The sequence below is a fragment of the Bifidobacterium choerinum genome (assembly GCF_002761235.1).
GTDB classification, from domain to species: domain Bacteria; phylum Actinomycetota; class Actinomycetes; order Actinomycetales; family Bifidobacteriaceae; genus Bifidobacterium; species Bifidobacterium choerinum.
Genome location: NZ_CP018044.1, coordinates 1,324,260 through 1,381,468, shown reverse-complemented (window position 1 = coordinate 1,381,468; position 57,209 = coordinate 1,324,260). Strand labels below are relative to the sequence as shown.

The following is a 57,209-nucleotide window of genomic DNA, read 5'->3' as shown; positions in this document are numbered from 1 at the left end:
GCCAGCTTCGAGAGGTCCGCATGCGAAGCCATGCGCAGCTCGATCTTCCCCTTGCGCAGCAGGATGTCGCATTGGTGGCTGTCGCCTTTGTCGATGATGAGCTGCGGCTTGCCGTTCACCACCTTGATGTCGCGCAACGACCACGAGAACGTATGGTCGATGTCCTTGCCGAACATCTTGATCTGCGTGTAGGTGAACACGAGACTCATATTGGTCAGCGTCAGTTCACCACGTTCGAAGCCCTTGAAATCGGGGCTCTCGCAGCCGACGCCGTCAAACTGCGCGATGATGCCCTCATTGGGCAGCAGATCGATGCTGTGCATCCTGTTCCTCCTCACTTCCCTGTGGAACGTGCTCTCTTCATTAGGGCCGCCGTACCAGGACGACCTCGCCCGTCACGCGTTGGCGGCCGTGTTCTTGTTGCCGTGCTTGACGACGATCATCCAGATCGATCCGGCGATGGCGGCGACGGCGGCGATGTAGAACAGATAGACGCCGAAGCCGAGGCTGTACTGACCATATGGCGTGAAACTCAGATTGAAATAGACGTAGGCGAGCGTCGCGATGATGGCGAAGACGAGCGTCGGGACGCCTTTCGCGGCGATGGCGAAGATGAGCGCGAGCACTGAGAAGACCGCGATGATGATGATCATGGCGAGGATGATCTCCGAGACGCCGATGCTCATACTCGTGAGTCGCTGCAGTTCCTTCCACCGTTCGGCGATCGTGAACGCGGTCATCGTGTCGTCGCTCGACGTGGCGTATGGAAGCGCCAGCGAGACGAGCATGACGATTGCTCCGATGATCGTGAGCGCGCGGGGACCTGCCAGTGATTTCTTGTTCATGATTGTTCCTTTGCCGGTGATCGGTGGCTGATTATTGGAGAAAGATGCCGCCGACCATGAACCGCAGCCGCATATCGTGCGACGTGACCATGGGCGACAGCGCCGGGTTGATTAATACGAATAGTTGATCTGGACGATCGTGCATGCGCATAGCAGCAGCACGGTGGCGGCGCAGGCGATTGCAATCGCGATGAGCACCAGGTTCCGTCCCGATACCTTGCCGCCGCGTCCGGTGACCGCGAAGCCCACGCCGCACACGACGAACATGAGGATGATGAGCATGAAGGTGCCGCTCCAGTTCGGACGCCATGCGTCGAAACTGGATATGGCGTCGATCAGTCCGATGCAGGCGACGACGACGGAGGCGATCGCCCATTTGGACCGCGGCCCTTGGTTGTCGGCCGTCACGAACTTCCAGAAACGGCGCTTCGCGATGACGTCGGCGGGAATGGCGGTGCTCTGCGCTGCCAGCTGTTCCGAGAGTTCCCGATACAGACGGCTATAGGCGGCGCCTTTGTCGTTCACGCCGATGGGCGCGTCGATGACGACCGCGCTGTGATCGCCGTCGGCGATCACATGCGCTTCGAATTCGTCATCGCCGTCGGGCAGGCGGAACCGCACGGCGTGCGCCGCATCATCGTTGCCGGCCACATCGAATCCCGCACTGTACTGCAACGTCTGCAGCAACGCGGCATAGGTCTGCGCCACCGATGATTGATAGCTCTGCCGCGCCAGGGACACGCGGGAGATCGCGGGATTCGACGTAGTCATGATGCATCCTTCAGATATCGGAACGTGGAGAAGAGGATCAGCTGACCGAGGCGAGGCGCTGGTTGACGCGGTTCATGACCTCGAGATAGTACTGCAGGTCGGCATCAGTCCACGACGACTGATCCATGTCATCGATTTTCTGCGTCATCTCCGAATACTCCTGCATCATCTTGAGGTAGTCGTTCATCATGCCGGCCTGGTTCGAGGACGAGTTGTACTTCTTCATGAAGTCGCAGTACTTGTTCATGTAGGACTCGTAGGAATCCATCGCCTCCTTGACGGACGGAGTCACGCCGCCGGCGTTCTGGTTCTGCGACTCCTGCTGCTTCTTCGTCTCTTCCTCCTGAGCCTTCTTTTCCTGCTCTGCGAGGCGCTTCTGCTCCTCTTCGGCCTTCTTGCGTTCCTCTTCAGCCTTCTTCTCTTCCTCAGCCTTCTTGACGGCTTCCTCTTCGACCTTCTTGGCAGCTTCTTCGTCGGCCTTCCGCTGCTTTTCCTTATCCGCATCCTCCTTGGAATCGATGGAGATGCTCATCGTGTCTTCGTTGGGATTATGCATCACGATGACACTGTCGCCTGCGGTATTCTTCGCACTGAACGTATCATCCGACTTGGCGAGGTCCACAGTGAAGCCCTTGGCACGTAGATCATTGGCATAGGATTCGAAATCGCTGGCCGTGACATCGCATACCGTGACGCTGTAGGACGCCGTAAATTCATAGACATCCATACCCCTGGTGGATTTCGGTGCGGGAATCTTGGTGGCGGCACCTGTCGTCGGCCAAGCGAAAGTCTTGCATCGGTCCTCGTCCTCCGCAGAAGACGACGAAGCATTTGACGGTGTAGTACTCGTCGTATGCGATTCATGCTTGCTGCCTCCGACGGCGCCGATCAGAGACAGCACCAGCGCAATGACAGCGATAGCAGCCGCAATGACCGTGATCATACGACCATGTTTCCTCCCCGGCTGTGTTTGCGAGAACGCCAACACACACAGCACAATAGGAACAATCGCGAAAACTACACATAGCCCAATTGGCGGATTTGTTGCCATAGCAAATAGACCGATAAGGAAATATACGGCGCTAACAATGAGTGCCGCGACCGCGACCGCGGACGTCTTTCCAGTATTCTTGTCAGTCAGCATCGCCGTGAACTTGTTCTTCGGCGCACGATGCGTCGTCGATGCCGTCTGGCCTTCGTCGGCAGCCGCATTCGCAGCGGGCGTCGTCGGGACAGTCGGCATTGCCTGCGTCGGCTGTTCCTGCGCGTTGAGCATGGTCGTCGTCGCAACCGGCATCGTCTGCGTCGTACCCTGCACCATCAGCTGGTCGCCGAGATCCTTGTAGAATTTCGCGATCTCCTGCTGTGCGGCATCCCCTGCTTCGACTGGTACCGTCACCTGCACGACGCCGGAGGAGGGATCGGTGCCCTCCGTCACCTTCGCGATAAACAGCCCATTGATGTTCGGAGTGCTGAATGTGACGGTCTTCGTCTGGTCATCCTTATGAATCAGATCAAAGACGGCGCTGAACTGCAGCATCTGCTCCAACGCGCCGTATACGTCCTGTGCCGAGGCCATATAGCTTTGCTGGTTTGACCGCGGATTTGCCCCCGGATTCGCTTCTGGCGTGGTCATGGTCAGCCTTCCCTTCATTTCCTCATCATGAATAAAAGTGTTTTGATTCTACTCCACTACTGCAAGCGAAATGCAGAAAACACATGTTTTTGTAGAGAAACCATGTAATTGTGATTCATGACATACATCGCACAAACAATGTGCAGATTTGATAATATATCACAAACATGTCACGACTGTCTACTTCCATAAGCATCTTCGCTTAATTAAACATGTCACTTCATCATGTATAGCATTCAGCCCTCCACATCGCAAGAACTTCACAATCAGTAAAATTTAGCATCATATGGCAGCAGAGAAAATATAGACTACAATCATACTATCTTCATTCTCTTAATTGCCAAATATTCTCACCCCTATCGCCTTCTTACCGAAAGTTGAAATTCAGCTTCCCCCTCAGATTGATGTCACCAGCAATAGGGATGTCGATCCGATCATCTCCACATCGTTTCATCCAACGACCATCCGGCACTTCGGATGATCGCATCCGACAAAATTGGACTCCGTAATCACGACGTTGAACATACTACCTCCGTCAAGTTCGACGACGACGCCATCGCGACCGCAAACCGAGCCTCACCTCGAAGGATCACCGGACGAGCCGTGTACACTCAGCTCCCCAGAACGGAGACAGGCAACCGATTCGAGCAGACCTGAAATCCGACCTGACCAACTCAGTCCACAGTAGCCAACGATCGTTGCGCCGCACTCGAGCTCGAACACCTGCATCCCCACCTCAAACCGACGGATACGGAGGGAATGGACGGGATCGACCTTCTGCGGCGAGCCCCGCCCATCGCCTCGTTCATCCGGCCAATGGCCGCATGTCACTGCGCCTTGAACTGGGTTGTCTTCTTCTGGAAGCGCTCAATCGCCTTCGTGAAGTCGAACTCATCATCCCAGATTTCCGAGTTCACGTCCGAATACAGCGTATAGACAGCCGATTTCATATCCGACCATGTGGAATAGAAATCAGACTTGGAATCAGACCAAGCCTTGTACGCCTCGCTACGGAGATCCGACCATTCCGAATACTCCATATTCTCCGGTTTGTCATCAAGAAGACCGTCATAATATTTATCATACACATCTTCATAAGCAGTATCATAAATATCATCATAATAATCTTCAAACGCGTCCTCGTACACGGCCTTATAGAAATCATCAAGCAGAGCATCCGCATCAAGATATTTATCCGACGTGGCTTTCTGTGACAATGTCTGCATATACTTCACGGCACCATCGCTTACCTTGTTATACAACGCATCCGTCTCGCTAGACACAAAAGCATACCAATCCGTCAGCGCCGACTTATTTGTCTTATACGAATCGATGGTGTCGCCAATCTTCGCCTCGGTTTCCGTCATCTTGGCAGTAATGGCCGCTGAACTCGACTGGAAGTCCTTTTCAATTTCCGCCGTGATTTCTTCAAGGCCGCTGGCCGTACCAGCCTGATTTTGAGTTTCATCATTGGCAGGCGTCTGCGTCTCTGACGGCTTATTCTCCGACTTGGTATCCACCTTGTTATCCGAGGAATCCGATGTCGCCCCACCGCTGCTCATTGACGATGATGCCTTAGACGGTTGACTGGTTCCAGCTTTCGGAACATTGACAAAGCCCAAAACAAGCGCCAATACGGACACCACCGCGGCAACTGCCGCAAGGATCCTAGACACCGTGTTTTTGTTGAGCGCAAACGCTGCATAGAGAGCGAATCCAGAGAGCGCCAACGACACCAGACCAAGCACCCACACGAGCCAGGCACCGGTCTTCGGAGTGAGCACGATAAGCAGGATGAGCGCCACAACCGCCAACGCAAGTGCGCCGATAGCAGTGTACATCACCCAGCCCGCAGGCTTCTTCGGAGCATGCGCCCCGCCGCCGGTCCCCGCGCTCTGGGGGGCCCACGTCTGCTGACCGTCTGCGTTCTGCAGCGCCGCAGGATTCTGCTGTGCTGCGGCAGTCATCTGCTGCATCATCAGTTCGCGGTTCAGCTCCCCGAAGAAGACCATGGATTCCATCTGCATATTGGCGCCTGTCTGGCCCTGTGGCACAATCTGGACCACGGATCCACCCAATGGGTTTTCCATGACCTGCACCATATAGGTAGAGCCATCGCTACGCGAAGTGATATTCGCCGTCTTGATGACGTCATCGGCCATGTCGAGCGTAAAGCCCTGACTCTTCAGCAGCGCGTCCTTCATCGCTTGATAGACGACATCGGCGGACTGCGGGAACTGCTGTGACGGAATCTGCGGCATGGTCTGAGTCGGCATCGCCCGCGTCGGATCCACCCCCGACGTTGCCGCCATCGGCGCCGTCGGTTCCGTCATTTGCACAGGCTGCGTCGCATCTGTCTGCATGGAATCTACCGGAGTGTAATCGTTCTGCGGATCCGCTCCTGGGTTCACTTCTGGCGAGGTCATGGCTGACCTTCCCTTCTCTCGGAGACAGGGTGTGCGGATGCGTCGCCGCATCCGCACACCCGCTCATCTATCGGTCGTTCTGTTCTGGCGCGGAACTCCCCATAGAGACCGGCGCCGAGCTCCCGTCATCCGCCGTACGCGGACGACCCTCACCCGACGACGCCTCGCGTGCCGCCTCATCCAACTCTCGAACGCCGCGCAGAATCATGCTTGCCAACTGTGCGAACATATCTGCACTCCTTTCTGACGAGAGATGGTTCGCGACCGGCCTTCGGTCGCGTTGGGCTTGCGCCCTGTCATGCTTCTCGTCATCAAGGGGCATGTTTTATTCGCGAATCGCACTCCTTGCCTATCGCGACAATCGGCGGTTTTCCGGGGATATGACGAGTCCTCTGCCCTGTTGTTCCATTCTCGAAGCTTCGTCATATAGTGTCAATGACATAACATGTTATAAATAAGCGAATTAAGAGAAGGGAATTATGGTATGGATGATATAAACCAGACGAGGGCTGCCTGCTGGAGGCGCAGATTGCGCGAATGCCTGAACGAACGGGGTCTGACGCAGGTGGAGTTCGTCAGCGCACTCAACCGCACCTATCTGACAAGGTTCCATCAGAAGGACGTCAGTCGGTGGCTCAACACCGGCAACCAGACGGCCAACGGCGTCATCGGTTTTCCCAAATACGAAACGATGATGCTCATCGCCGATTTCTTCGGAGTCGACGTCGGCTACCTGACCGGCGAGACCAACGAGACGTCCTTCGATCTGGAGAAAGCCAGTTCCTATACCGGACTGAGCAGTGATTCCATACTCGCCATCCGGCGATGGATCGATGCACCCGACGGCGCTCCCGACGACGAACTGCGCAGCTGGCGCGCCGACACGATCGACCGCATGCTCTCCTCCAGCGACTTCGGCGAACTGGCGGCCAAAATGCTTACGTTGTACGAGATGTCCACAATCTGTTATTCCAGCCCCGAGCGATTCCAAAGCCTGATGCAATCGCTCGCCGCAAGCAGCGACCTGCCGGACAACCGGACCTTCCAATTGATCACCGGAGCATTCTACGGCATGGCGAACGAATCGTTCTCGTCATTGCTGAAGGACGCCTATCCGACCCCGACCGAGCAGCAATTCGAGTATTCCCTGAATACCGATTCCGCGGATGCATCGGATACGCAGGACGTTTCCGACAACGACGATCTCTGGTACGGCGCACTCTGAGATCCACCGGACAACACGCCACTCACCTATTCTCTGCATGATGCAGCCGCTGTAACGATGAGGCTCCGCGCCACGCCCACCGTCTCTCCCTTCTTCGAAACAGTATTATGAGGATAATTGAATTCGCAAAAGGTTCATAGCGGCAATGCAGCCGGCTCGACCTGCACGACATGGAAAGGGATGCCATGACCAACGAAATCGAAGTGTACGGCGACGACGACGGAATCATGCTGTTGGGCGATTCCGACGATATCCGGCAGGCCCTCGCCGAGCTCCAGATCGCAGAGGAGCAGACCGTGGACATCAATAATGCCGCAATATTGAAAAACGCGCAACGCGCCGCGAAGATGCTCCGGAAGATGCAGGAGCGCTCAGGGCGATGGGTGAAGCTCACCAAGGAATCCGCCGAAAAAGCACGCAAGCACGGTCTGCTGCGCAACAACGACACCGGCAATTTCATGGGAGTGATCGGCAAGGGCGGCAAAGGCGGCATCAAGGGCAACGTGCAGTTCGAGAAGATAGCCGGCGGCATTTCGCCGGAGAAACTGGCGAATGTCGAAATGCTGATGCTGACGATGGCGCTCGAGCAGACGATGAAGGAAATGACCGACTATCTCAAGCAGATCTACGCCAAGGTCGATCAGGTGCTGCGTCAGCAGAAGAACGCCGAACTGGCGAAATTCCTCAGCGTCGCCGGACTGGTGTCGGAGGCCGAAAACGAACTGCGGCATATCGGCGCCCTCTCCGACGCGACATGGGACCAACTGGGCAGCAGCGCCCAGACCGTGAACGAAGTACAGCAATATGCGCTGCTGCAACTCAAGGCCATCGCCGACAAGATCGTCGCGTCCACCAACGATACCCGATCCACGAAAGACGCCTTGACCAAGGCACGCCCCAGCATCGGAGAATGGTTGGCAGTCGCCGCGGATTGCCTGCGCCTGCGCGACCGCATCGACATGCTCAAGGTACAGCGGTTCATCGACGCCGACCTCGATCCGGAACTGCTCAGCAAGCATCGCTTCGTCATCGTGGACAATCGGCGCGCACGCTACCACTCGCTCACCGATGCGACCGCCAGACTGCAGCAGGCCATCAAGCAGGCGGTGCAGGGCAAGGACGACACGATGCGCGTCATCCTGCTGCCGATGGATGCGCCAGTCGTCATACGGGAAGGCAATGAGATCGCGGCCGCCCTCGCACGCTTCGACAAAGCGCTGGGCATGGAATACAAGACGCCGCATTATTCGGAGAAACAGTGGGATCAGGCGATGGGCGAAGTCGGGCAGAACATCGCGAACGGCACCGGGCAGCTGCTGTAGCAGACCGGCAACGCATTGGACGAAGGCGCCAAGCAGATCGGCAATGCCGCCAACGAGGCAGGCAACCAGATCAAGAAGGCGTTCAGCAACTTCCCGAAGCTGTGGTGAGGCTGCGCCTCGTCAACGTTTGCCGCATCGGCATCGGCATGTTATAAAGAAGCCCGCCTCGCGGACGATATGATTCATGGCATATCGTCCGCGAGGCGGGCTTCTTCAGATTCGCATATCACTGCAGCAAGCGATGTTTGCACTATCCCGTCGGCTTCTCCGCGAAGCCTCAGTTCAGGCTTCCTTGTCCTTGTCTTTATCGCCGCCCTGCTGGAACGTAAAATTCAACTTCGTCTCCGGACTGACGCTACTGACAATGGATGCATAGAACGACTTCGCCTGATCCTCGAGAATATCACGGTTCTTTTCGACGTACTCGTTCTTCGCCTTATCGGACAGAATCTCGTTGATCATATTGGCGGTATCGATCTGTTCGGTGCCGAAACTCAGCGCTCCGTTCTGCTCGACGATCGTCCGGTATTCCGGATGATCGTATCCGATGAATTTGAACTCGGGAATCGTGACATCGAACGTGTTATCACCGGCGGGTTTGATAACGACGTCTTTGCCGTCGAAGCCGAGCTTCGCGTCAAAGGAGTATTGAATGAACTGCGCACGCTCGGTGCCCGGAATCTCCATGTTGAAGAAATGGCTCTTATTCTCCCTCGACTTGACGCCGGTGATGCCCAGCCGAAGCAGCGACACTTCTTTGGTCTGCTCCATCGCACGAATCACCTGCGTATCCGTGGATTTAGAACTGGTCGAGAAGGGCGCCGGCACGCCGGGAATCGCTCCGCAGAACAGCGCAACGACCAACGCTCCCACCACAAGTCCGACAATGGCACCAATCCAAGCCTTTATCGACTTCATCGCGCTCACAACCTTTCATCATCACGTCATCATGTCGAGCTGCCACGATTGGTCGGGACCTTCATTGCAGGTGCCGCCATGGACGACGATTCACCTATCGGCGGCCATGCCGACAATCGCATCGAATGTTTCCTCTCAGCATAGTCACTGATTCCCAATCGACATCTCATTGTCTTCGTTTCCCGATGGTAACAGACCACTGGCGTCGGCGACGCGACGATATCATAAAACTCGTATCTTCCAGAATATACAACGGTTGAATACGCACATCATCCTGGCCCGATCCGCATATGTGCCCCCCCGAAGACGAGCGATGTCATCAATGATCATCACACCAGAAAAATCGGAATCCACTCATATAAAACGTACGAAAATGACATTATTGCCTATCCGTCATTCGCAGATTACAATCTATTAAGATTCCGCGACCACCCAGTACCATCTACTTCCCGCGCTGCAGGAACGCCGCCTTGACCAGGTCGACGATCATCTGACGCATGTCCTTGCCGCCGGCCTGCGCGGCCACGGTGATGCCGTTGACCTTGCCGATGAATCCTTCGCCGAACTGTTCCTCCATCAGATGGCGTGCCCATCCGAGGTCGTGCACGCTGCGTTTGCCGGAGTAGATCTCCTCGAACATGGCGACGGCGCCCTCGCCGAGCGCGGCGATGATGCTCGCGGCGACGATCGCGTTGATGACGCTCGCCGCGAGATCGATGCCCGGGATCGCCTTGATCGCGCTGATCGCCGAATGCGCGACGACGCCCGCCGTGCCCACCTGCACGACCTCATCGAAGAGCCGTTTGGCGTCCTCGTCCTTGTCGATCCCGTACAGTCTTGCCAATCCGTTCAGCTCGGCGAGTTCCAGCGGGGACAGGATCAGCGAGTCGGCGATCGGGATCGGCACGGCGCCCACGGTGGCGCCGGCCGCGACGCATGCGCCGATCAGTCCCTGCGCGAGCACGCGTTTGCGTGTCAGTTTGAAGTGCTGCAGGTCATGTGCGCCTCCGCGCAAGCCCTCGGGCATCGCCTGCATCGTCGCGTCGATGAGGTCGGCGATGCCTTCGGGCGCCGCGAAGGCCGTGTCGTTGATGACATAGGTCTGCGCGACGACCGGCACGATCGCGCGCAGGTTGCGCTCGATATGCGTCCCGTGGAACGCCTCCCGCACCATCGCGATGTTGCGTTCGCGATCCGGCTGCGAATACGATTTCGTGACGACGGCGATGATCGGCACCGATTTCCACATCCGCACGGCGTTCGCCAGGTTGCGGATCGTGTCAGGGAACAGCTTCGCCGCCGTGCCATCCACGCAGAACCAGATCACGTTGATGCGCGTGTTCTCGTTGCCTTCCTTCGCGCTCATCCGCGACCATTTGCGCACCGCATGCACGGCGCGCAGGCTCGCGATCGGCGACGGTTCAAAACCGATCGAATCGATGACGCGGAACGGCACCGACGGACTTGCGTAGATCGCGAGTTCCCCGGTCGTGCCGCGCGTGCCGAAGCTCGTCTTCGCGACGTCCTCGCCGATGACGGCGTTGATGAGCGTCGATTTGCCGACGCCCGAATTGCCCAGCACGAGCACGTTGCCTTTGGGTTCCAGCTGCCGTGACGGCGCGATGGGCCGCCCGTCGTTCACACCGCCGTTGTCGTATGCCATGCCGCCATCCTAACCGCGTCTGCCGCTTGCATGCCTATCATGTCCCACCGGCGGACGTCCGATCGGCTGATGCCGTCACTTCGTCTGCGTCGACGAGTCCTTCTGGTCATCCGTGCTCGAACCGGCGCCTCCGGTCAGCACCTTGCGCGACTCCTCGGCGGCCTTCTTGCGTTCCTCGGCCTGCTTCTTCGCCTCCTCCGCCGAGCGTGGCGTACGGACGAGCTCCGAGCCGGTGGCCTTCACCATCATGTCGTCGACGCGGTCGAGCATCGCGTCGAATTCCTTCTGCTGTTCGGGCGTGAGCTTCGTGTTCTCGACCGCCTCGATCTGTGCGAGGATGTCCTCCATCTGGCTGTTCCACTCGATGTATCCTTCGACCTCATCGGCGGGAATGCCCTCCTGGCTGTTGAGCAGCGTCGCGTAGTGCGCGTATTTCGTCATGAACTCCTCGTAGTTCTTCATGACCTGCTCGGGATCGGTCGTGGACGGCGCGACCTTCTCCTCCTTGCCGTCGGCGTCCTTGCCGTCGGATTCCTTGCTCTTGTCGTCCTTGTCCTCCGATGCCGCGCTCTGCGACGTGGAGGCGGCCGGCTTGGCTTCGGCCTCCGCATCGTCCTTCGCGTTGAGACGTAGCGCAACGATGACGCCGACGGCGATGAGCGCGGCGACGACGACGCCGACGATGGCGATGATCCAGATCTTCTTCGACTTCGACTGCTTCGGTTCTGTGGTTTCCATCCGGGCTCCTTGACCTCATCGACGACGGATGGCACCGTCGTCATCCATGCGCGCGGCCGACGCGCGGCACATCCATCGTTTGCATCACGATGGCTTTAATCCGTATTCCATCCTAACAAATCAGACGATGACAACGTCGGCCGACACCGCCGTTTCTTCGTGTTTTTCGACACAATCTTCACGCCCGCCGCGCTGCGTGCCTCCATCTCGCATTCGTCGACGACCGCTCATGCGTCGACGACGATCCGCACGATGTCCGCGCAGGATACTTCGCAGCGTCCATCGCCGCGCGCATCGATCGACGCATCCTGACTTCCGTCGATCGACAGCCGCCGCGCGGCGCCGTCATAGCCGCGCACCGCGCCGCGCACCGTCCTGTACTCGCCGACGTCGGCGCCGTCATGCTCCGCCACGAAATACGTCACCTCGACATGCGGCATGTCGTCGAGACGTGCGAGCAGCGCGGACAGACGTCGGTCGAGCTCCTCCCGCGCATCCTCCCCCAGTTCGGCGCGGCGCGCACGCGGGCGTGCGACGTCGTCGATGATCTCCTCGTATCCGGTGAGCGCCGCGAAGGGCATGAACTGCGCAGCCCGCTGCGCCGCCGGCATCGCCGGATGGATGCGCGAGCGGTGATGCGGCAGATCGACGATGTCGTCGTAGCGATGCGTGTGTTCGAGACTCATGCAGCGTGCCCTCCGATCTGCCGGTTGCGTTCGATGCCGGTCGCGCCGTCCTCGAGATTGAGGCCGGTGATCACAGCGTTGCCACCGAAGCGTTCCTTGACGCCGAGCAGCGCGCGCTGTACGGCGAGTTCGCGTGCGTCGCGGTCGGCGTCGCGGCGCACATCGCCGCGACCGCCATGGTCGTCGCCTCCGCGCGCACCGCTCGCACTCTGCCCGCCTACATCCCGCTCGCCTGCACCCCGTTCGCTCACGCTTCGTCCGTTTGAACGCTCCCCGTCCGCATGCCGTCCGCCCGTGCGCCGCCCATCCGCGCTGAGCTCATCCGGGCCCCGTTCATCCGCGGCGGCGAATAGATCCGGCTGCTCGTACCGTCCGGCACCCTCCGCATGCCCGTCCGCGACCGAACCATCCGCTCCGTCCGAGGCGATCTTCGATGCGCCGACGGTGACGCGCCGCACGAGCAGCCTTGGGTCGACGACGTGGTCGAAGATCCCGGCGAAGGCCTCGCGCAGCCGCGCCGCGTTCGCCGTCGCCGCCTCCATCCGATGCGAGCCGTGCGCGCTCTTCGGCACTCGCCGGCCGTAGCGGTCGACGTCGACCGGGCCCATATATCCGCCATCGTGCGCGCCGCCGAGGCTCGCGACGTCGTAGCCGACCGTCAGCGTGACATGGTCGGTCACATCGCCGTGTCCGAGCAGCTCGTAGGCGACATCGTCGGCCATCTCGAGCACGATCGTGCGCGCCCGCCGCCAGTCGTAGGGCTCGTGCAGCACCTGCCCGCAGCTCAGCGTCGATCGGGCCGGCCGGTAGCGTTTGATGTCGGCGATCGTGCACGGCTCCCAGCCCCATGCGTGGTCGATGAGCAGCTCCGCGTTGACGCCGAACAGCCGGTAGAGCAGCCCCTCGTTGTAGTAGTCGTTCACCGAACCGATCGAGCAGCGCGCGACGTCGCCCATCGTCATCAGCCCATGATGTTCGAGTGTGCGCGACACGCCGGGGCCGACGCGCCAGAAGTCGGTGAGCGGACGGTGCGCCCACAGCGAGCGCCGGTACGCCATCTCGTCGAGACGCGCGATGCGCACGCCGTCCGCGTCGGCCGGGACGTGCTTGGCGACGATGTCCATCGCGACCTTCGCCAGATACAGGTTCGTGCCGATGCCGGCCGTCGCCGTGATGCCGGTCTCGGCGGCGATCGCGGCGACGATGCGCCGCGCGAGCTCGTGCGCGTCGCAGCCGAAGTATCCCAGATACGACGTGGCGTCGATGAAGACCTCGTCGACCGAGTAGACGTGGATGTCCTTCGCGTCGGCGTAGCGCAGGTAGATGCCGTAGATGCGCGCGCTCGCCTCGAGGTAGTGCGCCATGCGCGGCTTCGCGACGATGAACTCCGCCTTGAGCGACGGGTCGGCCGCGAGCGCGGCCGCGCTTGACGATCCGCCGGTGAAGCGGCGTCCCGGTGCATGCAGCCGCCGTTCCTCGTTGACCTCGCGCATGCATTCCTCGACTTCGAACAGACGGGGACGCCCGCCGATGCCGAGCGCCTTGAGCGACGGCGAAACGGCGAGGCAGATCGTCTTGGACGTGCGCGAGCGGTCCGCGACGACCAGGTTGGCGTCGAGCGGATCGAGCCCGCGCTCCACGCATTCCTCGGATGCGTAGAACGACTTGAGGTCTATGGCGAGATAGCTGCGTGCGTCCATGCCCCCATTATCGAACAAACGTTCGAATATGTCGAGCCCGGCGCGCCGTGTCGGCGTCCCGCCATACAAACGCGGGGCGCAGCGTCGGTTCCGTTCCGGCGCCCCGCCCTGGGGACGCGACGATGCGCTAGGCGAATTCGCGCTCGCCGATCGCCGCGGAAGCGGAACTGCCACTCCACATCCGAACGGCCGCGTCGCACGCCCGTGTCCGGCATGTGAATGGGCGTGCGTCGCCGATTCGTTGCGATGACGCCGTTCTGGCAAAATCCGCGTTTCCCGATGTAGTCGACACTTGCTAGGGTTTATCTCGTAGCGAATCCCCTGTCTCCAGTTGTGGAAGGAGTTTTGGCTTGTCGGCTGAACTCGAAGAGATCCATGAGGAATGTGGCATTTTCGGCGTATGGGGACATCCCGATGCCGCGCGCCTCACCTACTTCGGATTACACGCATTGCAGCATCGCGGCCAGGAGGGAGCCGGCATCGTCTCCAACGACCACGGCCACCTCATCGGACACCGTGGGCTCGGCCTGCTCACCCAGGTGTTCCAAGACGAAAAGGACATCCAGCGGCTTCAGGGCGACGCCGCGATCGGCCACGTGAGGTACGCGACCGCCGGATCCGGCGGCATCGACAACATCCAGCCGTTCATCTTCCGCTTCCATGACGGCGACGTGGCGCTGTGCCACAACGGCAACCTGACGAACTGCTTCTCGCTGCGCCGCGCGCTCGAGGACGAGGGGGCGATCTTCCATTCGAACTCGGACACCGAAGTGCTCATGCATCTGGTCCGCCGTTCGGTGCGTGCGAAGATCACCGACAAGCTGCAGGAGGCGCTCAACACGATCCACGGCGGCTTCGCGTATCTGATCATGACCGAACATGAGATGATCGGCGCGCTCGACCCCAACGGATTCCGCCCGCTGTCCCTGGGCCGCATGTCCAACGGCGCCTACGTGCTCGCGTCCGAGACCTGCGCGCTCGACGTCGTCGGCGCCGAACGCATCCGCGACATCCAGCCGGGCGAGATGATCGTCATCGACGACTCCGGCTACCGCATCCACACGTACACGAGCCGCACGCAGCTGTCCATCTGCTCGATGGAGTACATCTACTTCGCGCGTCCCGACTCGGACATCTACGGCGTCAACGTGCATTCGGCACGCAAGCGCATGGGCGCGCGCCTCGCCCAGGAGTCGCCGGTCGACGCGGACATGGTCATCGGCGTGCCGAACTCGTCGCTATCGGCGGCCTCCGGCTACTCCGAGGAGGCGGGACTGCCCAACGAGATGGGCCTGATCAAGAACCAGTACGTCGCACGCACGTTCATCCAGCCGACGCAGGCGCTGCGCGAGCAGGGCGTGCGCATGAAGCTGTCCGCCGTCAAGTCGGTCGTCAAAGGCAAGAGGATCGTCGTCATCGACGATTCGATCGTGCGCGGCACGACGTCGAAGCGCATCGTGCAGCTGCTCAAGGAGGCCGGCGCCGCCGAGGTGCACATGCGCATCAGCTCGCCGCCGCTCAAATACCCGTGCTTCTACGGCATCGACATCTCGACGACGCAGGAGCTCATCGCCGCGAAGAAGTCGGTCGACGAGATCCGCGAGTTCATCGGCGCGGATTCCCTCGCCTTCCTCTCCCTCGACGGCCTGATCGAATCGATCGGCCTGAACGCGGACGCGCCGTACGGCGGCCTGTGCGTCGCCTACTTCAACGGCGACTACCCGACCGCGCTCGACGACTACGAGGCCGACTTCCTCGCCTCGCTGACGCCGGAGGACCGCGTCACATTGCCCGGATACAACGGCAGGAAGACGATGTACGAAGGCACCGAGTACACGATGCACCAGAAGCCCCTCGGCGAGCACGCCTCCGACGCGCCCACCGAATACATGGTCCCGAACATCTAGCGCATCCGATCCGTCCGGCCGGCTCCGCCCATGCGCAAAGCCGACCGGCCAAACCTCACCGAAAACCCCAACGAGACCCGCCGATTCCACGCGGCGGACAGAAAGGTCAGCATGCCACAAGCATATGAAGACGCGGGCGTGAGCGTCGAAGCCGGCTACGAAGTGGTCAAGCGCATCAAATCGCACGTCGCGCGCACGGACCGTCCGGGCGTCGTCAGCGGCATCGGCGGCTTCGGAGGCCTCTTCGACCTCGCGTCGCTCGACTACAAGGAGCCGGTGCTCATCTCCGGCACCGACGGCGTCGGCACGAAGCTCGTCATCGCCAAGCTCATGGACAAGCACGACACGATCGGCGTCGACTGCGTCGCGATGTGCGTCAACGACGTCGTCGCCCAGGGCGCGCAGCCGCTGTTCTTCCTCGACTACATCGCCTGCGGCAAGAACGACCCGGCCGTGCTCGAACAGGTCGTCTCCGGCGTCGCCGACGGCTGCGTGCAGGCGGGCGCCGCGCTCATCGGCGGCGAGACCGCCGAGATGCCGGGCATGTACGACGCCGACGAGTACGATCTGGCCGGCTTCACCGTCGGCTGCGCCGAACGTTCGCAGATCGTCGACGGCTCCGCGATCCGCGCCGGCGACGTCCTCATCGGCCTGCCGTCCACCGGCGTGCATTCGAACGGCTTCTCGCTCGTGCGCAAGGCGCTCTTCGAGCGGGCCGGCTACACGGTGCACACGCGTCTGCCCGAACTGGGCGACCGCGAGCTCGGCGACGTGCTGCTCACGCCGACGAAGATCTACGTGAACGCGCTCATGCCGCTGTTCGAGGCGAATCTGGTGCACGGCGTCGCCCACATCACCGGCGGCGGCTTCATCGAGAACGTGCCGCGCATGCTGCCCGACGGCCTCGCCGCGCATATCGACCTGGACGCATGGCAGGTGCCGCCGATCTTCGACGTCATCGAAAAGGCCGGCGACGTCGACCATATGGAGATGTACAACATCTTCAACATGGGCATCGGCATGGTCGTCGCCGTGCCCGCCGACCGCGTCGACGAGGTCATGAACCTGCTCGACCATGCGGGCGAGGCGGCCTACCGCATCGGCGCCGTCGTCGAGAAGTCCGACCGGGACGTGGAGCTCGTCTGAGCCATCCGAAGGCCGTGCGCGTCACGCGCGCGGCCTTCCACGTTGTTTCCCGGCGATTTTCGTCGTTTCCAACGATTGTTCCCAACCATTCCCGAAGAAAGAAGAGACATGAAGGTTTTGGTCATCGGTTCCGGCGCGCGCGAACACGCGATCGCCGACGCGCTGCTGCGCGGCGGCAGCGTCGAAGAGGTCACCGTCGCCCCCGGCAATCCGGGCATGGAGCTCGAGGACGGCATCCGCACATTGCAGCTCGCGCCGTCGAACCAGGCCGCGCTCATCGATTTCGTGCGCAACAACGATTACGACTGGGTCTTCGTCGGCCCCGAGGTCCCGCTCATCGACGGCATCGTCGACGCCTTCGCCGAAGCCGGCATCAAGGCCTTCGGCCCGCGCAAGGCCGCCGCGCAGATCGAGGGTTCGAAGGACTTCGCCAAGCAGCTCATGGAACGCTACGGCATTCCGACGGCCGCCTACCGCACCTTCGACGAGCTCGCCCCGGCCGTCGAGTACGTGCACGGGCACGGCGCGCCGATCGTCATCAAGGCGGACGGCCTGGCCGCGGGCAAGGGCGTGACCGTCGCGATGGACGAGGAGACGGCCGTCGCCGCGCTCAACGACATCTTCGTCGACCACCGTTTCGGCGCGGCCGGCGCGAAGGTCGTCGTCGAGGACTACCTCGAGGGTCAGGAGTTCTCGCTGATGAGCTTCGTCAGCGGCACCGATTTCTGGCCGATGCCGATCAGTCAGGACCACAAGCGCGCCTACGACGACGACCAGGGTCCGAACACCGGCGGCATGGGCGCCTACAGCTCGGTCCCGCAGATCGGCCAGGACGTCGTCGACGAGGCGATCGCGACGATCGTCAAGCCGACCGTCGAGGCGATGGCGCAGGACGGCACGCCGTTCACCGGCATCCTCTACGCCGGCCTCATCGCGACCGCCGACGGCCCGAAGGTCATCGAGTTCAACGCGCGTTTCGGAGACCCGGAGACCGAGGTCGTGCTGCCGAAGCTCACGAGCGACCTCGGCGCCGCGGTCGACGCGATCCTCAACGGCGAGACGCCCGAGTTCACCTGGGACGAGGACCATGCGACGCTCGGCGTCGTGCTCGCCTCCGACGGCTATCCGAACGACGTCGTCAAGGGCGCGCGCATCCCCGAGCTGCACGTCGACGACGACTCGCACGTCTACTATGCGGGCGTCGCGCGCGACGGCGACGGCCTCGTCGCGAACTCCGGCCGCGTGCTGCTCGTCGAATCCTCGGCGCCGACGCTCGCCGAGGCGCAGCACAAGGTCTACGCAATCCTCGACGCCGCCGACACGACCGGCATGTTCTACCGTCACGACATCGGCGCGAAGGCGCTCAAGGACTGATCTGCGCAGCCGAGCGCATATGAAAGGGCGGCCGGTATCCCCGGATGGGGAAGCCGGCCGCTCTTTCATATGCCGCGCGATATGCGATTGACCGACGGCGTCACTTCGGCAGGTTCATGAAGTCGGTGTCCTTGAGGTAGTTCGCGCCGGCCGTGATGTCGTACTGGATGAGGCGGTAGTCGGCGAGCAGCTGCTTGGTCTCGGCGTCCATGTCCGCATAGGCCATCGGCTCGCCGTCCTGGTTGAGGTAGATCGCCTGGCCTTCGGGGATGCGGTCCCACCCCTGGATCGTGTTGACGACCGGCGGTTCCATCGCGGCCACATGCTCATGCATGCGCGTCAGGAAGCCGATGTACGGCGAGACCTTCGCGTTCATCTGTTCGGCGGCCTGCGCGATGAAGAAGTTCGGCGACGTGTACGCGCTGTCCTCGATCTTCGTGTCGTGGCTCCACGAGGCCTTGTTCGACCAGATGAAGTAGTCGGTCAGATGCAGCCCGACCGAGTTGCGCGCGTCCGCGCCGGCCGTCGAGTAGATGCCGGGAAGATGGTCGCCGTAGAAGACGACGGTGATCGGCTTGTCGATGTCGTCGAGTTCCTCGAGGAAGTCCTTCGTCGCCTCGTCGGTCAGCTCCATGCCCTTCGCGTAGGTGCGGATCGAGCGCTTCTCCTTGTCGGTGAGCGGCTTGTCCGAGCCGGGCGCGTCGGTGACCGTGAACTCATTGTCCTTGTACCAGTCGTTGTACGGCATGTGGTTCTGCATCGTGATGACCTGCAGGAACTGGTTGTCGTCGGTCTTCCTGATCTCCTCGACGGTGCTCCTGTAGGTCGCCTCGTCGGAGACGTACGGCGAATCGTCGATGCGGTCCTGATGCGCGATGACGTCGTCGCCCTTGAGCGCGTAGAAGTGCGAGAAGCCGAGCTTCTTGTAGTTCGTCTCGCGCGAATACATGCTCGGCTCGTAGGGGTGCAGCCCGATCGAGTTGCTCGGCGGCCCCCACAGCTGGTTGACGCTCGGCGTCCAGCAGGCGCCGGGCACGAGCTGCTGGTAGGGGCTCGTCAGCGAGGCGTCGAAGTTGACCATGCTCAGGCCGGTCAGTCCCATGTACTCGAGGTTCGCGGTGCCGCCGCCGTAGCCCGACGAGAGCATGAGTCCGCTCGTCGTCTCCCCCTTGATCTTGCGGATGTCGGGCATCGGGTCCTTGTTGAGTTCGACGCCGGGCACGCGCGTGGGGTCGGAGAACGATTCGGACAGCACGTAGACGACGGTGCTGTCGTCGAGCGAATGCGTTCTCGTGCGGTTGATCGCGGCCGCCTCCTTCGCGTAGCGCGCCGCGACCTCGTCCATCGTCTCCCTGCTGTAGTCGGCCGGCTCGTCCATGACCTTCGGGTCGACCTGCCGCAGGAAGGAGACGACGACGCCGTTGCGCTGCGCGTCGTAGACGGAGTCCCACATCGACGGCTTGTCACCCATGCCGCGCGAGACGTGGTACCCCCACGAGTCGACGCTGCCGACCGACGTCGCGTAGCCGGCGACGGCGAGCGCCGGCAGCAGCATGAGCAGGATGCGCGTACAGGCGCCGACGGCCTTGTTGCCGCCGGAGACGAGTGCGCCGCGGCGCGGGTCGAGACGCCAGCAGACGACGGCGATCGCGATCGAGACGACGATGATCGCGGCGGCGACGCCGATGATGCCGCCCGCCTCCGGCGGCAGGAACTTCATCAGGTCGCCGGTGTTGCCGCCCAGGAAGTTGAGGTCGGAGGGCAGGATCGCCTCGTAGCGCGTCGCGATCTTCATCTTCTCGGCGGCCGCGATGACGGCGGCGGCGGACAGCAGGATCGGCGTCGCCACCCAGAAGCGGTTCGTCGCCATCAACAGGATCAGATAGATCAGTCCGATGAGCAGCAGGTTGAGCAGCAGCACGCAGTTGCCCTGCGTGAACATCTTGTGCCACATCGCGCCGAGCCCCTCGTTCGCGCTCGACAGCTGCACGCGCGTCGACGTCAGTGCGACGCCCCACTGCATGATCGCCAGCGCCACATAGTCGGCGAGGAGGAAAAGGACGGCGTAGACGACCGCCCAGACGGTGCGTGTGCCGTGCGCGCCGCGCGGGGGCATCGCGCGGGCCTGCTCCGGGTCGATCGTCCGGATCGTCAGTTCCTCGATGTCGACGTTGCCGGCGTCCGCCTGCCGTTGTTCGTTGTCCACTGTCGTGCCGCTCCAGATGTCTTGGTGTTGGTTCCTTGGATTCGTGGGTGCCGATTCGTCCGCGTCGCGTCGGCGGTGCGATTTCGCGACGGGGAAAGGCCGCGTCCATTGTCCTCCGACAAGCTGACAATCCGCTGTGCGCGGCTCCGTCGCGCGCCTCCCCGCGCCGTTTCAGCGATGCGGCGAATCGTCGGGCGCATGTCAACGGCGACGTTACAGTGTGTACCGCCCGCACGCCGGACGTCTGTCGAAGAACGGCCGCCCGACCGCCGGCGCAACCGTCACAACGCAACCGTCAATCGAGGAGGACGATCATGGCTTCCGTCGCCGCATGGCAGTGGTTCTATGCGATCCATATCACGAGGGGATGGTTCCCGATCCTGTGCTGGACGCTTGTCGCGATCGGGCTCGCCGTGCTCGTCGCCGCGCAGGCGCAGCGCGGCAGGCGTCGCGTATTGGCGCGCCAGTGCGTCGTCGCGATCGTCTGCGGCCTCGTCGGCGGCGCGGCCGCATGGTTCGTCTCGGACGGCATCGTGCTCTTCGGCGTCGAACTGGGATGGGACGTCATCGTCGCCTGCGCCGTCGGCTTCCTGCTGCTCGGCTTCTTCGTCGCCGCCGCCGTCGGCACGCACGGATGGCGGCGCGTCGTCGCGATCGTCATGGTCCCACTGACGCTGCTCGCCACCGGCGTGCGCGTCAACGCGATCTACGGCGAATACCAGACGATCGGCTCGCTCGTCGACTATTCGCCGTATCCGCACATCTCGACGCTGCACGTCTCGCTCGACACGGTCAGCGTCGACGCATGGGCGAAGCAGGTCGCCTCCGGCGAGGTGACGCCGGAGAAGGAGGGCAGGCTGCTGTCGGTGGACATCCCGAACCCCGCCTCGAAGTTCCGCGCGCGCAAGGGACTCGTGTGGCTGCCACCGGCGGCGCTCGCGAAGCGGCCGCCGAAGCTGCCGGTCATGGTCATGCTCGCCGGGCAGCCGGGCAGCCCGACGCGCTTCTTCACGGCGAGCGACACGATCGACGACCTGACGAAGTACGCGAACGAACACGACGGCCTGGCGCCGATCGTCGTCTCCCCCGACCAGAACACGGCGAGCTCGCGCAACTCGCTGTGCTCGGACACGACGCGCTGGGGCAAGGCCGAGACGTATCTGACGCGCGACGTGCCCGACTGGATCCGCGCGAACCTGCCGGTGAGCCGCGATCCGGCCGACTGGACGATCGGCGGCTTCTCGCAGGGCGGCACCTGCTCGACGCAGCTCGGGCCGAACCACCCGGAGCTCTATGGCAACGTGCTCGCCGTGGACGGCGAGATCGCGCCGACCGACGGCAACGTCGAACAGATGGTCGAAGGCTACTTCGGCGGCGACCGCGCCGCCTACGAGCGGCAGGTGCCCGTCAACGCGCTGCGCGCGCACGCGCCGTCGAAGCAGACGATGGTTCTGGCGGCCGGAGAAAAGGACACGACGTCGGTGGCGAACATCGCTACGATTGGAGATGCGGCCGAACAGGCCGGATGGACGGTTGTCCGGATCAAGGTGAAGGACGCGGGACACGACTGGCGCGCGGTCAACGAGGCCTTCGCCGTCGCGCTGCCGTGGCTGTGCGACCGGATGGGCCTGGGCGTCGGCGACATGTCCCGGCACGGGTCGGGCACTGACGAGAGACAACGGGAGGAAAGACGGATGCAGGAGCGTGCGGGAATCGAGGTGCAGCAATGAGCGGACAGACGACGGCCAGACGGCCGCATGACGACGGCGGCGCGGGCGTCCAACTCGGCCGCGACCTGCGCCGGTGGGCACACGAGCAGCGCTTCGCGCTGTGGACGACCTTCGGATTCGTCGTCGTCAACCTGTGCTGGTGGCTGTGGTACGCGGCGCAGCACCGCACGCTGCCGTACGCGTCGATGCATACGACGCTCGGCGCCTTCGACCTCGCGCGGCTTCTGCCGTCGCTCGTGCTCACGCGCAGCGTGTTCCAGCTCATCGTCGAGGCGCTGCTGATCGTGTGCATGCTGTGCATCGCCGAACCGATGATGGGCGTGTGGCGCACCGTCACGGCGAGCCTGTCGAGCGCCGTCATCGGCATCGCGTTCGGCCTGCTGCTGTGCGCAGGATTCAACGCGCTGCTGCAGGACAACGCGATCATCTACCATGTCCCGTTCACATTGTCGCCGCTCGTGCTCGTCGTCGGCGCGCTATTTGCGTCGACGGCCTTCGCCTACCAGCTGTGGCGCCGGCGCATCCTGCTGATCGGCTACACGACGATCCTCGTCGTGCTGCTCTACGGCGGCAACCCCGGCGACTACTGCCTGCTCGTCGCCGCGATCGCCGGCCAGCTCATCGGCCGCGCGATGGCCGGTCCCCCGATCGAGGACGAGGCGTGGCACTGGCAGTACAGCAGCTCGTCCGAGACGCGCCGCATCCTCGGCGCGATCGGCGTCGTGCTCGCCGTCGGCCCGGTCATCGCCGCCACGTCGCGCTCGCACGCCGGCCCGCTCACCGGCCTGGCCTGGGTGCTCAGCCCCGTCTCGGTCAACACCGGCAAGCTCGCCAGCTGCATGCACGGGCAGATCACGAGCGGCTGCTTCCACCAGTACGAGCTGATGCGCGCGAGCATGACCGGCGATCTGCTGCGTTCGGTCCTGCCGCTGCTCGTCATGGTCGCGCTCGCGATCGGCGTCTATCTGGGACGGCGCGCGGCCGCCGTCTGCAGCATCGTCTTCTATCTGGCCTCGAGCGCGATCACCGTCTGCTACTACCTCGTCATGCCCTTCGCGTCCGGTGCCGCCATGCCGTTCTCGGGACGCGCGGTCGAGACCTGCGTCGTCAACACGCTCGTGCCGTTGCTGTACGCCGTCGCGCTCATCGCGAAGCTGCCCGACTTCTCGATCCGCACGAAGGCGCGCCCGCTGCACGTCGGCCTGATCGTGCTCGGCGCGACCCTCGTGCTGTGCGCGGCCGTCTATCTGGTCTTCGGACTGACGCACGCCGCCGACTTCACGCCGCGTCCGGGGCTGCGGGCACTGCTCGCCGAACTGCCCGGCCGCTTCCTGCCGATCGGCTTCCTGACGAACACGCGGCTGGCCTTCGTGCCGGGCACGGCGCTCGCCTCGGCCGTCTATCAGGGCGTCGGCATCGTGTTCTGGATCGTCTTCGTCGTCGTCGCCTTCGCATGGCTCAACGCGACGATCGACTACGACCGCAAGGCGCATGCGCGCGCCGAGGAGCTCGTCGAGCACGGCGGCGAGTCGATGAGCTTCATGACGACGTGGGAGGGCAACGAATACTGGATCTCGCCGACCGGACGTTCGGCGGTCGCCTACCGCGTGCTCAACCACATCGCGCTGACAACGACCGGCCCCTTCGGCGATTCCGAGGAGTGGATGAGCGACCTCGACGAGTTCGCGCGCTTCTGCCGCGACCATTCGTGGTCGCCGGTGTTCTACGCCGTGCACCGGCCGGCGCGCGACCATCTGGCGCGCCTCGGATGGCATTCGATCATGGTCGGCGACGAGATGGTCATCGACCCGCGGGCCTGGAAGACGACCGGCAAGAAGTGGCAGGACGTGCGCACCGCGATCAACAAGGCGAAGCGCGAAGGCATCACCGACGTGATGGGCACCTACGCGGACGCGCCGTCCGACGTGCAGACGCAGATCCAGGAGATCTCCGAACAGTGGTCGCAGGGCAAGGCGCTGCCCGAGATGAAGTTCACGCTCGGCGGCGTCGAGGAGCTCAAGGACCCGCGCGTGCGCATCCTCTACGCGATCGACGCGGACGGCGTCGTGCAGGCGGTCACGAGCTGGCTGCCGACGTGGCGCGACGGACACGTCGCCGGATGGACGCTCGACTTCATGCGCTACCGTTCGGGCAGCTACAACGGCATCATGGAGTTCCTCATCGCGCGCATGGCGCAACGCATGCACGACTGGGACGAGGAGCATCCGGATGAGCCAGTCGACTTCATCTCGCTGTCGGCGGCGCCGCTGACCGGGCTGCACGACGCATCGGAGGCGAAGCCGGACGACGGGGCGAACATCGACGGCACCGTCATGCTGCAACATTCGCTCGCGCTCGTCGCCGACCTGCTCGAACCCGCCTACGGATTCAAGTCACTGTACAACTTCAAGAAGAAGTTCCAGCCCTCCGAGCATCCGGTCTACATCTGCTACCCGGATTCGGCGCTGCTGGCGAACCTCGGCATCGCGATCGTGCGCGCCTATCTGCCGACGCTCACGTTCCGCGGCGCCCTCGGCATGCTCTCGAGCTTCAAGCCGAAGAAGGCGGACGACGACACGGACAAGAAGAAGGATGCGGACGCGAAGAAGGATCCGGACTCCGCGCAGCATGATCCTGGCGCACAGGTCGCGCATCAGGATCCACCGAAGCAGGCGTGATGCCCAAGCGGATGTGACGCCGGCGGCGGACATGGAAAGGGCCGCGCACGAACAATCGTGCGCGGCCCTTCGCTCCCTCTAGTCGGCGTCCGTGCCGGTAGTACCGGTATCGGCGGCCTCGGTGTCCCTCCCCTCGCGTTCGCGGCATTCGGCGCACAGGCCGAAGACCTCGAGCGTATGGGATTCGATCGTGAAATCGTAGGTGTCGGCGACCTTCCTCAGCCACTGTTCGCTCGGCGGATCGATCTGTACGGTCCTGCCGCACGACACGCACACGAGGTGGTGATGGTGGCGGTCGTCGCCGCACAGACGGAACAGCTGCTGCCCGTTCATGCGCACCGTGTCCACGAGGCCCTGCTCCTCCATCGCGTTGAGCTGACGGTAGACGGTGGCCAATGCGATGTGCTCGCCGGCCTCCTCGAGTTTCTCGTGCAGCTGACGTGCGGAGACGAAGCCGTCTCCCCCTTTGAGCGATTCGCGGATCACATCCTTCTGCCGTGTGTTGCGCATGCGGTCGCTGTGCTCCTTCCCAAGCGGTGCCCTGACGACGGTGCCGATGCCCGTCCCGTTCACGGACGCCTATGATTCTACCGATGGATCGGGCCGCCGAGTCCCGGCGCCGCGCGATATGCACGGAACGTGCACGTGCGCGGGCGGGAGTCGGCGCCGCCGGTCAGCGATCGGTGATGTCGGCCCAGCAGCCGGTCGCGTCGAGTTCGGCGACGGTGCGTTCCGGGTCGTCGGTCAGGACGGTGATGTGTCCCATCTTGCGGTTGTGCTTCGCCTCGGCCTTGCCGTAGTCGTGCACATGCCATTCGGGATGCTCGGGGATCGCCGCGCGCGTCGGCCCGACATGCTGGCCGAGCACGTTGACCATGACGGCGGCCGGCGTCAGCGCCTGCGGCTGCGCGAGCGGCCAGCCGCAGATGCCGCGCACATGCAGGTCGTACTGGTCGAAGTCGCACGCCTCGATCGTGTAGTGTCCGGAATTGTGCGGGCGCGGCGCGAGCTCGTTGGCGATGAGCGTGCCGTCGGCGCACACGAACAGCTCGATCGCGAGCGTGCCGGCCAGTTCGAAGCCCTGCGCGAGCGCAACGGCCAGTTCGCGGGCGCGCCGTTGCATGTCGGCATCCATCGGCGCCGGCATGATCGTCTTGTGCAGGATGTTGTCGCAGTGGATGTTGCGCACGACCGGGAAGGTCACGTAGTCCTCGCCGTTGCCGGACACGAGGATCGACGCCTCGTAGGCGAAGTCGACGAAGCCCTCGAGGATCGACGGCGGGAAGCCGTCGTCCGACCAGACCCGTTCGAGGTCGTCGGCGTCGTGCAGCACGATCTGGCCGTGGCCGTCGTAGCCGCCTTCGGCCGTCTTGAGCACGGCCGGGTAGCCGATCTTTTCGAGCGCGGCGTCCAGTTCGGCGCGGCTGTTCACCGGCGCCCACGGCGCCGTTGCGATGCCGTGGTCGTTGATGAAGGTCTTCTCGGCGATGCGGTTCTGCGTCACGCGCAGCAGGTCGGTGCCCTGCGGGATCGCGACGCGGTCGCGCACGGCGTCAAGCGCGTCGGCGTCGACGTTCTCGAACTCGTAGGTGAGCACGTCGCTTCGTTCGGCGAGCGCGCGGATCGCGGCCGTGTCGTCGTAGTCGGCGACGATCTGGAAGTCGGCGACCTGCGCGGTCGGGCAGTCCTCGGTCGGGTCGAGCGTGCCGACGCGGAATCCCATGTATTTCGCGGACAGCGCCATCATGCGGCCGAGCTGGCCGCCTCCGACGATGCCGATCGTGGCGCCCGGCATGAGCGTGCTGGCGCTGCCGCCGGTTTCTTCAGACAAGCTTGGCATTGGATTCGTCCACCTTCTCCTTGAGTTCCTCGCGGTAGTCGTCGAGCGCCGTGGCGAGCGCCGCGTCGTTCATCGACAGCATGCTCACGGCGAGCAGGCCGGCGTTCGTCGCTCCCGAGTTGCCGATCGCCGTCGTGGCGACCGGGATGCCGCCGGGCATCTGCACAATCGACAGCAGCGAATCCCAGCCGGAGAGCGCGTGCGACTGCACCGGCACGCCGATGACCGGCAGCGTCGTCTGCGCGGCGACCATGCCCGGCAGATGCGCCGCGCCGCCTGCGCCGGCGATGATGACCTTGATGCCGTTGGCGCGCGCCGCATGCGCGAACTCGCCCATGAGTTCGGGTGTGCGATGCGCGGAGATCACCTGCTTGAGATACGGGACGCCGAATCGGTCGAGCATCTCGCAGGCGTGCTTCATCGTCTCCCAATCGCTGGCCGATCCCATGATCACGGCCACTTCGGGCTTGCTGGCTGTCATTGTTACCTCCGCAATGATGTGGACGGGTGGTTTGCTGCGTGTTCCACTGTACGCCGACCCGGCGCACACGGCGTTCCACAGGGCCTGCGCCGTCTCACATCGCGGTGGGCGCGGCGGATATCGCAGCCGCGACGTCCGTGCGTCGCATATGCCGCGCGCGGACGTCGTCGCGGACGTCATCGCAAACGTCGTTGTGGATATCGCCGCGGTCGTCGCCGCGCCCGTCGTCTCACGCCGTGCGCAGCAGCGTGCGGATGCGCGCGACGATCGCATCGGACGTCATCCCGTAGCGCGAGTCGAGTTCGGCGAGCGGCGTGCGGTCGGTGAACTCCTTGTCGGCGCCGAAGTTGAGCACCCGCACGTCCGCGTCGGGCAGCATGTTCGCGTAGAACGCCGTGACCTTCTCGCCCCAGCCGCCTTCGAGCTGCGCGTCCTCGAGCGTGACGACGACGCGGTGGCGCGACGCGAGCGCCGTGAGCGTACGCTCGTCGAGCGTCGAGAACTGCAGCGGATCGATCAGCGTCGCGTCGACGTGCTCGCCGGCGGCGCCGTCGGCGAGCATGTCGACGACGGCCTTCGCCGTCGGGTACGCGTTGCCGAGTCCGAGCACGGCCACGTCGTGCCCGTCGTGTGCGATGCGGTAGCCGCTCCACGGCTCGTCCGCGTCGGTGCGCTGAGGCTCGGCCGTCGCCTCGGCGTCGAGCGTCCCGGCGCGCTCGGCGTCGAGGATCGCCTCGCCGGGCACGCGGATCAGCGTCGGCGCCGTGTTCGCCTGCGACGTCGCCCACGCGAGCATGTCGAGGAACATCCGCCGCGACGTCGGCGCAAGGCAGCGCAGTCCCGGGATGTTGCCGAACATCGTGATGTCGAAGGCGCCCGAATGCGTGTTGTCGGCGTCGGAGATGCCGCCGCCGAAGGACAGCAATGTCACCGGCGCGCCGTTGATCGCGACCTCCTGCTGCAGCTGGTCGAAGGTGCGCTGGAAGAACGTCGCCGACGTGGCGACGACTGGCCGTCCGCCAGCCTTCGCGACGCCGGCCGCGAACGCGACCGCATGCTCCTCGGTGATGCCGGTGTCCACGTAGTGTGCGCCGGCGTGCGCGCGGAACTCCTGCGTGATGCCGTTCGATCCGGGCGTCGCCGGCGAGACGACGACGAGTCCCGGCTCGTCGCCGAAGCGCCGTTCGAGCGCCTCCATCGCGAGCCGTCCGTAGTATTTGCGCGCACCGAGCGGTTTGCCGGCGTCGCGCATCGGCGACTGCCAGTGGTTGGCCTCGCAGCGGCCCGCCGTCAGACCGTGCGCGGCGTCCTCGGCGTCCATGCCGAGGCCTTTCGTCGTATGGATGTGCAGCACGATCGGATGGTCGATGTCCTTGACGCCCTCGAAGGCGCGCACGAGCGCGTGCACGTCGTTGCCGTCCCCGACGTAGCGGTAGTCGAGACCGAACGCGCGGAACAGGTTCGTGGCGCAGCGGCCGCGCGAGGAGCGCATCTCGGCGAGCGTCGCGTACATGCCGCCGTGGTTCTCGGCGATCGACATCTCGTTGTCGTTGAACATGATGATCAGGTTGCCGCCCTGCTCGGCGGCGTTGTTGAGCCCTTCGAAGGCGATGCCGGAGCTCAGCGCGCCGTCGCCGATGACGGCGACGACGTTGTTCGTCTGCGGCGTGCGCCCCTCCGCGCGCTGCATGTCGCGCTCCTTCGCCAGGCCGCAGGCGAGCGATATCGACGTGCCGGTGTGCCCCAGCACGAACAGGTCGTGCTCGCTCTCGTCGGGGTTCGTGAAGCCGCTCACCGTGTCGAACAGCGCGGGGTCGCGGAACGCCTGCGCGCGGCCCGTCAGCATCTTGTGCACATAGCTCTGGTGGGAGACGTCGAAGACGATCTTGTCGAACGGAGACTCGAAGACGCGGTGCAGCGCGACGGTCGCCTCCACAAGGCCCAGGTTCGAGCCGATATGGCCGCCGTGACGTTTGCCGAAATCGACGAGCGTGCCGCGGATCTGCGCACACAGGGCATCCAGTTCGCCCGCGCTGAGCCTCTTGACGTCCGCGGGTGCATGCATGTTCGCCAGAATGTCGCCGGTCATGAGTCTGATCAGATCCTTACGGTCGCGTTCTAAGGACGCGGATGCGCGCCCCGGGAACCATATTATAGTGTGCCGGCCTCGAGGCGGTCCGCGCCGCGTTAGAATGGCGGATGGCGGGTGGACGACGTGGCCGCCCGAACGGACGTAAGGAGCCGCGATGAGGGCCGTATACGCACAGAGCATCAATCCGGAACAGCCGTTGGAGGCGCTCGCGGTGGGCGAACTGCCGACGCCGAGGCTGCCATACGGATGGACGCGCATCAGGACGCGCGCCGTCTCGGTCAACCATCACGACATCTGGTCGCTTCGCGGCGTGGGTCTCTTGGCGGACATGACGCCGATGATCCTCGGCACCGACGTGTGCGGCGTGCTCGAGGAGGAACCCGAGGGACGCACCGGGCTCAAGGCCGGCGACGAGGTCGTCGCATACACGGTCATCGGCGCCGACGGCGCGGGTGTGCCGGCCGGCGAGCACCGCACGATCCTGTCGGAGCGGTATCCGGGCACGATGGCCGACGAAACGCAGGTGCCGGCGGCGAATCTGTTCGCGAAGCCGGCGAACTGCACGATTGAGGAGGCGGCGGCGCTCGGCACGAGCTGGCTGACCGCGTATTCGATGCTGTTCTCGCGCGAGCACGGCGCGCAGGTGCAGCCCGGCGACAGCGTGCTCGTCCAGGGCGCGGGCGGCGGCGTGGCGAGCGCGGCGATCCAGCTCGCGCACGCGGCCGGGCTCGAGGTCTTCGTCACGTCGCGCAGTTCCGACAAGCTCGAGGCGGCGCGGCGTATCGGCGCGGATGCCGCCGTGGCCACCGGCGAACGGCTGCCGCACAAGGTGGACGCCGTGCTCGACTCGGTCGGTTCGGACACATGGAGCCATTCGATCCGTTCGGTGCGTCCCGGCGGAGTCGTCGTCACCTGCGGTGCGACGAGCGGCGACCAGCCGGGCGCCGAGCTGACGCGCGTGTTCTTCCAGGACATCCGCATCCAGGGCAACACGATGGGTTCGCGCGACGATTTCGCGCGGATGCTGCGCTTCGTCGAGCACACGAACCTGCATCCGATCATCGACGCGACCTATCCGGTCGACTACGCGAGGGACGCCTTCGCCCGCGTCCTGTCCACCGACCTCTTCGGCAAAGTCGTGCTCACGTTCTAGTCCCGGCGCGGCGCAGTGTCCTGGATTGCGTATGCGTGCGCAATCCAGGACACCTACCAGCTCCACAGCGTCCCGGATTGCGCACGCATACGCCAGCCGTGTCATCTACGGGCCTCCCGGTGTCCCGCACAGCGCACGCATACGCCCCACAGGACGCCCACCAGCTCCCCACCGTCCTGGATTGCGCACGCATACGCGGTCCGGGACAATAAATATGCTTTCCCTATGCATATGCAACAGGGATGGCGCGGACGCCATCCCTGATCGTGACCCCGGACGGGCTCGAACCGTCGACCTTGAGATTAGAAGTCACATGCTCTATCCAGCTGAGCTACGGGGCCAAACTTGAACCAGTATAGCGCATCCCACGGCACGACGCCGTACATAAGCCTTCATCGGCCACATTCCGTCCCGTTTCGTCTGCCCCATCGATGAACCGGGACGCACCAGACCGGCTTACGGGACAACCCGTCGACGCCGCCGACGGAACGGGACGCAAGCAGGCGCCGTCCAACCGCACGAATCCGTCCAGCACCGGAACCCGTCCAACCGCACAAGTCCACCCTATGCCGGCACACGCCAAGCGCGCCTGCGCAACGGCCGACACGCGCCCAAAACGCGGCCGCGCTATTCGATGATCAGCGCGAGCAGGTACAGCAGCAGCAGGAACAGCACGCTCACGACCGTGTACATGGCCAGATAGCGGCTCTTCTTGTGCGGATAGGCACGCGCGTAGTTCTTGTAGGTGATCAGCGACGCCATCGAGGCGATGAGCGTGCCCATGCCACCGATGTTTGTGCCGATGATGAGCGGCACCCACTGGTCGCAGAATCCGGACAGCAGCAGCGAGGTCGGCACGTTGCTGATGACCTGGCTGGAGATGATCGACACCTCGAGCGGATGCTGCCCGACGAAGGCCTGCGCGATCGCGCAGAACTCCGGCACGCGCTTCATGTTGCCGATGAAGATGAAGAACATGATGAACGTCAGCGGCAGTCCCCAGTCGGCGTGCAGGAAGGACCTGCGGTCGCAGACGAGCATCGCGACGACGGTCACGACGCACATCACCCATAGCGGGATGAGGTCGCTGACCGTGAGCACGCACACGAGAAACACGGCCGTGTACACGATCGCGCGCCATCCGCCGTAGCCGGCGCCGTAGCCGGTGACCTTGATCTCGTCCGGCTGCGCGCGCGAGGCGTCCGGCGCGAGCACGCGGCGTTCGATGCCCTTGCTGTCCATGCCTTCGAACTCGGTGATCTTGCGTCCGCGGAACACGACCGCCGTGACGATGACGAGCAGCACGGCCGACAGCGCCGAATACGGCGCCATGATCTCGAGGAAGCGTCCGGTGCTGATGCTCGTGAGCGCCTTGAAGTACAGGTTGTGCGCGTTGCCGATCGGCGTGAGCATGCTGCCGGTGTTCGCAGCGACCGTCATCAGCGCGCACACGATGATCGCCTTGTCCTCCATGCGCGCCATCGTGAGCACGGCCAGGCCGAAGGGGACGAAGGTGAGCAATGCGACGTCGTTCGTGATGAACATCGACGAGATGAACGTCAGCGACAACAACGTGAGCACGAGGCCGCGCGCCGTGTGCACGCGCCGCAGCAGCGACGCGCCGATGATCCTGAACACGCCGATGCGTTGGAACCCGGCGACGACGAGCATCAGGCAGATGAGCTGCGCGATCGTGCTCACGTGCACGTATCCGCCGTATTGCCCGTCCGGCGGCACGATGAAGCATGAAATCAACGCGAGTATGGACGCGACGATCAATATGGTCTCGCTGCGCATGAACGTGAGCACCCGTTGCCGCATTCATCCTCCAGAACGCACTTGCAAAAACAGGTCTATCCTACACGAAATCGCGCCGTTGCAACGATTCGGCGTGGTGTATCGCCGACCGTTCGCGCGCATCTCGCCCGCAATCTGTTGCAATCATTGCGTTCGCGCGCCGACATTTTCATGCATGGACGGCCGGCTGCGGCGGCGGCGCATCGTTAATTCGCCGAAATGACTAAATGCGTCGCCTTCCGCGCCTCCCGACGCCGCAGGCGACACGGTCGGCGGCGGACGACGGCGAACGACGTGGACGACGTGAACGACGTAAGCAACGCGGACGACGCGGACGACGCAGGTGACGTCGGCCGTCGCCCGCTCTGCCCGCCGCCGCGCGCGATGACGCGGCACCCACCGGCGCTCACCCGCCGAAGATGCTCGTCTTGAGTTCCTTGCGTGCCGTCTCGAGGCGCTGCAGCACGCCGAGCAGCTCGATCTGCTGCTTCGAGTCCTGCACATGCGCGATGCGGTGCTTCGTCTGCTCGATCGTGCGCATGTAGCCGGCGTCGAGCAGCTTCGCGAGCAGCTGGTTCGCGTACTGCCGTTCCGCCTGCGTGGCTTCGCGCAGCGGCTGCATGACGACGCCGGCGCTGCCGTTCGCGTCCTGCTCGCGCTGCACGGCGCCCTCGTCGAAGCGCAACGGCAGCGGCATGACCGCGAGTTCGTTGATGACCTGTCCGAGCATCGGGCCGCCCGCATCGATCAGATGCTCGAACCACTGCTGCTGCGTCGCCGAATCCGGCGGCAGCCCGCCCGCCACGTCGACGGCCTGGTACAGCGTCTGGAACACCGGCGTCTGGAAGCAGTGCACGTTGAGCCCGCGGAACAGTTCGGCGTTGACGGCGCGCGGGATCTGGATCAGCGTCGCCATGAACTGCTGCTCGCAGATGAACACCGGGTCGGGCACGCGGTAGAAGGTCTGCCTCTCGGCGTTCGCCTGCTCGATGAGACGCACCTGCACGGCCGTCGGCTCGCTCTGACGTTCGCTTTCGCCGGCGCGTGGGTAGCGGCTGCGGCGCGGCGCGTACGCGTCCTCGTCACGCACATGCAGCGCCTTGCGCGCCGCGATGACCTCGCGCCGCATGACGTCGAGGTCGACACCGATCGCGCGCGCCTCCTTGCGGGCGTACAGATCCCACAGCGAACGGTCGCGGATCTGCGCGATGAGCGGCGCCGTCGCCTTGACGGCGCCCATCTGTCCGGTCGTGTACGAGGTGTCGAAGCGGTTGACGGCGGCGCCGAGCACGAAGTCGTACAGCGGTTTCGCGTTCTCGACGAGCGCGCGTAGCGCGTCGTCGCCGTGTCGGATGCGCAGGTCGCAGGGGTCGAGGTTGTCCTCGGCGACGGCGACGAAGGTCTGCGACAGGAACGCCGTGTCGAGTCCGAACGCGTGCAGCGCCGCCTTCTGCCCGGCGGCGTCGCCGTCGAACGTGAAGACGATGCGCGAGCTGAGCGCCTGCCCTTCGACGTTGAGCGGCCCGACGAGCTGCACGGCGCCGAGCGAGTCGTCGTGGATGAGGCGGCGCACGATCTTCGCGTGCTCCTCGCCGAACGCGGTGCCGCAGGTGGCCACGGCCGTGTCGATGCCGGCCAGATGCATCGCCATGACGTCGGTGTAGCCTTCGACGATGACGACCTGCCGTTTCTTGACGATCGCGTCCTTGGCGAGGTCGATGCCGTAGAGCACCTGGTTCTTGTGGTAGAGCTGCGTGTCCGGCGTGTTGATGTACTTCGCGCCGATCTGGTCGTCGTCGTACAGCTTGCGCGCGCCGAAGCCGAGCGTGCGTCCGGTCGAATCGCGGATCGGCCATGTGGCGCGTCCGCGGAAGTAGTCGTAGACGCCGCGCTGCCCCTGACGTGCAAGCCCGGCGTCGAGCATCTCCTGCTGCGTGTAGCCCTTGCCGGACAGATGGCGCACGAGATTGTCCCAGCCCTGCGGCGCGTAGCCGCAGCCGAAACGCGCGCAGTCCTCGCGGCTGAAGTCGCGTCCGCCGAGCAGCTGGCGCGCCGGCAGCGCCTCCTGTGTCGTCAGCTGCTCGACGAAGAAACGCTGCGCCTCCTCGTTCATCTCGAGCAGCCTCGTGCGCTTCGACCCTTTGCGCGCGTTGTCGGATCCGCGCCCCTGTTCGCGGTGCAATTCGATGTGGTATTTGTCTGCGAGCAGTTCGACGGCGTCGGGGAAGTCGAGGTTCTCCCGTTCCTGCACATAGCCGAAGACATCGCCTGAGCGTCCGCAGCCGAAGCAGTGCCACAGGCCCATCGACGGACGCACATAGAAGCTCGGCGTCTTCTCGTCATGGAACGGGCACAGGCCGGAGAACGAACCCGTGCCCGCCGGTTTGAGCGACACGCTCGCGGACACGATGTCGTACAGATCGGCCGCGTTCCTTACCTTGTCTATGTCCTCTTGCCTGATCAGACCCGCCATGAGCCAACATCATATCAGCCGACCGTCATCGTCCCGCCGATATGCACCGATGCTTCACGAACGCATGTCTCACGAACGCATGTCTCACGAGCACAGCAGCGTGTGCATCGTCATCGCCGACGCGTCGGTCAGGCTCGCGACCTGGTCGATCGCGGCGCGCAGCCGCGCGCCGTCGTCGCCTGCCTCCATCCAGTCCTCCCAGAACACGCGCTCCAACGCGAAGGGCGGCGTCGAGGAATCGTCCATGATCACGGCGACGAGGTCGGTCACGATCCGCTGCTCGTCCTCCTGCATCGGCGAATGGTCGCGCGGCTCCATCAGATAGTGCACGGCGATGCCCTTGAGCACGAGGATCTCGTAGCGCGTCGCTTCGGGCACGGCGAGCGCGCCCATGTACCGCGTCAATGCGCCGGGTCCGTGGATCGCGCGCATCGTCTCCTCGACGCTCAGCGCGAACCTGCCGATGAGCATGCTCGTGACGTTCTTGAGCTGCGCGAGCGCGCGCCGCGAGCCGTCGAAGGCCTCCGGGAACGCGCCGACCGCGCGCAGCCTGCCGAAGGCGCGCACGAGCATGTCGGGGTCCCACTGCGGCCCGTACCATGCGATGATCTCTCGCACAATCGCGTCGAGCGTCGCCGGGCGCTTCAGTTCGCCCAGGTCGGCGGCGCCGGTCGCGACGGCGTCCTCGAAGTCGTGCACGCTGTACGCGATGTCGTCGGCGAGGTCCATGACCTGCCCCTCGAGCGGCACCGTCTCCGGCGGCGCGCCCTCCTTGAGCCATCGGAAGACGTCGACATCGTCCGGGTAGACGCCGAACTTGCGTCCGCGCTCGCCTTTCGGATGCGCGTCGGCGCGCGCATAGTCCCACGGGTATTTGACGGACGCGTCGAGGCATGCGCGCGTGAGGTTGACGCCCGCCGGGCGCCCCGCGTCGCGGAATATCTTCGGTTCGAGCCTGGTGAGCAGGCGGAAGGTCTGCGCGTTGCCTTCGAATCCGCCGATGTCCTTCGCGAGCGCGGCGAGCGCGTGCTCGCCGTTGTGTCCGAACGGCGGGTGTCCGAGGTCGTGCGCGAGGCATGCGCAGTCGACGACGTCGGGGTCGCAGCCGAGCATCCGCGCGATCTGCCGGCCAATCTGCGCGACCTCGAGCGTGTGCGTCAGGCGCGTGCGCGCGAAGTCGTCGGTGCCGGCGACGAGGATCTGGCTTTTCGCGCCGAGCCTGCGCAGCGCCGACGAGTGGATGAGTCGCGCGCGGTCGCGTTCGAACGGCGTGCGGCGTCCCGATTTCGGCGACTCGGCTACCCATCGTTCGGCGTCGTGCGCCGTGTAGCCGTCCGGCGTCGGTTCGCCGGCTGTCGTCGTCTCGTCCATCGGCAATCCACCCCCTCGTGTGCGGCGCGCGGCGCGGCGGCCCGCGCGTTACAGGATGCTCGCGGGGTCGAGTCTACTCAGGTCGTCGGCGTCGAGCACGTCGGTCGCGTGTTCGTACAGCCGCGGGATGCGGTTGCGCAGGCACGTGAAGATCTCGTAGCTGATCGTGTCGGCGGCGCGCGCCCAGTCGTCGGCGGTCGGCTCGCAGTACCGCTCGCCGCGGCCGGGGCCGAACAGTGCGACGGTGTCGCCGATCGAGACGCCGAGGTCGTCGGCCATGCCGTGCAGGTCGATGATGAACTGGTCCATGCAGACGCGGCCGCTGACGCGCATGAGGCGGGGGCCGTCCTTCGTCATGACGCGCACCGGGCCGCCGGGCATCGTGCGGCCGCGCTCGCCGAGCGCGCCGAGCGTGTCGGCGCCGGAGGCGGAGCGGTGGATGCCGTCGGCGTAGCCGACCGGTACGATCGCGACGCTCGTGCGGTCCTCGGTCAGGTAGATGCGGCCGTAGGACAGGCCGCTGTGCGCGTCGACGTCCTTGACCGAGCTCAGCTGCGCCTGCAGCGTCATCGCCGGTTTGAGCCCGTAGCGTTCCGGGCTGCCCATGTCCGGGTCGGCTTCGTAGCCGTACAGGCCGACGCCGGGGCGCACGAGGTCGTAGTGGATCTGCGGTCGGCTCAACGTGGCCGCCGTGTTCGCCAGATGGCGGATCCGCGGTTCGATGCCGGCGTCGGCGAGGCGTGCCGTGAACTCCTCGAAGCGCGCGATCTGCGCTTCGGTCTGTTCGACGAAGTCGGCGTTGCTCGGGGCGTCGGCGACGGCGAGGTGGCTCCACTGGCCGACGATGTCGAGGACGCCTTCGTCGCGCAATGCGACGAGCGAGCCGGTCGCCTCGTGCAGGTTCTCGAAGGTGAAGCCGTTGCGGCCGAAGCCGGTGTCGACCTTGATGTGCACATGGGCGGGGCGTCCGGCCTCGCGCGCGGCGGCGGCGATGTGCTCGAGCGCCGTCGTCGTGGCCACCGACAGGTCGATGTCCGCGTCGATGAGTTCGCGGTACGGCGCCTCGAGCGGGTTGTTCACCCAGGTGAGGATGCGCGCGCGGTCGGGGCCGATGCCGGCGCGGCGCAGCAGCAGCGCCTCGCGCGCCTGCGCGGTGCCGAGCCAGGTGGCGCCGCCGGCGAGCGCGGCGAGCGCCGTCGGGATCAGGCCGTGGCCGTAGGCGTCGGCCTTGACGACTCCCATCACCGCCGTTGCACCCCCTTCGCGGTTCACGACGTCGACGAGGTGGCGCATGTTGTCGCGGATGGCGGCGAGGTCCACGATCGCCTGCGCCGGGTAGTGGCGGCGTGCGGCCCAGTAGTTGGCTTCGCCCTGGGGCGAGGAGAAATGCGGTTCGGCAAGTGCTTGTGCGGTCATACCCGGTATTGTCGCGCACCGCTGTGACGTCGGCGGGGACGGCGGTTCATCGTGTGCGCGGCCCCGCCGGCACACGCGACGGGCGGATATGGTGGCGTGCGGAATAAGCGTGTTGGATGTGCGGCGGGATGCGCCGCACGCTCACCACTCGTGCCGCTGGTAGGCGATGCGCGTCGTGTCCTCGTCGCGGTCGAGCAGCTGGATCAGGCCGCAGCGCGCGAAGCCGCAGGTCTCGAGCACATGCTGCATCGCCTTGTTGTTCGGATGCGTGTCGACGCGCACGTTGCCGTAGTGCTTGAGGCACCATTCGATGCAGTCGCGCGCCGCGTGGCGCACGAGGCCGCTCGATGCGATCCGGTGGATCGTCACATAGGAGGAGTTGTCGAGCCACGCGCCGTTGATCTTCACGTAGGTCGGGTCGATGCCCGGGCAGACGGCGAACTGCGCGAGGATGCGCTCATGGCCGCCGACCGTGTCGACGAGCAGCATCGTGCGGTGGTTGGCGATGTCGTCCCTGACCACCTCGGGCCGCGGGAACGTGTGGCCCCACTGCGTCGGGTTGCCGTTGCGCGCCATCAGTTCGCGCGCGCGGGCGTAGTTGCGTTCGATCTGCGGATAGTCCTTCATCGTCGCGTGGCGGAACCGCCGTGTCGATGCGCTGGCCATTGCCTCTTGTGCCTCTTCCTTGTTGTCGATGCCGTGTCCGTCCGGGCCGCCACGGCGCGCGGCGGCACGGACGACCGCCTGCGGACGGACGATGTGACGACGGTTGATTCCGACGATTGATGCAGATGATGCTGCGGTTCAGACGATCCTGCGCTCGAAGGGGTCGGAGCTGATGCCCTTCGCGAGGATGTCCCTCGCCCACTCCTTCGCCGTGAACAGGCTGTGGTCGCGGTAGTTGCCGCAACTTTCGATCGTCGTGGCCGGCACGTCGTCCCACGTCGCCTCGTTCGCGATGAACTCGAGCGACTCCTTGAGCGCCTTCGCGACGTCCTCGGTCGAATGCTCGCCCCAGGTGAGCAGATGGAAGCCGGTGCGGCAGCCGAACGGCGAGCAGTCGATGTAGCCGGGGATGCGTTCGCGCAGCAGCACGGCGATCGTGTGCTCGATCGTGTGCAGGCCGCCGGTCGGGATCGCGTTCTCGTTCGGCTGGACGAGACGCAGGTCGTAGTTCGAGATGACGTCGCCGTTCGGTCCGGTCTGCGTGTCGATGTAACGCACGTACGGCGCCTTGACCTTCGTGTGGTCGAGCTGGAAGCTTTCGACGACCGGCTTGTCCTGCTGCTCCTGTGCCATGGTCTCCTCTTTCGTTTCGTCGTTGTTCGTCATGCCGTTTGACCGTCGCGCCCCGGCGGATCCATGTCGCCTGGACGGCACGATGCGGGACGCCGCGCGTATGGTACCGCCACCTTGTGATGGCGTCCGGGACGCCGGGCGGACATCATGCCGAAGCCGTCCGGGCGCATGCCAACCCACAGTGTATCGCCGCGAGTGTATCAGCGCGCAGGCGCGCCGGCGCGCCGGTACATCACCAGTTCTTCGCCGCCGCCCGTACCCTCCCATGGAGCGTCCCGGCGATCACCACCGGCGCATTCCACCACCATCCTGTTCGCAAACACACCCTCCGGCGATCACCACCGGCGCATTCCACCACCATCCTGTTCGCAAACTGTATGTGCCGCCCCCTCAGCCGGAATACGAATCGTCGTCTCAGCGCAACGCGCCGACACGCCCGGATATGCGCCCACAGCGCTATTCGCCGTGCGACCGATGCGGCCATCCGCAGTCCGATACGCTTGGCCTATGGCATTCTTAATCGTGTTTATCGTGGCGCTGGCGATCAGCGCAGTGGGCTTTCACCGCTACATATGGTTCATCTCAATCGGCTACGGCTTCTCAATCGCTGGCATCGGCGCGACGCTGCTCATCTACTTCGGGCTCCGCGGCGGACTAACGACGGTCACGGCCGTCATGGCTGCGCTGCTCATCGTCTACGGACTACGGCTCGGCGGATATCTGCTCATCCGCGAGTACCGCAGCTCCTCCTACCGACAAGTGATGCAGCAGGCGATCGACAACGGCTCGCAGGTCAAGCTGCCGCTCAAGCTCCTGACCTGGGTCGGGTGCGCGCTGCTGTATGCGTGCGAAGCCTCGCCAATCGTGTTCCGCCTGCAGAACCATGCGGGCACCGACGCCGTCGCCATCACGGGCGCCGCGATCATGGCGGCCGGCATCATCCTCGAATCGACAGCGGACCTGACGAAGAACCGTTTCAAGCAGCAGCATCCGCACGACTTGTGCGACGTCGGTCTGTTCCGTCTCGTGCGCTGCCCGAACTATCTGGGCGAAATCATCACATGGACCGGCGTATTCATCTCCGGCGTCACCATCCTCAACGGCGTCTGGCAGTGGATCGCCGCGATTGGCGGCTATCTGTGCATCTGCTGGATCATGTTCGGCGGCGCCCGCAGACTCGAGCTTCGTCAGAACAAGGAATACGCCGATGACCCCCACTATCGGCGCTACGCCGAGCACACCCCGATCCTCATCCCCTTCATCCCGTTGCGCAGCCTGAGCAACGCCAAGTGGCTCATCGGCTGAAATCCGACGCATCGCGCAGTAGAGCCGCCTCTCCCGATATTCTCCGGGAGGCGCTGTTCTACTGCTGTGCTCGGGTATGCAGACGAGAATCCGAGCGATCACGCGGTGTAGCATCATCATGACCCGCACCCACGAGACCTTGGCGTTCGATCCTGTTCGATACGGGAGCCTCGCTGTGGGCCGGCGCGAACTGCGCATCAGCAATGCGGACTACAGGGCCAGGCCGTTCTTCGTCACGACCAAATCTCCCACAGCGCGCAGGCAGCTGCATCCGATACGCCATTGGGGCCGCTATGATCCGGATGCGCTGGACGACCGGCCCGAGGACGTCACCCGCCACTTGAGAGAGTAAGGACTCATGCCGGAAGCCCGGATCCGTCTGATCCGACAGGCGTTGCAGGAACGCGTCCAGCAGGCGAAGCGGACGCAGCGGACACGCGACCGGTAACGCACGTCGATTCGACCGATGGACGCCAGCTCCGGCGTCCCTTTCCGCGCGTACTACGCGCGTACTATAGGGAACATGTCGAATCTCACCATCCGCCGCGCCCGGCTTTCCGATTCCGCCGCCATCATGGACCTGCTGCGTCAGGTCAACGACGTGCACGCGCACGGCCGCCCCGACCTGTTCATCGAGGGCCGCACCAAGTACACGTCCGACGAGCTTGCACGGATCATCGGCGATGACGACCGTCCGATCTTCGTCGCCGTAGCCGAGCACGGCGACGTGCTCGGCTACGCCTTCTGCGTGCGCGAGGACCATGCCGGCAGCAACAACCTGCAGCCGATCGCCACGCTGTACATCGACGACATCTGCGTCGACGAGGCCGCCCGCGGCAAACATGTGGGCACCGCGCTGTACCGTCACATCCTCGACTACGCCCGCGCGCACGGCTACCACAACGTGACGCTCAACGCCTGGGCCGCGAATCCCGCCGCTGTCAGGTTCTACGAGTCGCTCGGCATGCGCGTCTACAAGTACGGCATGGAGCAGCTGCTGTAACGGCGCGCCCGCTCAGCTTGCGATTGCCTACCCCACCCGCACCGCGTGATCGCGCAGGAAGCCGGCGAGCTCGTCCGCGCCGCCGCGTCCGGTGACGATGTCCTGCACCCACTGATACAGCTCGTTGCCTTCGGCGTCCTCGGCGTCCACGGCCCGCACGTCCCAGCCGCGCATCGCGAGTATTGCGAGCGCCATCTTCACCGCCGTGCGCTTGTTGCCGTCGGGGAAGATGTGGTCCTTCGCGAAGCGCGTCGCGAAGTCGGCGACCTGTGCGAACACGTCCGCGTAGCGTTGCCGCGGCGTGACGCCGAAGAAGCTCAGGAAGGTCGCGCCGAGCACCGACTGCACGCGTCCGAGGATCTTCTCGTCCACGGTGGCGGGCGCGGTCGGCGTGATGTCGAGTCCGGTGCCGCGGATCGTGTCCAGATACACTTCGAAGATCGATTCGGCGATCGCGTCCATCTGCATCACATCGCCGTCGAGTTCGATCGGCGCAGCGTCGTCCGTCGTACCGCGCATGTCCTGCTCTCTGTTCATCACGAGTTCTCCAACAGCCGCAGCGCGTTCGGGTATTCCCGCGTCACCTTGTCGACACAGCCGGCGAGCGTGCGCGCCGGCACCGTGCGCCGCATGTCCGCCGACGTGAGGGTGTCGTCGACGTCGACCGTCGCCGATCCCCTGTCCTTCGCGCGTCGCCATGCACCGTCGTCGGCGCCCGACATCTCCAGCAGATCGATCGCGGTCAGCGCGCCGAGCGTATCGACGACATGCGCGACGATCCGTTCCGCCGATTCGCCGAGCGTCGGCTCCTGCCATTCGTCGCGCTGCCGTATCATCCTCGAGCCGAACGATGCATATTCGTCCCACACGTCCGTCTCGACGGGACCGCGCTCCCCGACGGCGACCGCATCCGCGAACAGCGGCGCGCCGGTCGTGCGCAGCGCTTCGACCTGACACCAGTAGACGAGCAGATTGAGTTTGAGATTCGTCAGGAACCGCTCGCTCCCGTATGCCGCGACGATCCGCCGTGCGACCTGCAGTGCGTTCATATCGTCCGATTCCTTCTGACTTCGTCCGTCGTCCATGTTCACGCAGCTTCAACAATACATGCCGACTCATTCTTCGTAGTCGCCGGTCAGATGCCGGTAGAGCTCGGCGCTCAGCGGCTTGGTCAGCCGCAGATCCATCTCCACGAGTCTGACCTTCTCGCCTTTCTTGTCGCGCGTCGTCTCATGCAGATTCGAATACGATCCGACATGCCCGACGTAGTAGTACAGCTTGAGCTTCTCAGCATCCGCCTTGCGCATGACGAACAGCGGAATGAAGTGCGTCGAAGTCCAGTTTTCCTCGCCGTGTCCGTGCATCATCCATGTGATCTCACTGGACTTGAGGCTGTGCTTGTCCTTGCTGAACCAGTGCATCTCCTGCGGGTTGAGAAAGCGATCCTCATACTGGCTGTTCGCATACTTGACGAATATCGGCATGCTGTCGCCGTACTTCGGAATCCGATAGCCGCCGACGCTGCTGTCGTCATCTTTGGGCAGTAGGTAGCCGCCGACGCTGCTGCCGTTGATCTGCTTAGGCCAGCCGAGCAGCCGTTCCACTTCGAACATCTTGTACCGATGCTCATAAACGAATCCGCGGTCGTCCTGCAGCGAACGTCCGGTCTTCGCCGATTCCTCGAGAAGGTCGGCGAATCGTTGCAGCCCGGTGCGTACATTGTCCGCGAAGAACCGCGCGAACGTGTCGTTGCCGGCAAGCATTGCCGCGAATTCAGACGTCAGACCGATTTCGCCGCCGACGCGCCTGATGAGCGCACGCTCGCCATATGATTTCTTCGCCGTCGAATCGAAGAACGACCAATCAAGCACACGAAGCGCCGATTCGAACTGCGCATCGGTATGGTACGACGTCGGGAACCGCCGTGCGACCGCTTCCTTCAGACGCTCCGCAGGGATCAATCGATCCGATGCCGGGCTGAGGGATGGCGCCGGCTCGAGTAATTCGTCGAGGATGACCAGCTCCTGCGGACGGATTGCGACCAACAGCACTTCCGTGGCCATTTTGAGCCACTGCTCGCCCTGCGTGTCGACCGGCGCAAACGTATCGATGAATCCTCCTTCGCTCTCCTTGCGCGACAGCGCCGTTTCCGATCCACGCGCGAATTCGTAATAGCTGTTGCCCTTCTGCGCCATCGTCATCACCAATGATGGATCATGCAGATAGATGTCCGTCAGCATCGGCACGCGTCCAAGTTCGTTGCGAATCACCGCATACTTGTCACGCAGCATCTTCATATCGGACCACGACGCCGTGTCCAACGATTTGAGCACACGTTTGCGTGAGATTTCATCGAAGCTGATTGATGACAGGCCGATTGCCTCCCGCTGCATGTTCTTACGCGCTTTGTCTCTGTCGCCCGCGTTACCGTACAGCGCGACCGGGATGAGGTAGTTGTTCTGGTAGTTGCCGATGAAATCGATGACGGTGACGCATGTCTTATGGGGGAACTTGCGCAGGCCTCGTCCCAGCTGCTGCGTGAACACGATGCTGGATTGGGTGTTGCGCAGCATCACGATCTGGTTGATCGCGGGGATGTCGACACCTTCGTTGAATTTGTCGACGGTGAAGATGTAGTCGAGGTCGCCGCCCTCAAGCTGTTTGACTGCCTTCTCCACTTGCTTGGGCGGCGTGTTGCCGCTGATTGCAACCGTCTGGTAGGTCCGTTCGGCCTGCTGATTGATTTCCTTGTTGAACATCGTGGACAGTCGTTCCGCTTCTTCAATCTTGGAGCAGAACACCAAGCCGGTCACCCGCTCGTCGTATGAGCCGTACTGCTCGAGCTTGCGGATGATGTAGCGCACACGATCCGAGTCGGTAAGCTCTTCGAGTGAATACTGCATGTGCTGCTTGTCTCGCGTCGAGATCCCCTCAGTCGAGTCGACGTAGGTGCCGTCCGATCCGAGGAATTCATGTACGCCATAGTAGTGGAACGGACACAGCATGTTCTCGTCGAGCGCCTTCTGTAGACGGATCTCATAGGCGATGTTGTGGTCGAACAGCGAGAAGATGTCGAAATTGTCGGTACGTTCCGGTGTCGCCGTCATGCCGAGCATGAAATCTGCACCGGAGAAGTAGTCAATGACCGAACGGTAGTTGTTCGCGCCGGAATGATGCGCCTCATCGATGAGCACGTAATCGAAATCGTCAGGCTCATACCATTCCATCATGTGGAGACGCAGCGTATCCACGGAGGCGAACACGTATTTCGTGTCATGCTGCTTGCTGCTGCCGGTGAGCAATCCCAGCTCGCTCTCGTCGCACCCGAGCACGCGCTGGTAGGATGCGCGCGCCGCTTTGAGAATTGTGTCGCGATTGGCGACGTATAGCATGCGCTTCGGGTGGAACGCCCGGACGTCGAATGCGGAAAGATAGGTCTTGCCGGTGCCTGTCGCCGAGATGACGATGGCTCGCTGCTCGCCATCGTCGCGCAGCTGCTGGATGTTCGCGAGCGCCTCGCGCTGCATCGCGTTCGGCTCGATTCGTTCGTCGCGCAGCTGCTGGAGGATCTGCTCGCGCGGCGGCGTATGCCGATTGTAGTCCTTCTCGTATTGCGCAAGCCATTCATCGGTGAGCGGGACGGACTGGCGCACCTGATCGTCCAGTTCTTCCTTGACCTGTTCGATGAGCTGCGCCTCGCCGGTCGATGAAACACGCAGGTTCCACTCGCGTTGGGTCTGCAACGCAGAGGATGTCAGGTTCGAGCTGCCGACGTACAGGTTGTAGTAGGTGCGACCGTCTTCCATATGCCGTGCAAATAGGTAGCCTTTCGGATGGAACGGCTGGTCCTGTGTGGTTATGTCGTCCGTTGTCGTGCTGCCCGGACGTTCCCAGATGAGCACCTCCACATTGGCGTACTGCTGGAGTTTCATCAGTTCCTTGAAGGCACCAGGCTTGTTGAAGTACTCTTTCGTCGACGTGATAATGCGGTTGCGTTTCCCGCCGTTGTCCGCATGTTCGACGAAAGCCTGATACATCGATTTCAATGCGTTTTCGTTGATAAATGCCACCGAGATGTCAAAGGTTTCGCTTTCCCGGATTTCCTCGCGGATTGCGCTGCCCATCGTACTTCCCGACTGGTTCGAGATGAGTCTGGGCACGAAGCGTTCATCAGCAGAGTCATTCTGTCGTATCAGGCCGCTCAGTACACCGTCGATGATGCTTGTGTTGATGTCGCTTCGACCATCGTGAGCCGTCTGCGTTCCCTGAGCAATCGCTTCTTCCATGCCGCTTTGCATGTTTCCCCTCCCAATCTGTGATGATCAATGATGAATACGTTCGCCGCCCATGCGGTCACAACGTCATTTTCGCGATACGCTCCACGGCGTCGTGATCGACCGGCGCCCAATCGAGCTGCGGCATGCCGGCCGGATTCATCCATTCGATGCGTTCATGTTCGGTCAGCACCGGCGTGCCTTCGATCAGATGGCACAGGAACGTCGTCAGCTCCACTCGACCGAAATCGTAGAGGTAATCGCTTGTGCAGATCTCCTTATCGACGTCGATCTCACACAGCAGCTCCTCTTCGATCTCGCGCCTGAGCGCCTGCCGCGGCGTCTCTTCGGCTTCGATCTTGCCTCCGGGAAACTCCCAGTATCCGGCGAGCGATTTCCCGGCGCCTCTTTGCGCGCACAGCACTTTGCCGTCCTTGACGATCGCCGCGCCAACCACGCGGATCAGTTTCGGCTCATTGGGTTCATCAGCCGTCATATATCCCCTTTTCACGAACAATGGTTGGATCCAGGATACAACGCGGATCCTTGGTGTCGTGCCTTTGAAGAGTCCGCAGTCGCATAACTCGGCTTTTCGAGCGAACGATCGAGCTATGTGTCGGAGTGCGCCGGCACTCCCCTGCGCATCGGAGGAAATCGAACAACATGGCACAATCGATCAGTCGTATACGCGCATGAATGCACGTCGTCGGACACAATCGCACGGCCTCGTCGATGCCGGTCGGCGCGCGCAAGGAACGTCGTCGCATATATCAGGAGTTCAGATGGAAAAGCGATATATGCGCGCGCCAAGCGGGCGACATCGGAACACGGCATATGCGCACAAGGATAAGTAATGCGTAATGCATGGCATGGATGCATGGCGGCGTCACGCATCCGCGAATACGGATGACAGGATCACGGTTTACGATGCCGGCATGGAATCGCATGGACACCGGATGCGGCGCGAACGGATCTCGTCGCCCGAGCGGATCGATCCGCGGCTCGTCGCACGCACGATCGACGAGGGCGCACGCACCGAGCATGTCACGCTGCTCGACGTGCTCTTCGAACTCATGGAGAGCAAGCTCTATCCGGGCAAGGATGAACTGGACGACGACGAACATACGGAGGTCGCATGGGCGCTCGAGGATGGCGGCTATACGGTCTCGCGAATCCCGTGCGAATCGTCGTTGTACCGCGCCTTGACCGAATGGCGCGGCGCCGACGCGTTGACGCCAATGTTCGCGCCGGCGGTCATCGACGAATCCTCACGGGACCTGTATACGCTCATGGCGCCGAAGGTGTTGACGGAGCGCATCGCGGAACTGGTCGGTGAATCAAAAACGTGAGGTTTTCGTTCGGCATCATTGCCACGTCACGTTGAACGCATCGACCGATGTATTGGTGGACAAAGGCGAAATCTGCGCTCGCATGGATGAACACAGTCGGCCTCTATGTTCATCGTGACGCCTCATTCCGAACACAGATGCCGCCAATGTTCAGAATCGACGCTCATTCTGAACATTGGACCTGTTGGCGTTCAGGTTAACGGAAGCAAAGGCACAACGGCTTCCGTACCGCACGAGATCAGCAAGACTCGTGCAGTGTTTCCAACAAAGGCAATAAACTATTTGCGAAATTCGGTAGCGCGCTCCTGCTGAGCATATCCGCATAATCTACAGGAGTTTGCGGATATAAACGGTTGCTCAGCAGTGCCGCATAACATGCCCTGCTGACCCTTCCAGGATCCAGATCGAGCACATCCTGCAAGAAGTCATCAGGATGCCTCAGCTCAACACCGACATCTTGAACCGACTGCGACGGGAAATCCTTGAGATTGAAGGTCACCAACGTTTCCGCCGGCGAATAGGAGCTGCAGCCAATACATGCCGGTCCTTATCGTCACAGGTCATATCTTCAATCAAAGCGTCATAACCGGTCACAGTCGCGTCGGGAAAGGCGGAACACATAGCATCTATGCGCTTCTTGGCCCGCCCTTCCCCGATACGCGGTGCGAGATTCCTCTCCAGCTCTTCCAATACACCACTGGACCAATATGGCACGAACAACAGTTCTTCTGCCAACCGTAGAATCACGTCATTCACCATTTCGCCATATAAGGTGCAGGTGTCGAAAAAGACAGGGAATCCCATGCTTCGCTGTCTCCTCTCAATGTCGGATCAACGGATTGTCAAGGGTAAGCGATGGATCCTCATCGGCGGCCAGCTCATCAAACATAGCGATATGCTCTTGATGCCTCTGAGCGGCATACTTCTGCAGATCATCCAGCATGACACGACGATGACGCCCGACCTTGGTGAAGGGAATATGGCCATCCTCAAGCAGCTTCACCAGCGTGGGCCGAGAGACGCCCAACAAATCGGCAGCCTCCTGAGTCGTGAGTTGAGTGTCGTACTCGACCATATAGACGGCCTTTCCATCCGACAGCAACTCAGCGACACGCAACAGAATTCGTGCGAGTTCGGGCGTCAGAGGACGGTCCCCCTCGCCGGGAATCTTGAGCAGCGGGAGGGGAAAATCACGCTGTGCGGCGATATCTTCAAAATCACGATTTGTGGAATCGCCCAGTGAACGCGATTGCGAAAGCGCCTCACCAACATCGCGCGTTCTGCGCCGCGCCTCGGGCTCGGTTGGAGGCATGTAAGCCACACCACCTTGCGACATACTGCGTTTGGCCATCATCGAACTCCTTCCCGCGGCGCTGCAACAAATGCATCTACTTGAACTTCTTGCATCATCAGTCTAACAGAATATTCGCAATATTCGAAAACATCGGCGTGGTCATACCACTAACAACGCATCAGCTGACACTTCCTTCTGCCATATCTGCGCTGAAGCGGAGCATTTTCTCGGGGGACGCCGGATATCGGCCTCAGATCGCATCAGAATCATGCGGTTTATGCAGGCGATACTTGGCCATATCGGAGAAAATGCTCCGCCTCAGCGCAGATACGGCAGAAAACGCTTACGCTCGACCCGGATGTGCGCAGCCCGAGTTGCCGCTGTTGCCCGAGCCGTTGCCGATGAAGATCCACTGGAACATCGAGAAGCCGTGGTTGTCGATCACGACCACCTTCGCGTTGTTGCCGCCGGCCTGCGACGGCTGGTTCGCCACGTTCAGCACGGTCTTGCGGTTGCCGAGCATAAGCAGCAGTACCAGACCGAACACGCCGAGGCACACGAGCAGCACGGTGCGGTGGCGCCGGATTCATGGCTTGACCGGGCAGACGCGGCCGGCGTCGGCGCGGCGCCCGCAGTCGCAGGTTCGGTTGTCGCATGCGGCGTCATCGCGCGCGGCGTCGCTTACGGTCGGCTTCGTCATATCGGCATCGGCGGTGTGCTGGGTCATCGTCGCTCCTCGTCATATCGGTCGTATCGGTCGGCATCGGTCGGAGGAACGGCAACGGTTCCGTCCGTCACACCGTAGCAGCGGACGCCATGGCCGCGCCCCACCCATCTTGGTCCGCGGAATCAGTCGGCGGATACGCGGCGAGCGCAGCGCGCGGCGGAGGACGGCGAAATGGTTAGGCTGGCTGTAGCAATCGGCAAATGACGGGCGGCACCGGCTTGGAGGAGCATCGTGGAATTCCTGAAGTATCTGCTCATCGGCGTCAGCGTCTCGCTGGACGAACTCGCGGTCGGCACCGTCAAGGGCGCGCAGGTCAAGGACATGCGGCGGCGCGATCCGTGGATCACCGGCGCATATTTCGCCGTGTTCCAGGGTGTCATGCTCATCATCGGATTCTGCGGCGCAAGCCTGTTCTCGAAAGGGTCGAGCGCGTCACCGAGTGGATCGCCGACGGACTGCTCATGCTCATCGGCGCCAACATGGTGCGCGAGGCCTTCTCCAACGACGGCGACGACGCCAAGCAGCAGGATCTGCTCGCGAAGATGGACGTGCGTTCGATGAGCGTGTTGGCGCTGACGATGAGCCTCGACGCGCTCGCCGTCGACGTATCGCTCGCACTCGGGCACAGGCTCGTCATCTGGTGGGCGGCGCTGTCGGCGGCGCTCGTGTCGTTGGCGATCACCGTTCCGGCGATGTTCGCGGGGCACAGGATCGGGCACAAGATCGGGTCGAAGGGCGGCGCGATCCTGATCCTGCTCGGTCTGTTCGAGCTGCTGCAGTACTACAAGGTGCTCTGAGTGCGCGGCGGCCGTTGCGGGATGCGCAGCGAGCGCAGCATCGTCTTGTGTCCAGCGGATACGCGGTAGGATTCGCAGGCCTTCTGGATCGTCTTATTGTGGGTCCACGGATCCAGACGCCGCTGCTCGATCAGCGGCAGCGCGCTCCCCCACTGCTTGGCGAGCGCGGTCGCGAAGTACCATGCGCGCGCCATGTTCACGTAGTAGTCGTCGGAACGAATGACCTCGACGAGCCGCAGTTGCATGGGATCGAAACGGTCGTCAAGGAAATCGGCCATCAGCGCCACGACGGCGTAACGGACCGTGTAGGCATGGTCGTCACGCATCCATCGCGCGAGTTGGTCGAGCCATGTCCGCGCGTCGGCGTCAAAGTGGATCGGGACGCGGATCGTGTCGGTGACGGCCCAGTTGTCCGTATATGGCAGGAACCGCGACAGCGCGGCGATCGTCTGCTCGATCGACGGGTACACGTCGCCGATCAGGATCGCGTGCAGCATGTTCTCCTCGAAATAGCGGTGCGGAAGGTCGGCGAGGAACTCCTCGAGGGTGCGTCTGCCGCCGCGGCGCAGCTGCTTCGCGAGCGCGCGCAGCCGCGGCACGCGGATGCCGATCATCGTGGCGGGATCGACGGTCGGGACGAGCTTTGCATTGAAGGCCTTGTATCCGGGATCGGCAAGGGATTCCAGCTGCTCGCGGACGGACGCCGCGCCGTCAGGAGACGTCGGAGGGATCGTCGGGGACATCGATGGCTCCTTATCGGGAACGGATGGGCGATGCGCGGAAGCGTGCGGCTATGCGCGGATCATCTTGAACATGCCGGGGCCGTCCCAGTCGTTGGGACGCTGCTCGAAACCGTGCCGCTCGTAGAATTCCACCGCCTCTTTCGAGGAGATGAGTTCGAGGCTCACCGCCCAGCCGGGTTCGATCAGGTCGTGCACATGGCGTTCGAGCGCGCCGATCAGCGCGGCACCGACGCCTTGGGACTGCATGGACGAGACTACGGCGAAATCCTTGATGTAGAAGGACATGCCGCCGTCACCGATCAGCCGGACCATGCCGACCGGCTCGGGGGCGACTTCGGTTTCGGCTTCCGGGTCGGCGTAGGCAGTGAAGGTGGCGGTCGAGTTGGCGAGCGCGACGCGCACCTGCTCGACGCCGGGTGCGTCCCAGCCGATGGATCGGTACAGCGTCAGGAACAGTTCGGGGGTCAGCGTGTCTTGCTGGATCGTCAGTCGCATTTCTCTCCGTTCGTCGACGGGCGCACATGAATGTGTGCTTTGTGCCATTGCCTCGGGGATTCGCCCCGAATCTCAAGATAACGGAATCAAGTGCGATGCACGGACGGATGCTCGACATGAGAGCGGATCACAGACGGAAAGACGGATAGGAATCGCGTCGAAGGTTCCTCGGAATAGGATTCTGGAAGGCGGAGTCCTGAAATCAATCATGGAGGACAACACGGAAAAGGGCGCCGGCTTCGTTGCCGGCGCCCTTTTGCGGAGTTGGGATCCGTCTGTGCAGTGTGCGGTGGTGTGGCGTACGCGGTATGCGATGCGTGGAGAGCATCACTTCGCCTGACGTTCCGCGATCTCGCTCATCACGGAGACGGTGGCCGCCGAGTTCATCGACGTCGTCGGGACGCCGGCGGTCGTGTGGTCGAAACCGAAGATCATGTTGAGGAAGCTCATCGTCTTGTCCTTTCGTCCGTGGCGCTTGGTGCGTCGTTCTTGTTGCTTGATGGTTACAAGATACGGCGTCGGCGCGGTCCGTCACATCGGACTGCGGGATGAATCCTGCAGGCGACGCGACGCTCCCTCAGCCTTGAGGATGATGCCGGAGGATGATGGGGCGATGACAGGCACAGATGGACGAACACCGGGCGTGGACGGCAGAGTTTCGGCGCGGATAACGAGGTCACAATGCGGCCTCGGACGGACCATGGCGGCCCCAGACGGGTGTCGGCAGCACACATCGGCTCGTATCTCGGCTGGGAGGTAACGTTTTTCCGCATATCGCCAAGCATGGCTCCCGAGGAGAAGCCGTTTTGAGGCCCTCTACTTGGACTCCCCACGGAAAAAGCTACCGCCCAGCCGAGATAGGTGCCGCGGATGAGGGAAATGCCCCTCCGACGCTATGCTTGGGCGTCATGACGAAGCAGCAACTCACGACGCAACGGCTGATACTGCGACCTTGGCGCGATTCGGACGCGGCGGCGCTGTACGAATACGCGAAGAACCCGAACATCGGTCCGGCCGCCGGATGGCCGGCGCACCAGAGCGTCGAGGAAAGCCTTGATGTGATCCGCAACGTGTTCAACGGCCCCGAGGACTATGCGATCACGCTCGCCGAAGATCCGGACACGGCGATCGGCGCGATCTCGCTCAAGCTCGCCGGCGGCTCCGATCTCTTCCCGGCCAACGACACGACGCAGGCGGAAATGGGATTCTGGATCGGCGAGCCGTTCTGGGGCAACGGCTATGTCCCCGAAGCGGCCTGCGAACTGCTGCGGCACGGCTTCGAGGATCTGGATCTGGCCGCGACCTGGTGCGCATACTACGAAGGCAACGTGAAATCGGCACGAGCCCAACAGAAGATCGGTTTCGAGCCCGTGCACGTCATACCGGATACGCCGGTGCCGCTGCTGCACGAAACGCGCACGACCCATGCGAACCGGATGATGCGCGCCCGCTGGCAGGAACTTCAGGCATGTTGACGCACAGGCGGCAAAACCAAGCGCCAGTAAGGGTTTGCCGCCCCTAACATCCAAATTACATAAGGTCCACTTACCAGATTACATAACCCCTACCTATCGAATTACATAACCTCTGCCTGCCGGATCGCATAAGGCCATCGCATCGGCGCCCCGCTCCGGTTACGCCGGCATGTCACGCGACCGCATTAATCCACGAGCCGATGCAGGTCGGGAAGGCCGATCACATTGCCGTGACGCGTCTCCATCGCCTCGACGCCGCCATAGACGAGGAACCGGCGTTCGACGGGGACCTCCATCAGATCAGCGATGTTCGTCAACGTTTCGAAATGCTTCGGGCGGTAGGTGGACGAGGACTTGATCTCGATGACATAATGCGGCCGGCCGCCGCGCTCGATGATGAGATCGGCCTCCTGCTGGTTGCTGTCGCGCCAGTAGTACAGACGCGGCTCCTTGCCCAGTGCCTGATACTGCTTGATAATCTCCGTCACGACGGTGTTCTCGAACAGCGCGCCTCGGCTTTGGCTTGCGGTCAGTTCGTCAGCGGATTCCAGACCGAGCAGGTTCGCGGCAAGCCCCGAATCGTAGAAATACAATTTCGGGGATTTAATCAGCCGCTTACCGTAGTTGCGATGGTAGGGCCGCAGCGGAAACGCGATGAAGCTGGCCTCCAGCACCGAAAGCCAGTCGCGCGCGGTGCTCGCCGCAACATCCGCCTCGTCGGCGAGATGGGAAAGCGTCAGCACCTCTCCCACACGCATCGCGCACAACGTGAGGAACGTATTGAACGCGCTGATGCGGCGAACCCCCAGTTCGGACCGGACGTCCCGGTCCAGATAGGTGGCGATGTAGTTGGGGAAGAAATCGGCGGGTGCGGCAAGGGAGGAATACAGCCGCGGATAGCCGCCCTCGAAGGTGAATGCGGACGGACCGGCCGCCATATCCGCCTGTGCGAGCTCGCGGTAGGACAACGGCAGCAGATGCAGCACGGCGACGCGGCCGGCCAGGGACTGCGAGATGTTGTTGAGCAGCAGGAAGTTCTGGGAGCCGGACAGGATGAACTGACCGGGCTCATTGCGCTCATCGACCACCCGCTGCATGTAGGAGAACAGCTGCGGCACGCGCTGCACCTCGTCGAATATGGCATGTGTCGGGAACCGATCGAGGAATGCGCGCGGATCGTCCGCGGCCAGCTCCCGCATATCGACGTCCTCGAGCGAGACGTACTCGTAGTCCGGGAACGTCGCACGCACGAGCGTGGACTTGCCGCTTTGCCTGGGGCCGGTCAGCGTCACCACGGGATAGGCGCGCGCCCGCTCCTCCAGCACCGATTGCAGATCACGTTCAATGATGCGCCGATCAGCCATGTTCCAACCTTCCCTCACGCTACCTATCAGATTACATACATGCTACCATCCAAATTGCATAAACTCTACCTATCGAATTACATAACCTCTACCTACCAAATTACATAAACGCCACCTTCCGGATCGCATACGAAGATCGCCTGCGCATACCGCCCAACCACCGCCCAACCACCGCCCAGCCATCTCCCGATTGCACCACACGCGCGCATCTGGGCCAAACGGCGCCCGCCGGTTACACTGGTGCGTTATGACGATTTCGCAGGAGGAACTCGACGCGCAGGCGCTCGCGACATTGCGCAGGTACTTCGGCTATGAGGATTTCCGCCCCGGGCAGGGCGCGCTCATCCACGCCATCCTCGAAGGACGCGACGTGCTCGGCGTCATGCCGACCGGCTCCGGCAAATCATTGTGCTACCAGATCCCGTCGCTGCTGCTGCACGGCCTGACGATCGTCATCTCCCCGCTGATCTCGCTGATGAAGGACCAGGTGGACGGCGCGAACGAAATCGGCATCCCGGCTGCCTTCATCAACGGCTCGCAGTCGATCGACGAACAGGAGGACGTCTTCGCCGCCGTGAACGCCGGCCGCGTCCGCCTGCTGTACGTGGCGCCCGAACGACTGGAAACACAGCGGTTCATGAACTTCGCGACGCACGCGGACATCGCGCTCGTCGCCGTCGACGAAGCGCACTGCGTCTCCCAATGGGGTCAGGACTTCCGCTCGTCGTACCTCGGCATCGGCGACTTCATCAACGCGCTGCCCGACCGCCCCACCGTCGCCGCATTCACCGCGACCGCCACTGAGCGCGTGCGCCGCGACATCATCAGCATGCTCGGCCTGCGCGACCCGGAGGTCGTCGTCACCGGCTTCGACCGCACGAACCTGTACTTCGACATCCTCAAACTCGGCACGCGCGACAAGGCGAACTGGATTGCGCGCTACGTGGCCGACCACGCTGACGAATCCGGCATCATCTACTGCGCGACAAGAAAACAGACAGAGGAACTCGCCGAGACAATCAACACGCTCGTCCCGCAGCTGCGCGCCGCATCCGACGCCGCGACGCCCTCGCCCTCCCCAATCGCCGTCGCCTACCATGCGGGACTGCCGCCGGCGCAGCGCGAGCGCGCGCAACGCGACTTCGTGACCGACGCTGTGCCGCTCGTCGTCGCGACGAACGCGTTCGGCATGGGCATCGATAAATCGAACGTGCGCTACGTCATCCACCACAACATGCCGGAGAGCATCGAGGCCTACTACCAGGAGGCGGGACGCGCCGGCCGCGACGGCGAGCCGAGCCGCTGCACGCTGCTGTGGAACGAGTCGGACATCGTCACGCGGCGCCGGCTGCTCGACAACGGCGGCGCCAACGAGCGCCTCACCGAGGACGAGCAGGAGCAAGTGCGCCGCTGGAAACGCCATCTGCTCGACGCGATGGTCGGCTACTGCCGCACGACCGAATGCCTGCACCGCTATATGACGCGCTACTTCGGCGAGGACGGCGAGATGCCGGCCGGCGCGCACTGCGTCGGCGGGTGCGTGAACTGCGACAGCACGTTCTCGACGACCGACGTCTCGCGCATCGCGCGCACGATCAGCATGTGCGTGCACGATCTGGGACAGTCGTACGGCAGCGGCAAGATCGTCGCCGTGCTGCGCGGCTCGCAGGCGAAGGACGTGCTCGATCGCGGCCTCGACCATGTGCCGACCTTCGGCAGGCTCGCCGACGTGTCGCAGTCGACGGTGCGCGATGTGCTCAACCAGATGGTGTCGGACGGGTTCCTGACGATCACCGAGGGGCGGCTGCCGATCGTCATGTTCGGCGCCCGCGCGGCCGAGACGATCGACCCGGCGTTCCACTACGAGATGAAGAGCATCACGCGACCGAAGCCGGTGCGTCCGGCGCGGCAGTCGAATCCGGCGCTCGAGCCGACGACCTTCGGCGGCGGGCACGGCGGCACCGACGAGGCATTGTTCGAACGCCTGCGCGGGCTGCGTCTCGACATCGCGCGCGAGATCGGCAAGCCGCCGTACATCGTGTTCTCGGACCGGTCCCTTCGCGACATGGCGACGCGCCGTCCGCACACCGACGACGAGTTCCTCGAGGTCAGCGGCGTCGGCGCGTCGAAGCTCAGCAAGTACGGCGAGCGCTTCATGCAGGCGATCGCCGACTTCGAGGAGTGACGCTTCCCTGTCTCCCCGGTCCGCGCCCGTCTCACCGCCGCTTGTTGCGATGCGGACACGATGGCCGCGGGCGCCATGGTCGCTGCTACAGTGGGGCGTCTGGGGAACGTCCAGCGCCGGTGCGATGGAATGGTCGGGACAAGGCCGCCCTGGAACCGAGGAAACAGAGAAGGAGAACATCATGGGCTACGGCGACGACCCGTCATACGGACCACCGTTCGGCGACTCCGATCATCCACATCCGTATTCGCAAGGGCCGTCCTTCGGCCAATACGGCAGACCGGCCGATCCGTACGGCTGTCCCGGTCAGGGCGGCACGGGCGCGAACGGCGCCGGAGACGCCCAGCCGAATCTCGGCACGACGCAGTCGCCGTTCCCGTATCCGACGGCCGGCTCCGGTTCCGGATACGGATACCGCCCCGGACAGTCGCCGCACGACCGAGGCCCCAGACCGCAGCGTGGTCCGTACGGCCCCTACGACCGTCCCTACGACCGGTACGGCTCGTTCCCGTATTTTTCGATGCCGAAGCAACCCGAACGGCACGGATCCGGCGCGAAGATCGCAATCGGCGTCGTCGCCGCCGTCCTCGCATCGTCCCTCGCGCTCAGTTGGGCGCTCACCGGGACGACGCCGCCGATGTCGGACGGCGTCGTCCCGTACGCCGTTTCGCAGCAGACCGAGGCGGATTGCGCCACGGGTGCCGCGATGGCCACATGAGGAACCGGAAAACCCGCCCGCTACTTCCCCAGCGCTTCGAAGGCGCCTTCGAGGTCGCCGATGAGGTCGTCGACGTCCTCGATACCGACGGACAGGCGCACGAGGTTCGCCGGCACCTCGAGCGCCGTGCCCGAAACGGACATGTGCGTCATCGCGGCCGGCACCTCGATGAGCGATTCGACGCCGCCGAGCGATTCGGCGAGCGTGAACAGCCGCGTCGAGGCGGCGAAACGCTCCGCCGCCTCCTTGCCGCCGGTGATCTCGACCGAGATCATGCCGCCGAAGCCGCCGTGCATCTGCCGTTCGGCGACCTCGTGGCCCGGATGTGATTCGAGCCCCGGATACCAGACGCGCTCCACGCCGGCGTGCCCTTCGAGCCAATGCGCGATCGTCATCGCGTTCTCGCTGTGCTTGCGCACGCGCAGGTCGAGAGTCTTGAGCCCGCGGATGTCGAGCCACGAATCGAAGGGCGACGGCACGGCGCCGGCCGCGTTCTGCAGGAACATGACCCGCTGCGCGAGCTCGTCGTCGTTCGTGACGACGGCGCCGCCGACGACGTCCGAATGCCCGCCGATGTACTTCGTCGT

Annotated in this window: 52 protein-coding genes and 1 tRNA gene (2 of these 53 cut by a window edge); 16 read left to right on the top strand and 37 right to left on the bottom strand. The window is 63.5% G+C overall.

Annotated elements, in window-relative coordinates:
* The 5 genes from BcFMB_RS05525 to BcFMB_RS05505 all read right to left on the bottom strand — a co-directional run.
* Positions 1-323: the 5' portion of a hypothetical protein gene (locus BcFMB_RS05525; RefSeq protein ID WP_024540755.1), read on the bottom strand. It extends 256 nt beyond the left edge of the window; the window shows 323 of its 579 coding nt (coding positions 1-323); its start codon is at positions 321-323; the stop codon falls past the left edge of the window.
* Positions 324-395: 72 nt separating this feature from the next.
* Positions 396-845 carry a hypothetical protein gene (locus tag BcFMB_RS05520; RefSeq protein ID WP_024540754.1) on the bottom strand — a complete coding sequence of 150 codons (450 nt, stop codon included), beginning with the start codon at positions 843-845 and terminating at the stop codon, positions 396-398.
* Between the two features lie 111 nt (positions 846-956).
* Positions 957-1,616: a hypothetical protein gene (locus BcFMB_RS05515; protein ID WP_024540753.1), complete on the bottom strand. Its 660-nt coding sequence runs from the start codon at positions 1,614-1,616 to the stop codon at positions 957-959.
* Positions 1,617-1,653: 37 nt separating this feature from the next.
* Complete coding sequence (locus tag BcFMB_RS05510) at positions 1,654-3,252, bottom strand: DUF6591 domain-containing protein (protein ID WP_099721734.1); 1,599 nt, start codon at positions 3,250-3,252, stop codon at positions 1,654-1,656.
* An 827-nt stretch (positions 3,253-4,079) separates the two neighbouring features.
* Positions 4,080-5,678: a hypothetical protein gene (locus BcFMB_RS05505; RefSeq protein ID WP_157775132.1), complete on the bottom strand. Its 1,599-nt coding sequence runs from the start codon at positions 5,676-5,678 to the stop codon at positions 4,080-4,082.
* Positions 5,679-6,243: 565 nt separating this feature from the next.
* Between BcFMB_RS05505 and BcFMB_RS05500 the strand changes: the two genes are divergently transcribed.
* Complete coding sequence (locus BcFMB_RS05500; protein ID WP_232513756.1) at positions 6,244-6,903, top strand: XRE family transcriptional regulator; 660 nt, start codon at positions 6,244-6,246, stop codon at positions 6,901-6,903.
* 185 nt (positions 6,904-7,088) lie between these two features.
* Entirely contained in the window at positions 7,089-8,225 is a 1,137-nt protein-coding gene (locus BcFMB_RS05495; RefSeq protein ID WP_099721238.1) for a hypothetical protein, read from the top strand.
* 282 nt (positions 8,226-8,507) lie between these two features.
* On the opposite strand, the gene BcFMB_RS05490 is transcribed toward BcFMB_RS05495, so the two are convergent.
* The 5 genes from BcFMB_RS05490 to BcFMB_RS05470 form a co-directional block, all read right to left on the bottom strand.
* On the bottom strand, positions 8,508-9,143 hold the full coding sequence (locus BcFMB_RS05490) for a hypothetical protein (RefSeq protein ID WP_232513911.1): 636 nt from the start codon (positions 9,141-9,143) through the stop codon (positions 8,508-8,510).
* A gap of 442 nt (positions 9,144-9,585) precedes the next feature.
* The gene (locus tag BcFMB_RS05485) at positions 9,586-10,806 is read right to left on the bottom strand and encodes a GTP-binding DUF697 domain-containing protein (protein WP_099721237.1); all 1,221 of its coding nucleotides are present in this window, start codon (positions 10,804-10,806) and stop codon (positions 9,586-9,588) included.
* Positions 10,807-10,881: 75 nt separating this feature from the next.
* Positions 10,882-11,544: a DUF6591 domain-containing protein gene (locus BcFMB_RS05480; RefSeq protein WP_099721236.1), complete on the bottom strand. Its 663-nt coding sequence runs from the start codon at positions 11,542-11,544 to the stop codon at positions 10,882-10,884.
* Between the two features lie 227 nt (positions 11,545-11,771).
* Entirely contained in the window at positions 11,772-12,230 is a 459-nt protein-coding gene (locus BcFMB_RS05475; RefSeq protein ID WP_024540745.1) for a hypothetical protein, read from the bottom strand.
* Positions 12,227-13,930: a Y-family DNA polymerase gene (locus BcFMB_RS05470; protein WP_099721235.1), complete on the bottom strand. Its 1,704-nt coding sequence runs from the start codon at positions 13,928-13,930 to the stop codon at positions 12,227-12,229. The genes BcFMB_RS05475 and BcFMB_RS05470 overlap by 4 nt, the downstream gene beginning before the upstream one ends.
* Before the next feature lie 350 nt (positions 13,931-14,280).
* Between BcFMB_RS05470 and purF the strand changes: the two genes are divergently transcribed.
* From purF to purD, 3 genes are all read left to right on the top strand, one after another.
* Positions 14,281-15,837: an amidophosphoribosyltransferase gene (purF, locus tag BcFMB_RS05465; RefSeq protein WP_024540743.1), complete on the top strand. Its 1,557-nt coding sequence runs from the start codon at positions 14,281-14,283 to the stop codon at positions 15,835-15,837.
* 111 nt (positions 15,838-15,948) lie between these two features.
* Complete coding sequence (gene purM, locus BcFMB_RS05460) at positions 15,949-16,983, top strand: phosphoribosylformylglycinamidine cyclo-ligase (protein ID WP_024540742.1); 1,035 nt, start codon at positions 15,949-15,951, stop codon at positions 16,981-16,983.
* Positions 16,984-17,091: 108 nt separating this feature from the next.
* Positions 17,092-18,357 (top strand): phosphoribosylamine--glycine ligase, encoded by a 1,266-nt coding sequence (gene purD / locus BcFMB_RS05455; RefSeq protein WP_099721234.1) that lies wholly within the window; start codon positions 17,092-17,094, stop codon positions 18,355-18,357.
* Positions 18,358-18,457: 100 nt separating this feature from the next.
* Here the strand turns inward: purD and BcFMB_RS05450 are convergent, their stop codons facing one another.
* Entirely contained in the window at positions 18,458-20,473 is a 2,016-nt protein-coding gene (locus tag BcFMB_RS05450; RefSeq protein WP_099721733.1) for an LTA synthase family protein, read from the bottom strand.
* Positions 20,474-20,877: 404 nt separating this feature from the next.
* On the opposite strand from BcFMB_RS05450, the gene BcFMB_RS05445 reads away from it, so the two are divergent.
* Both BcFMB_RS05445 and BcFMB_RS05440 read left to right on the top strand, forming a co-directional pair.
* Positions 20,878-22,293, top strand: a complete 1,416-nt coding sequence (locus BcFMB_RS05445; RefSeq protein ID WP_099721233.1) for an alpha/beta hydrolase — start codon at positions 20,878-20,880, stop codon at positions 22,291-22,293.
* Complete coding sequence (locus BcFMB_RS05440) at positions 22,290-24,971, top strand: bifunctional lysylphosphatidylglycerol flippase/synthetase MprF (protein WP_099721232.1); 2,682 nt, start codon at positions 22,290-22,292, stop codon at positions 24,969-24,971. The genes BcFMB_RS05445 and BcFMB_RS05440 overlap by 4 nt, the downstream gene beginning before the upstream one ends.
* 78 nt (positions 24,972-25,049) lie before the next feature.
* On the opposite strand, the gene BcFMB_RS05435 is transcribed toward BcFMB_RS05440, so the two are convergent.
* From BcFMB_RS05435 to BcFMB_RS05420, 4 genes are all read right to left on the bottom strand, one after another.
* Positions 25,050-25,481 (bottom strand): Fur family transcriptional regulator, encoded by a 432-nt coding sequence (locus BcFMB_RS05435; protein WP_024540737.1) that lies wholly within the window; start codon positions 25,479-25,481, stop codon positions 25,050-25,052.
* A 163-nt stretch (positions 25,482-25,644) separates the two neighbouring features.
* On the bottom strand, positions 25,645-26,811 hold the full coding sequence (purK, locus tag BcFMB_RS05430; RefSeq protein WP_024540736.1) for a 5-(carboxyamino)imidazole ribonucleotide synthase: 1,167 nt from the start codon (positions 26,809-26,811) through the stop codon (positions 25,645-25,647).
* Positions 26,795-27,292: a 5-(carboxyamino)imidazole ribonucleotide mutase gene (purE, locus tag BcFMB_RS05425; protein WP_024540735.1), complete on the bottom strand. Its 498-nt coding sequence runs from the start codon at positions 27,290-27,292 to the stop codon at positions 26,795-26,797. Before purE ends, purK begins: the two co-directional genes overlap by 17 nt.
* A gap of 229 nt (positions 27,293-27,521) precedes the next feature.
* Positions 27,522-29,381: a 1-deoxy-D-xylulose-5-phosphate synthase gene (locus tag BcFMB_RS05420; protein ID WP_099721231.1), complete on the bottom strand. Its 1,860-nt coding sequence runs from the start codon at positions 29,379-29,381 to the stop codon at positions 27,522-27,524.
* A gap of 157 nt (positions 29,382-29,538) precedes the next feature.
* Here BcFMB_RS05420 and BcFMB_RS05415 point away from each other — a divergent pair, with 157 nt between their 5' ends.
* On the top strand, positions 29,539-30,537 hold the full coding sequence (locus BcFMB_RS05415) for a zinc-binding dehydrogenase (protein ID WP_024540733.1): 999 nt from the start codon (positions 29,539-29,541) through the stop codon (positions 30,535-30,537).
* 267 nt (positions 30,538-30,804) lie between these two features.
* On the opposite strand, the gene BcFMB_RS05410 is transcribed toward BcFMB_RS05415, so the two are convergent.
* The 7 genes from BcFMB_RS05410 to BcFMB_RS05380 form a co-directional block, all read right to left on the bottom strand.
* A tRNA-Arg gene (locus BcFMB_RS05410) sits at positions 30,805-30,878 on the bottom strand.
* 286 nt (positions 30,879-31,164) lie between these two features.
* Positions 31,165-32,358, bottom strand: coding sequence for an SLC13 family permease (locus tag BcFMB_RS05405; protein ID WP_099721230.1), 1,194 nt, complete (start codon positions 32,356-32,358; stop codon positions 31,165-31,167).
* Between the two features lie 382 nt (positions 32,359-32,740).
* Entirely contained in the window at positions 32,741-34,807 is a 2,067-nt protein-coding gene (gene dnaG, locus BcFMB_RS05400; RefSeq protein WP_029675394.1) for a DNA primase, read from the bottom strand.
* Positions 34,808-34,891: 84 nt separating this feature from the next.
* Positions 34,892-36,178, bottom strand: a complete 1,287-nt coding sequence (locus BcFMB_RS05395; RefSeq protein WP_099721229.1) for a deoxyguanosinetriphosphate triphosphohydrolase — start codon at positions 36,176-36,178, stop codon at positions 34,892-34,894.
* A 48-nt stretch (positions 36,179-36,226) separates the two neighbouring features.
* Entirely contained in the window at positions 36,227-37,594 is a 1,368-nt protein-coding gene (alr, locus tag BcFMB_RS05390) for an alanine racemase (protein WP_024540730.1), read from the bottom strand.
* 141 nt (positions 37,595-37,735) lie between these two features.
* Positions 37,736-38,260, bottom strand: a complete 525-nt coding sequence (locus tag BcFMB_RS05385) for a GNAT family N-acetyltransferase (RefSeq protein WP_024540729.1) — start codon at positions 38,258-38,260, stop codon at positions 37,736-37,738.
* Between the two features lie 138 nt (positions 38,261-38,398).
* Positions 38,399-38,893, bottom strand: a complete 495-nt coding sequence (locus BcFMB_RS05380; protein WP_024540728.1) for an S-ribosylhomocysteine lyase — start codon at positions 38,891-38,893, stop codon at positions 38,399-38,401.
* 507 nt (positions 38,894-39,400) lie between these two features.
* Here BcFMB_RS05380 and BcFMB_RS05375 point away from each other — a divergent pair.
* The 3 genes from BcFMB_RS05375 (at position 39,401) to BcFMB_RS05365 (ending at position 41,201) form a co-directional block, all read left to right on the top strand.
* The gene (locus BcFMB_RS05375) at positions 39,401-40,198 is read left to right on the top strand and encodes a DUF1295 domain-containing protein (RefSeq protein WP_024540727.1); all 798 of its coding nucleotides are present in this window, start codon (positions 39,401-39,403) and stop codon (positions 40,196-40,198) included.
* A gap of 118 nt (positions 40,199-40,316) precedes the next feature.
* The gene (locus tag BcFMB_RS05370; protein ID WP_152595862.1) at positions 40,317-40,550 is read left to right on the top strand and encodes a hypothetical protein; all 234 of its coding nucleotides are present in this window, start codon (positions 40,317-40,319) and stop codon (positions 40,548-40,550) included.
* A gap of 171 nt (positions 40,551-40,721) precedes the next feature.
* Positions 40,722-41,201 (top strand): GNAT family N-acetyltransferase, encoded by a 480-nt coding sequence (locus BcFMB_RS05365; RefSeq protein ID WP_024540725.1) that lies wholly within the window; start codon positions 40,722-40,724, stop codon positions 41,199-41,201.
* Positions 41,202-41,228: 27 nt separating this feature from the next.
* On the opposite strand, the gene BcFMB_RS05360 is transcribed toward BcFMB_RS05365, so the two are convergent.
* The 4 genes from BcFMB_RS05360 to BcFMB_RS05345 all read right to left on the bottom strand — a co-directional run bounded on the left by BcFMB_RS05360 (position 41,229) and on the right by BcFMB_RS05345 (position 45,971).
* Positions 41,229-41,738, bottom strand: a complete 510-nt coding sequence (locus BcFMB_RS05360) for a Fic family protein (RefSeq protein ID WP_232513755.1) — start codon at positions 41,736-41,738, stop codon at positions 41,229-41,231.
* Entirely contained in the window at positions 41,738-42,250 is a 513-nt protein-coding gene (locus BcFMB_RS05355; RefSeq protein ID WP_024540723.1) for a Panacea domain-containing protein, read from the bottom strand. The genes BcFMB_RS05360 and BcFMB_RS05355 overlap by 1 nt, the downstream gene beginning before the upstream one ends.
* 66 nt (positions 42,251-42,316) lie before the next feature.
* Positions 42,317-45,487 (bottom strand): DUF3427 domain-containing protein, encoded by a 3,171-nt coding sequence (locus tag BcFMB_RS05350; RefSeq protein ID WP_232513754.1) that lies wholly within the window; start codon positions 45,485-45,487, stop codon positions 42,317-42,319.
* Between the two features lie 67 nt (positions 45,488-45,554).
* Positions 45,555-45,971 carry a (deoxy)nucleoside triphosphate pyrophosphohydrolase gene (locus BcFMB_RS05345; RefSeq protein WP_099721732.1) on the bottom strand — a complete coding sequence of 139 codons (417 nt, stop codon included), beginning with the start codon at positions 45,969-45,971 and terminating at the stop codon, positions 45,555-45,557.
* A gap of 439 nt (positions 45,972-46,410) precedes the next feature.
* Between BcFMB_RS05345 and BcFMB_RS05340 the strand changes: the two genes are divergently transcribed.
* Positions 46,411-46,824, top strand: coding sequence for a hypothetical protein (locus tag BcFMB_RS05340; RefSeq protein ID WP_232513753.1), 414 nt, complete (start codon positions 46,411-46,413; stop codon positions 46,822-46,824).
* Positions 46,825-47,062: 238 nt separating this feature from the next.
* Here the strand turns inward: BcFMB_RS05340 and BcFMB_RS09835 are convergent, their stop codons facing one another.
* From BcFMB_RS09835 to BcFMB_RS09700, 6 genes are all read right to left on the bottom strand, one after another.
* Positions 47,063-47,323: a VapC50 family PIN domain-containing toxin gene (locus BcFMB_RS09835; RefSeq protein WP_232513752.1), complete on the bottom strand. Its 261-nt coding sequence runs from the start codon at positions 47,321-47,323 to the stop codon at positions 47,063-47,065.
* On the bottom strand, positions 47,320-47,628 hold the full coding sequence (locus BcFMB_RS09830) for a PIN domain-containing protein (RefSeq protein WP_232513751.1): 309 nt from the start codon (positions 47,626-47,628) through the stop codon (positions 47,320-47,322). Before BcFMB_RS09830 ends, BcFMB_RS09835 begins: the two co-directional genes overlap by 4 nt.
* Positions 47,629-47,644: 16 nt before the next feature.
* On the bottom strand, positions 47,645-48,178 hold the full coding sequence (locus BcFMB_RS05330) for a helix-turn-helix domain-containing protein (protein ID WP_232513750.1): 534 nt from the start codon (positions 48,176-48,178) through the stop codon (positions 47,645-47,647).
* A gap of 283 nt (positions 48,179-48,461) precedes the next feature.
* Positions 48,462-48,686: a hypothetical protein gene (locus BcFMB_RS05325; RefSeq protein WP_232513749.1), complete on the bottom strand. Its 225-nt coding sequence runs from the start codon at positions 48,684-48,686 to the stop codon at positions 48,462-48,464.
* Positions 48,687-48,704: 18 nt separating this feature from the next.
* Entirely contained in the window at positions 48,705-48,845 is a 141-nt protein-coding gene (locus tag BcFMB_RS09705; RefSeq protein ID WP_198405462.1) for a hypothetical protein, read from the bottom strand.
* Between the two features lie 122 nt (positions 48,846-48,967).
* Positions 48,968-49,231: a hypothetical protein gene (locus BcFMB_RS09700; protein ID WP_162174550.1), complete on the bottom strand. Its 264-nt coding sequence runs from the start codon at positions 49,229-49,231 to the stop codon at positions 48,968-48,970.
* Between BcFMB_RS09700 and BcFMB_RS05320 the strand changes: the two genes are divergently transcribed.
* On the top strand, positions 49,184-49,642 hold the full coding sequence (locus tag BcFMB_RS05320; protein ID WP_157775129.1) for a manganese efflux pump MntP: 459 nt from the start codon (positions 49,184-49,186) through the stop codon (positions 49,640-49,642). The genes BcFMB_RS09700 and BcFMB_RS05320 overlap by 48 nt on opposite strands.
* On the opposite strand, the gene BcFMB_RS05315 is transcribed toward BcFMB_RS05320, so the two are convergent.
* The 3 genes from BcFMB_RS05315 to BcFMB_RS09965 form a co-directional block, all read right to left on the bottom strand.
* The gene (locus BcFMB_RS05315) at positions 49,627-50,385 is read right to left on the bottom strand and encodes a DNA alkylation repair protein (RefSeq protein ID WP_099721227.1); all 759 of its coding nucleotides are present in this window, start codon (positions 50,383-50,385) and stop codon (positions 49,627-49,629) included. The two genes, BcFMB_RS05320 and BcFMB_RS05315, sit on opposite strands and share 16 nt — an antisense overlap.
* A gap of 48 nt (positions 50,386-50,433) precedes the next feature.
* Positions 50,434-50,880, bottom strand: coding sequence for a GNAT family N-acetyltransferase (locus tag BcFMB_RS05310; RefSeq protein WP_157775126.1), 447 nt, complete (start codon positions 50,878-50,880; stop codon positions 50,434-50,436).
* 327 nt (positions 50,881-51,207) lie between these two features.
* Complete coding sequence (locus tag BcFMB_RS09965) at positions 51,208-51,330, bottom strand: hypothetical protein (RefSeq protein ID WP_257790231.1); 123 nt, start codon at positions 51,328-51,330, stop codon at positions 51,208-51,210.
* A gap of 458 nt (positions 51,331-51,788) precedes the next feature.
* Here BcFMB_RS09965 and BcFMB_RS05305 point away from each other — a divergent pair, with 458 nt between their 5' ends.
* Positions 51,789-52,355 (top strand): GNAT family N-acetyltransferase, encoded by a 567-nt coding sequence (locus BcFMB_RS05305; protein WP_099721225.1) that lies wholly within the window; start codon positions 51,789-51,791, stop codon positions 52,353-52,355.
* 185 nt (positions 52,356-52,540) lie between these two features.
* On the opposite strand, the gene BcFMB_RS05300 is transcribed toward BcFMB_RS05305, so the two are convergent.
* Positions 52,541-53,719, bottom strand: coding sequence for an ATP-binding protein (locus BcFMB_RS05300; RefSeq protein ID WP_099721224.1), 1,179 nt, complete (start codon positions 53,717-53,719; stop codon positions 52,541-52,543).
* Between the two features lie 247 nt (positions 53,720-53,966).
* Between BcFMB_RS05300 and recQ the strand changes: the two genes are divergently transcribed.
* Positions 53,967-55,904, top strand: a complete 1,938-nt coding sequence (recQ, locus tag BcFMB_RS05295) for a DNA helicase RecQ (protein ID WP_099721223.1) — start codon at positions 53,967-53,969, stop codon at positions 55,902-55,904.
* 181 nt (positions 55,905-56,085) lie between these two features.
* Entirely contained in the window at positions 56,086-56,622 is a 537-nt protein-coding gene (locus BcFMB_RS05290) for a hypothetical protein (protein ID WP_099721222.1), read from the top strand.
* A gap of 20 nt (positions 56,623-56,642) precedes the next feature.
* On the opposite strand, the gene BcFMB_RS05285 is transcribed toward BcFMB_RS05290, so the two are convergent.
* On the bottom strand, positions 56,643-57,209 hold the 3' portion of the coding sequence (locus tag BcFMB_RS05285; RefSeq protein WP_024540710.1) for a cystathionine gamma-synthase. 618 nt of this gene lie beyond the right edge of the window; the window shows 567 of its 1,185 coding nt (coding positions 619-1,185); the start codon falls outside the window, past its right edge; its stop codon occupies positions 56,643-56,645.

Excerpts from the sequence above, each read along its gene's own strand:
- BcFMB_RS05520 (WP_024540754.1), bottom strand. The coding sequence starts at position 845 with ATGAACAAGAAATCACTGGCAGGTCCCCGCGCGCTCACGATCATCGGA.
- BcFMB_RS05515 (WP_024540753.1), bottom strand. The coding sequence starts at position 1,616 with ATGACTACGTCGAATCCCGCGATCTCCCGCGTGTCCCTGGCGCGGCAG.
- BcFMB_RS05510 (WP_099721734.1), bottom strand. The coding sequence starts at position 3,252 with ATGACCACGCCAGAAGCGAATCCGGGGGCAAATCCGCGGTCAAACCAG.
- BcFMB_RS05505 (WP_157775132.1), bottom strand. The coding sequence starts at position 5,678 with ATGACCTCGCCAGAAGTGAACCCAGGAGCGGATCCGCAGAACGATTAC.
- BcFMB_RS05495 (WP_099721238.1), top strand. The coding sequence starts at position 7,089 with ATGACCAACGAAATCGAAGTGTACGGCGACGACGACGGAATCATGCTG.
- BcFMB_RS05490 (WP_232513911.1), bottom strand. The coding sequence starts at position 9,143 with ATGAAGTCGATAAAGGCTTGGATTGGTGCCATTGTCGGACTTGTGGTG.
- BcFMB_RS05485 (WP_099721237.1), bottom strand. The coding sequence starts at position 10,806 with ATGGCATACGACAACGGCGGTGTGAACGACGGGCGGCCCATCGCGCCG.
- BcFMB_RS05480 (WP_099721236.1), bottom strand. The coding sequence starts at position 11,544 with ATGGAAACCACAGAACCGAAGCAGTCGAAGTCGAAGAAGATCTGGATC.
- BcFMB_RS05475 (WP_024540745.1), bottom strand. The coding sequence starts at position 12,230 with ATGAGTCTCGAACACACGCATCGCTACGACGACATCGTCGATCTGCCG.
- BcFMB_RS05470 (WP_099721235.1), bottom strand. The coding sequence starts at position 13,930 with ATGGACGCACGCAGCTATCTCGCCATAGACCTCAAGTCGTTCTACGCA.
- purM (WP_024540742.1), top strand. The coding sequence starts at position 15,949 with ATGCCACAAGCATATGAAGACGCGGGCGTGAGCGTCGAAGCCGGCTAC.
- purD (WP_099721234.1), top strand. The coding sequence starts at position 17,092 with ATGAAGGTTTTGGTCATCGGTTCCGGCGCGCGCGAACACGCGATCGCC.
- BcFMB_RS05450 (WP_099721733.1), bottom strand. The coding sequence starts at position 20,473 with ATGCCCCCGCGCGGCGCGCACGGCACACGCACCGTCTGGGCGGTCGTC.
- BcFMB_RS05445 (WP_099721233.1), top strand. The coding sequence starts at position 20,878 with ATGGCTTCCGTCGCCGCATGGCAGTGGTTCTATGCGATCCATATCACG.
- BcFMB_RS05440 (WP_099721232.1), top strand. The coding sequence starts at position 22,290 with ATGAGCGGACAGACGACGGCCAGACGGCCGCATGACGACGGCGGCGCG.
- BcFMB_RS05435 (WP_024540737.1), bottom strand. The coding sequence starts at position 25,481 with ATGCGCAACACACGGCAGAAGGATGTGATCCGCGAATCGCTCAAAGGG.
- purK (WP_024540736.1), bottom strand. The coding sequence starts at position 26,811 with ATGCCAAGCTTGTCTGAAGAAACCGGCGGCAGCGCCAGCACGCTCATG.
- purE (WP_024540735.1), bottom strand. The coding sequence starts at position 27,292 with ATGACAGCCAGCAAGCCCGAAGTGGCCGTGATCATGGGATCGGCCAGC.
- BcFMB_RS05420 (WP_099721231.1), bottom strand. The coding sequence starts at position 29,381 with ATGACCGGCGACATTCTGGCGAACATGCATGCACCCGCGGACGTCAAG.
- BcFMB_RS05415 (WP_024540733.1), top strand. The coding sequence starts at position 29,539 with ATGAGGGCCGTATACGCACAGAGCATCAATCCGGAACAGCCGTTGGAG.
- BcFMB_RS05405 (WP_099721230.1), bottom strand. The coding sequence starts at position 32,358 with ATGCGGCAACGGGTGCTCACGTTCATGCGCAGCGAGACCATATTGATC.
- dnaG (WP_029675394.1), bottom strand. The coding sequence starts at position 34,807 with ATGGCGGGTCTGATCAGGCAAGAGGACATAGACAAGGTAAGGAACGCG.
- BcFMB_RS05395 (WP_099721229.1), bottom strand. The coding sequence starts at position 36,178 with ATGGACGAGACGACGACAGCCGGCGAACCGACGCCGGACGGCTACACG.
- alr (WP_024540730.1), bottom strand. The coding sequence starts at position 37,594 with ATGACCGCACAAGCACTTGCCGAACCGCATTTCTCCTCGCCCCAGGGC.
- BcFMB_RS05385 (WP_024540729.1), bottom strand. The coding sequence starts at position 38,260 with ATGGCCAGCGCATCGACACGGCGGTTCCGCCACGCGACGATGAAGGAC.
- BcFMB_RS05380 (WP_024540728.1), bottom strand. The coding sequence starts at position 38,893 with ATGGCACAGGAGCAGCAGGACAAGCCGGTCGTCGAAAGCTTCCAGCTC.
- BcFMB_RS05375 (WP_024540727.1), top strand. The coding sequence starts at position 39,401 with ATGGCATTCTTAATCGTGTTTATCGTGGCGCTGGCGATCAGCGCAGTG.
- BcFMB_RS05370 (WP_152595862.1), top strand. The coding sequence starts at position 40,317 with ATGACCCGCACCCACGAGACCTTGGCGTTCGATCCTGTTCGATACGGG.
- BcFMB_RS05365 (WP_024540725.1), top strand. The coding sequence starts at position 40,722 with ATGTCGAATCTCACCATCCGCCGCGCCCGGCTTTCCGATTCCGCCGCC.
- BcFMB_RS05360 (WP_232513755.1), bottom strand. The coding sequence starts at position 41,738 with ATGAACAGAGAGCAGGACATGCGCGGTACGACGGACGACGCTGCGCCG.
- BcFMB_RS05355 (WP_024540723.1), bottom strand. The coding sequence starts at position 42,250 with ATGAACGCACTGCAGGTCGCACGGCGGATCGTCGCGGCATACGGGAGC.
- BcFMB_RS05350 (WP_232513754.1), bottom strand. The coding sequence starts at position 45,487 with ATGGAAGAAGCGATTGCTCAGGGAACGCAGACGGCTCACGATGGTCGA.
- BcFMB_RS05345 (WP_099721732.1), bottom strand. The coding sequence starts at position 45,971 with ATGACGGCTGATGAACCCAATGAGCCGAAACTGATCCGCGTGGTTGGC.
- BcFMB_RS05340 (WP_232513753.1), top strand. The coding sequence starts at position 46,411 with ATGGAATCGCATGGACACCGGATGCGGCGCGAACGGATCTCGTCGCCC.
- BcFMB_RS09830 (WP_232513751.1), bottom strand. The coding sequence starts at position 47,628 with ATGGGATTCCCTGTCTTTTTCGACACCTGCACCTTATATGGCGAAATG.
- BcFMB_RS05330 (WP_232513750.1), bottom strand. The coding sequence starts at position 48,178 with ATGATGGCCAAACGCAGTATGTCGCAAGGTGGTGTGGCTTACATGCCT.
- BcFMB_RS09705 (WP_198405462.1), bottom strand. The coding sequence starts at position 48,845 with ATGACCCAGCACACCGCCGATGCCGATATGACGAAGCCGACCGTAAGC.
- BcFMB_RS09700 (WP_162174550.1), bottom strand. The coding sequence starts at position 49,231 with ATGAGCATGACACCCTGGAACACGGCGAAATATGCGCCGGTGATCCAC.
- BcFMB_RS05315 (WP_099721227.1), bottom strand. The coding sequence starts at position 50,385 with ATGTCCCCGACGATCCCTCCGACGTCTCCTGACGGCGCGGCGTCCGTC.
- BcFMB_RS05310 (WP_157775126.1), bottom strand. The coding sequence starts at position 50,880 with ATGCGACTGACGATCCAGCAAGACACGCTGACCCCCGAACTGTTCCTG.
- BcFMB_RS09965 (WP_257790231.1), bottom strand. The coding sequence starts at position 51,330 with ATGAGCTTCCTCAACATGATCTTCGGTTTCGACCACACGACCGCCGGC.
- BcFMB_RS05305 (WP_099721225.1), top strand. The coding sequence starts at position 51,789 with ATGACGAAGCAGCAACTCACGACGCAACGGCTGATACTGCGACCTTGG.
- BcFMB_RS05300 (WP_099721224.1), bottom strand. The coding sequence starts at position 53,719 with ATGGCTGATCGGCGCATCATTGAACGTGATCTGCAATCGGTGCTGGAG.
- recQ (WP_099721223.1), top strand. The coding sequence starts at position 53,967 with ATGACGATTTCGCAGGAGGAACTCGACGCGCAGGCGCTCGCGACATTG.
- BcFMB_RS05290 (WP_099721222.1), top strand. The coding sequence starts at position 56,086 with ATGGGCTACGGCGACGACCCGTCATACGGACCACCGTTCGGCGACTCC.